The 56,162-nt window shown below is 67.2% G+C and carries 54 protein-coding genes (1 of these 54 running past the window's edge); 20 read left to right on the top strand and 34 right to left on the bottom strand.

Annotation, left to right across the window (positions count from 1 at the left end):
• The 5 genes in view from dmpG to DID96_RS25345 are tightly spaced (at most 12 nt apart) and all read right to left on the bottom strand, a layout consistent with a single transcriptional unit that may run on beyond the window.
• A protein-coding gene (gene dmpG / locus DID96_RS25365; RefSeq protein WP_124601998.1) for a 4-hydroxy-2-oxovalerate aldolase crosses the window boundary here: on the bottom strand, positions 1 to 240 show its beginning. Its footprint begins 774 nt before the window's first position; 240 of the gene's 1,014 nt are visible here — the first part of the coding sequence; its start codon is at positions 238 to 240; the stop codon falls past the left edge of the window.
• Between the two features lie 12 nt (positions 241 to 252).
• Positions 253 to 1,200, bottom strand: a complete 948-nt coding sequence (locus DID96_RS25360; RefSeq protein WP_124601997.1) for an acetaldehyde dehydrogenase (acetylating) — start codon at positions 1,198 to 1,200, stop codon at positions 253 to 255.
• An 8-nt stretch (positions 1,201 to 1,208) separates the two neighbouring features.
• Complete coding sequence (locus DID96_RS25355; protein WP_124601996.1) at positions 1,209 to 1,988, bottom strand: fumarylacetoacetate hydrolase family protein; 780 nt, start codon at positions 1,986 to 1,988, stop codon at positions 1,209 to 1,211.
• A gap of 4 nt (positions 1,989 to 1,992) precedes the next feature.
• A complete protein-coding gene (locus DID96_RS25350; protein ID WP_124601995.1) occupies positions 1,993 to 2,964 on the bottom strand; it encodes a 3-carboxyethylcatechol 2,3-dioxygenase in 972 nt (323 codons plus the stop codon).
• Position 2,965: 1 nt separating this feature from the next.
• Positions 2,966 to 4,816 (bottom strand): bifunctional 3-(3-hydroxy-phenyl)propionate/3-hydroxycinnamic acid hydroxylase, encoded by a 1,851-nt coding sequence (locus tag DID96_RS25345; RefSeq protein ID WP_124601994.1) that lies wholly within the window; start codon positions 4,814 to 4,816, stop codon positions 2,966 to 2,968.
• Between the two features lie 252 nt (positions 4,817 to 5,068).
• Here DID96_RS25345 and DID96_RS25340 point away from each other — a divergent pair, with 252 nt between their 5' ends.
• Positions 5,069 to 5,866, top strand: coding sequence for a DNA-binding transcriptional regulator (locus tag DID96_RS25340; RefSeq protein ID WP_124601993.1), 798 nt, complete (start codon positions 5,069 to 5,071; stop codon positions 5,864 to 5,866).
• An 11-nt stretch (positions 5,867 to 5,877) separates the two neighbouring features.
• On the opposite strand, the gene DID96_RS25335 is transcribed toward DID96_RS25340, so the two are convergent.
• Together DID96_RS25335 and DID96_RS25330 are read right to left on the bottom strand one after the other, a co-directional pair.
• Entirely contained in the window at positions 5,878 to 6,810 is a 933-nt protein-coding gene (locus DID96_RS25335; protein ID WP_124601992.1) for a sugar kinase, read from the bottom strand.
• Positions 6,807 to 7,835 (bottom strand): SPFH domain-containing protein, encoded by a 1,029-nt coding sequence (locus DID96_RS25330; protein WP_124601991.1) that lies wholly within the window; start codon positions 7,833 to 7,835, stop codon positions 6,807 to 6,809. Before DID96_RS25330 ends, DID96_RS25335 begins: the two co-directional genes overlap by 4 nt.
• A 91-nt stretch (positions 7,836 to 7,926) precedes the next feature.
• Between DID96_RS25330 and DID96_RS25325 the strand changes: the two genes are divergently transcribed.
• Positions 7,927 to 8,676, top strand: a complete 750-nt coding sequence (locus DID96_RS25325) for an NrtR DNA-binding winged helix domain-containing protein (protein ID WP_124601990.1) — start codon at positions 7,927 to 7,929, stop codon at positions 8,674 to 8,676.
• Between the two features lie 51 nt (positions 8,677 to 8,727).
• Here the strand turns inward: DID96_RS25325 and DID96_RS25320 are convergent, their stop codons facing one another.
• Positions 8,728 to 9,615: a phosphatidylinositol-specific phospholipase C gene (locus tag DID96_RS25320; protein WP_185732356.1), complete on the bottom strand. Its 888-nt coding sequence runs from the start codon at positions 9,613 to 9,615 to the stop codon at positions 8,728 to 8,730.
• Between the two features lie 6 nt (positions 9,616 to 9,621).
• Between DID96_RS25320 and DID96_RS25315 the strand changes: the two genes are divergently transcribed.
• Positions 9,622 to 10,644, top strand: a complete 1,023-nt coding sequence (locus DID96_RS25315; protein WP_124601989.1) for a LacI family DNA-binding transcriptional regulator — start codon at positions 9,622 to 9,624, stop codon at positions 10,642 to 10,644.
• A gap of 100 nt (positions 10,645 to 10,744) precedes the next feature.
• Here the strand turns inward: DID96_RS25315 and DID96_RS25310 are convergent, their stop codons facing one another.
• The 11 genes from DID96_RS25310 to DID96_RS25260 all read right to left on the bottom strand — a co-directional run bounded on the left by DID96_RS25310 (position 10,745) and on the right by DID96_RS25260 (position 23,641).
• Positions 10,745 to 11,638 (bottom strand): carbohydrate ABC transporter permease, encoded by an 894-nt coding sequence (locus tag DID96_RS25310; RefSeq protein WP_260464005.1) that lies wholly within the window; start codon positions 11,636 to 11,638, stop codon positions 10,745 to 10,747.
• Entirely contained in the window at positions 11,608 to 12,477 is an 870-nt protein-coding gene (locus DID96_RS25305; protein WP_124601988.1) for a carbohydrate ABC transporter permease, read from the bottom strand. The genes DID96_RS25310 and DID96_RS25305 overlap by 31 nt, the downstream gene beginning before the upstream one ends.
• Positions 12,478 to 12,511: 34 nt before the next feature.
• Positions 12,512 to 13,750: an ABC transporter substrate-binding protein gene (locus DID96_RS25300; RefSeq protein WP_124601987.1), complete on the bottom strand. Its 1,239-nt coding sequence runs from the start codon at positions 13,748 to 13,750 to the stop codon at positions 12,512 to 12,514.
• Positions 13,751 to 13,924: 174 nt separating this feature from the next.
• Complete coding sequence (locus DID96_RS25295) at positions 13,925 to 15,133, bottom strand: porin (protein WP_124601986.1); 1,209 nt, start codon at positions 15,131 to 15,133, stop codon at positions 13,925 to 13,927.
• Positions 15,134 to 15,284: 151 nt separating this feature from the next.
• A complete protein-coding gene (locus DID96_RS25290) occupies positions 15,285 to 16,268 on the bottom strand; it encodes a helix-turn-helix domain-containing protein (protein ID WP_124601985.1) in 984 nt (327 codons plus the stop codon).
• A 74-nt stretch (positions 16,269 to 16,342) separates the two neighbouring features.
• Entirely contained in the window at positions 16,343 to 16,921 is a 579-nt protein-coding gene (locus DID96_RS25285) for a DUF3156 family protein (protein ID WP_124601984.1), read from the bottom strand.
• Positions 16,918 to 18,420: an APC family permease gene (locus DID96_RS25280; RefSeq protein ID WP_124601983.1), complete on the bottom strand. Its 1,503-nt coding sequence runs from the start codon at positions 18,418 to 18,420 to the stop codon at positions 16,918 to 16,920. The genes DID96_RS25285 and DID96_RS25280 overlap by 4 nt, the downstream gene beginning before the upstream one ends.
• A gap of 127 nt (positions 18,421 to 18,547) precedes the next feature.
• Positions 18,548 to 19,888, bottom strand: coding sequence for an aspartate aminotransferase family protein (locus DID96_RS25275; protein WP_124601982.1), 1,341 nt, complete (start codon positions 19,886 to 19,888; stop codon positions 18,548 to 18,550).
• Between the two features lie 44 nt (positions 19,889 to 19,932).
• Positions 19,933 to 21,435 (bottom strand): aldehyde dehydrogenase family protein, encoded by a 1,503-nt coding sequence (locus DID96_RS25270; protein WP_124601981.1) that lies wholly within the window; start codon positions 21,433 to 21,435, stop codon positions 19,933 to 19,935.
• Positions 21,436 to 21,664: 229 nt separating this feature from the next.
• Entirely contained in the window at positions 21,665 to 22,483 is an 819-nt protein-coding gene (locus tag DID96_RS25265) for a LuxR C-terminal-related transcriptional regulator (RefSeq protein ID WP_124602029.1), read from the bottom strand.
• A 255-nt stretch (positions 22,484 to 22,738) separates the two neighbouring features.
• Entirely contained in the window at positions 22,739 to 23,641 is a 903-nt protein-coding gene (locus DID96_RS25260; RefSeq protein ID WP_124601980.1) for a neutral zinc metallopeptidase, read from the bottom strand.
• Positions 23,642 to 24,023: 382 nt separating this feature from the next.
• On the opposite strand from DID96_RS25260, the gene DID96_RS25255 reads away from it, so the two are divergent.
• The gene (locus DID96_RS25255) at positions 24,024 to 24,815 is read left to right on the top strand and encodes an SDR family NAD(P)-dependent oxidoreductase (RefSeq protein ID WP_124601979.1); all 792 of its coding nucleotides are present in this window, start codon (positions 24,024 to 24,026) and stop codon (positions 24,813 to 24,815) included.
• Positions 24,816 to 24,974: 159 nt separating this feature from the next.
• On the opposite strand, the gene DID96_RS25250 is transcribed toward DID96_RS25255, so the two are convergent.
• Positions 24,975 to 25,937: an NAD-dependent epimerase/dehydratase family protein gene (locus DID96_RS25250; RefSeq protein ID WP_124602028.1), complete on the bottom strand. Its 963-nt coding sequence runs from the start codon at positions 25,935 to 25,937 to the stop codon at positions 24,975 to 24,977.
• A 162-nt stretch (positions 25,938 to 26,099) separates the two neighbouring features.
• On the opposite strand from DID96_RS25250, the gene DID96_RS25245 reads away from it, so the two are divergent.
• Complete coding sequence (locus DID96_RS25245; protein ID WP_124601978.1) at positions 26,100 to 26,999, top strand: LysR family transcriptional regulator; 900 nt, start codon at positions 26,100 to 26,102, stop codon at positions 26,997 to 26,999.
• A gap of 104 nt (positions 27,000 to 27,103) precedes the next feature.
• Here DID96_RS25245 and DID96_RS25240 read toward each other — a convergent pair whose 3' ends face one another.
• A complete protein-coding gene (locus DID96_RS25240) occupies positions 27,104 to 29,389 on the bottom strand; it encodes an NADP-dependent malic enzyme (RefSeq protein WP_124601977.1) in 2,286 nt (761 codons plus the stop codon).
• Between the two features lie 143 nt (positions 29,390 to 29,532).
• Here DID96_RS25240 and DID96_RS25235 point away from each other — a divergent pair, with 143 nt between their 5' ends.
• Complete coding sequence (locus DID96_RS25235) at positions 29,533 to 30,501, top strand: LysR family transcriptional regulator (protein ID WP_124601976.1); 969 nt, start codon at positions 29,533 to 29,535, stop codon at positions 30,499 to 30,501.
• A gap of 62 nt (positions 30,502 to 30,563) precedes the next feature.
• Here DID96_RS25235 and DID96_RS25230 read toward each other — a convergent pair whose 3' ends face one another.
• Complete coding sequence (locus tag DID96_RS25230) at positions 30,564 to 31,436, bottom strand: LysR family transcriptional regulator (RefSeq protein ID WP_124601975.1); 873 nt, start codon at positions 31,434 to 31,436, stop codon at positions 30,564 to 30,566.
• A gap of 166 nt (positions 31,437 to 31,602) precedes the next feature.
• On the opposite strand from DID96_RS25230, the gene DID96_RS25225 reads away from it, so the two are divergent.
• Positions 31,603 to 33,054: an MFS transporter gene (locus DID96_RS25225; protein ID WP_124601974.1), complete on the top strand. Its 1,452-nt coding sequence runs from the start codon at positions 31,603 to 31,605 to the stop codon at positions 33,052 to 33,054.
• 42 nt (positions 33,055 to 33,096) lie between these two features.
• On the opposite strand, the gene DID96_RS39050 is transcribed toward DID96_RS25225, so the two are convergent.
• The 7 genes from DID96_RS39050 to DID96_RS25190 all read right to left on the bottom strand — a co-directional run bounded on the left by DID96_RS39050 (position 33,097) and on the right by DID96_RS25190 (position 38,702).
• Complete coding sequence (locus tag DID96_RS39050) at positions 33,097 to 33,294, bottom strand: oxidoreductase-like domain-containing protein (RefSeq protein ID WP_260464007.1); 198 nt, start codon at positions 33,292 to 33,294, stop codon at positions 33,097 to 33,099.
• Positions 33,295 to 33,487: 193 nt separating this feature from the next.
• A complete protein-coding gene (locus DID96_RS25215) occupies positions 33,488 to 34,477 on the bottom strand; it encodes a nitronate monooxygenase family protein (protein WP_124601972.1) in 990 nt (329 codons plus the stop codon).
• Between the two features lie 44 nt (positions 34,478 to 34,521).
• Positions 34,522 to 35,262, bottom strand: coding sequence for an SDR family oxidoreductase (locus DID96_RS25210; RefSeq protein WP_124601971.1), 741 nt, complete (start codon positions 35,260 to 35,262; stop codon positions 34,522 to 34,524).
• 61 nt (positions 35,263 to 35,323) lie between these two features.
• Positions 35,324 to 36,067, bottom strand: a complete 744-nt coding sequence (locus DID96_RS25205; protein ID WP_124601970.1) for an acyl-CoA dehydrogenase C-terminal domain-containing protein — start codon at positions 36,065 to 36,067, stop codon at positions 35,324 to 35,326.
• The gene (locus tag DID96_RS39590) at positions 35,997 to 36,308 is read right to left on the bottom strand and encodes an acyl-CoA dehydrogenase N-terminal domain-containing protein (RefSeq protein ID WP_409333813.1); all 312 of its coding nucleotides are present in this window, start codon (positions 36,306 to 36,308) and stop codon (positions 35,997 to 35,999) included. Before DID96_RS39590 ends, DID96_RS25205 begins: the two co-directional genes overlap by 71 nt.
• A gap of 90 nt (positions 36,309 to 36,398) precedes the next feature.
• Positions 36,399 to 38,021 carry an AMP-binding protein gene (locus DID96_RS25195; RefSeq protein WP_124601968.1) on the bottom strand — a complete coding sequence of 541 codons (1,623 nt, stop codon included), beginning with the start codon at positions 38,019 to 38,021 and terminating at the stop codon, positions 36,399 to 36,401.
• Positions 38,022 to 38,108: 87 nt separating this feature from the next.
• Positions 38,109 to 38,702 carry a 2-hydroxychromene-2-carboxylate isomerase gene (locus DID96_RS25190; RefSeq protein WP_124601967.1) on the bottom strand — a complete coding sequence of 198 codons (594 nt, stop codon included), beginning with the start codon at positions 38,700 to 38,702 and terminating at the stop codon, positions 38,109 to 38,111.
• Between the two features lie 89 nt (positions 38,703 to 38,791).
• Here DID96_RS25190 and DID96_RS25185 point away from each other — a divergent pair, with 89 nt between their 5' ends.
• On the top strand, positions 38,792 to 39,358 hold the full coding sequence (locus DID96_RS25185; protein ID WP_124601966.1) for a TetR/AcrR family transcriptional regulator: 567 nt from the start codon (positions 38,792 to 38,794) through the stop codon (positions 39,356 to 39,358).
• A 155-nt stretch (positions 39,359 to 39,513) separates the two neighbouring features.
• Here the strand turns inward: DID96_RS25185 and DID96_RS25180 are convergent, their stop codons facing one another.
• A complete protein-coding gene (locus DID96_RS25180; protein WP_124602027.1) occupies positions 39,514 to 39,930 on the bottom strand; it encodes a cupredoxin domain-containing protein in 417 nt (138 codons plus the stop codon).
• Between the two features lie 280 nt (positions 39,931 to 40,210).
• Between DID96_RS25180 and DID96_RS25175 the strand changes: the two genes are divergently transcribed.
• Entirely contained in the window at positions 40,211 to 40,684 is a 474-nt protein-coding gene (locus DID96_RS25175) for a sodium:proline symporter (protein WP_124602026.1), read from the top strand.
• A gap of 195 nt (positions 40,685 to 40,879) precedes the next feature.
• The gene (locus tag DID96_RS25170; RefSeq protein WP_124601965.1) at positions 40,880 to 41,398 is read left to right on the top strand and encodes a hypothetical protein; all 519 of its coding nucleotides are present in this window, start codon (positions 40,880 to 40,882) and stop codon (positions 41,396 to 41,398) included.
• Positions 41,399 to 41,704: 306 nt separating this feature from the next.
• Here the strand turns inward: DID96_RS25170 and DID96_RS25165 are convergent, their stop codons facing one another.
• Complete coding sequence (locus DID96_RS25165; RefSeq protein WP_124601964.1) at positions 41,705 to 42,418, bottom strand: SDR family NAD(P)-dependent oxidoreductase; 714 nt, start codon at positions 42,416 to 42,418, stop codon at positions 41,705 to 41,707.
• Positions 42,419 to 42,545: 127 nt separating this feature from the next.
• Entirely contained in the window at positions 42,546 to 43,451 is a 906-nt protein-coding gene (locus tag DID96_RS25160; RefSeq protein ID WP_124601963.1) for a sterol desaturase family protein, read from the bottom strand.
• Between the two features lie 456 nt (positions 43,452 to 43,907).
• On the opposite strand from DID96_RS25160, the gene DID96_RS25155 reads away from it, so the two are divergent.
• From DID96_RS25155 to DID96_RS25135, 5 genes are all read left to right on the top strand, one after another.
• Positions 43,908 to 44,192 (top strand): EF-hand domain-containing protein, encoded by a 285-nt coding sequence (locus DID96_RS25155; protein ID WP_124602025.1) that lies wholly within the window; start codon positions 43,908 to 43,910, stop codon positions 44,190 to 44,192.
• Between the two features lie 54 nt (positions 44,193 to 44,246).
• Complete coding sequence (locus DID96_RS25150) at positions 44,247 to 44,960, top strand: response regulator (RefSeq protein ID WP_124601962.1); 714 nt, start codon at positions 44,247 to 44,249, stop codon at positions 44,958 to 44,960.
• On the top strand, positions 44,960 to 46,306 hold the full coding sequence (locus tag DID96_RS25145) for an ATP-binding protein (RefSeq protein ID WP_124601961.1): 1,347 nt from the start codon (positions 44,960 to 44,962) through the stop codon (positions 46,304 to 46,306). The genes DID96_RS25150 and DID96_RS25145 overlap by 1 nt, the downstream gene beginning before the upstream one ends.
• Positions 46,307 to 46,511: 205 nt before the next feature.
• Positions 46,512 to 47,273, top strand: a complete 762-nt coding sequence (locus DID96_RS25140; RefSeq protein WP_124601960.1) for a DUF4410 domain-containing protein — start codon at positions 46,512 to 46,514, stop codon at positions 47,271 to 47,273.
• Positions 47,274 to 47,410: 137 nt separating this feature from the next.
• Positions 47,411 to 48,085 carry a dihydrodipicolinate reductase C-terminal domain-containing protein gene (locus tag DID96_RS25135; RefSeq protein ID WP_124601959.1) on the top strand — a complete coding sequence of 225 codons (675 nt, stop codon included), beginning with the start codon at positions 47,411 to 47,413 and terminating at the stop codon, positions 48,083 to 48,085.
• A 64-nt stretch (positions 48,086 to 48,149) separates the two neighbouring features.
• Here the strand turns inward: DID96_RS25135 and DID96_RS25130 are convergent, their stop codons facing one another.
• Positions 48,150 to 48,992 (bottom strand): MoaF C-terminal domain-containing protein, encoded by an 843-nt coding sequence (locus DID96_RS25130; RefSeq protein ID WP_124602024.1) that lies wholly within the window; start codon positions 48,990 to 48,992, stop codon positions 48,150 to 48,152.
• A 170-nt stretch (positions 48,993 to 49,162) separates the two neighbouring features.
• On the opposite strand from DID96_RS25130, the gene DID96_RS25125 reads away from it, so the two are divergent.
• The 3 genes from DID96_RS25125 (at position 49,163) to DID96_RS25115 (ending at position 52,462) form a co-directional block, all read left to right on the top strand.
• Positions 49,163 to 49,960, top strand: coding sequence for an AraC family transcriptional regulator (locus tag DID96_RS25125; protein WP_124601958.1), 798 nt, complete (start codon positions 49,163 to 49,165; stop codon positions 49,958 to 49,960).
• A gap of 158 nt (positions 49,961 to 50,118) precedes the next feature.
• Positions 50,119 to 51,036: a DMT family transporter gene (locus tag DID96_RS25120; RefSeq protein ID WP_124601957.1), complete on the top strand. Its 918-nt coding sequence runs from the start codon at positions 50,119 to 50,121 to the stop codon at positions 51,034 to 51,036.
• 130 nt (positions 51,037 to 51,166) lie between these two features.
• Positions 51,167 to 52,462 (top strand): aspartate carbamoyltransferase, encoded by a 1,296-nt coding sequence (locus DID96_RS25115; RefSeq protein WP_124601956.1) that lies wholly within the window; start codon positions 51,167 to 51,169, stop codon positions 52,460 to 52,462.
• A 38-nt stretch (positions 52,463 to 52,500) separates the two neighbouring features.
• On the opposite strand, the gene DID96_RS25110 is transcribed toward DID96_RS25115, so the two are convergent.
• Positions 52,501 to 52,776, bottom strand: coding sequence for a hypothetical protein (locus DID96_RS25110; protein ID WP_124601955.1), 276 nt, complete (start codon positions 52,774 to 52,776; stop codon positions 52,501 to 52,503).
• A 235-nt stretch (positions 52,777 to 53,011) separates the two neighbouring features.
• On the opposite strand from DID96_RS25110, the gene DID96_RS25105 reads away from it, so the two are divergent.
• Both DID96_RS25105 and DID96_RS25100 read left to right on the top strand, forming a co-directional pair.
• Positions 53,012 to 55,252 (top strand): TonB-dependent siderophore receptor, encoded by a 2,241-nt coding sequence (locus tag DID96_RS25105; protein WP_124601954.1) that lies wholly within the window; start codon positions 53,012 to 53,014, stop codon positions 55,250 to 55,252.
• 3 nt (positions 55,253 to 55,255) lie between these two features.
• Positions 55,256 to 56,011, top strand: coding sequence for a tetratricopeptide repeat protein (locus DID96_RS25100; protein ID WP_124601953.1), 756 nt, complete (start codon positions 55,256 to 55,258; stop codon positions 56,009 to 56,011).
• Positions 56,012 to 56,162 lie beyond the last annotated feature (151 nt).

Genomic DNA, 56,162 nt, shown 5'->3' with positions numbered 1-56,162 from the left:
CTTCGCGTGCTCGACGACGTCGGCCACCGCCTCGATCCATTCGAGATCGCTGTGTGCGCCGAAGCCGTAGTTGAAGCTCGAGCCCTGCAGGCCGTCGCCGTGCGCGACCTCGATCGAATCGACCCTGGCCTTGTCCAGCGCCCGCGCGATGTCCTGCACGTTGCGGATCGAGTATTGATGGCGAATCGCGTGGCTGCCGTCGCGCAGCGTCACGTCGGAAATGTAGAGTTTCTTGCTCATCGGGAGGCTTCCTTATGCGCTTACGCGTTGCATCGATTGCGCGATGCGCTCGGCGGTCGCGAGCGCGGCGGACGTCATGATGTCGAGATTGCCGGCATACGCTGGCAGGTAATGCGCGGCGCCTTCGACCTCGAGAAAGATCGACGTCTTCAGCCCGCTCACGCGGCCGAGGCCCGGGATGTTCAGCGGCGCGGACGCGGGAATCTCGTCGAACTGCACGGCCTGCTTCAGCCGGTAGCCGGGCACGTACGCCTGCACCGCGCGCGCCATCGCTTCGACCGACGCGGCAATCTTCGCGCGATCGGCCGGCTCCGACAGCACGTACACGGTGTCGCGCATCATCACCGGCGGCTCGGCCGGGTTCAGGATGATGATCGCCTTGCCGTGCGCGGCGCCGCCGACCGCCTCGATCGCCTTCGACGTCGTCTCGGTGAATTCGTCGATGTTCGCGCGCGTGCCGGGCCCGGCCGACTTGCTGCTGATCGACGCGACGATCTCCGCGTAATGGGCCTTCGCGACGCGCGACACGGCCGCAACCATCGGAATCGTCGCCTGGCCGCCACAGGTAACCATGTTCACGTTCGGCGCGTCGAGATGCGCGTCGAGATTCACGACGGGCACGCAGTACGGACCGATCGCCGCGGGCGTCAGGTCGATGCAGCGGATGCCGGGCTTCAGCGTGCGCAGGAACGCATCGTTCTTCACGTGCGCGCCGGCCGACGTCGCGTCGAACACGAAGTCGATGTCGTCGAATTCGGGCAGCCGCGCGAGGCCTTCGACGCCCTCGTGCGTCGTCGCGACGCCGAGGCGCGCCGCGCGCGCAAGGCCGTCCGACGCCGGATCGATGCCGACCATCGCGGCAACTTCGAGATGCTTCGCATGCCGCATGATCTTGATCATCAGGTCGGTGCCGATATTGCCCGAACCGATGATCGCGGCCTTGAGTTTCTGAACGCTCATGGAAATCCTCATTCGTTGAAGGTGGCGCGCACGCTGCCGAGGCCGGCGATCTGCGCGGTGAACGTGCCCGGCTGCGTAACCGCGACCATCGGGCCGAGCGCGCCCGTCAGGATCACGTCGCCCGCGCGCAGCGGCGTGCCGTGCCGCACCATTCGGTCGGCGAGCCACACGGCCGCGTTCAGCGGATTGCCGAGGCACGCGGTGCCGCTGCCGCGCGACAGCACTTCGCCGTTCGACGCGAGCGTCATCTCGCAGCCGGCAAGATCGACGTCCTTCAGCGGCACGGGCCGGCTGCCGAGCACGAACAGCGCGCTCGACGCGTTGTCCGCGACGGTGTCGACGAAGCGGATGTTCCAGCCCGCGATGCGGCTGTCGACGACTTCGATCGCCGCGAGCGCGTACGCGGTCGCGCGCTGCAGGTCGGCGAACGTGTGCTTCTCGTGCACGAGGTCGTGCTCGAGCACGAGTGCGATTTCCGCTTCGACCTTCGGCTGGATCAGCTGCGACAGGCTCATCGGCTCGGCGTCGCCGTATGCCATCGACGCGAACAGCGTGCCGAAATCGGGCTGGTCGACGCCGAGCTGCTGCTGCACCGCGAGCGAGGTCAGGCCGATCTTGCGGCCGACCACGCGTTCGCGCCGCAGCGCCGCATTGGCCTGCTGGATCGCGTACGCGTCTTCGGCGTTCTGCTCACCGATTTCCATGCGCAGCGGTTCGATCGGCGCGCGTTCGCGTTCGGCGTCGCGCAGGCGAGCAGCCAGCGCATCGATGTGTTGCGGGGTCGGCATGTCGTCACTCCTTGTCTGTCGATCGCGGTGCGGGCGCGCCCGCAGACCAGCCGTGCATAGCGGCAAAGCCCGCGATCCATTCGGGAATCGGGCGGTAGAAATCCCGCACCGCGTGATACGGGCCCGCGGCCGCCAGCGCCGCGAACGCGGCGACCCACGCGCGGATCTCGTGCGCGGACTTGCCGCCGTCACGCGTGATCGCGTCGTTGGTCATCCCGTCGACGGCCTTCAGGTCGCCGCGTGCGAGCACGTCGAGAAACGCCTGGTCCCATTCGGGATTGAGCGCGTGCAGCGGGCTGTCGCCGGCCGCGAACGTGCGCGCCGCCGCGATCGTGCGCGCCTGGCGCGCGGCGCGCGCATCGGCGTCCGGATTGCGTCCGGCGATCAGCCGCTCGGCCATCTCCGGGCTCGCGGTGGCCAGCTCCGGCACCGGCGGCTCGTGCGAGATGCCGCCCGAGCCGACCACCAGCACGCGACGGCCCGAGCGCGCGACGAAGCGGCCGATCGCGTCGCCGAGCAGCCGCGCGCGGCGCAGCGTCGCCATCGGCGCCGCGACGGAGTTCAGGAACACGGGAATCACCGGGTAGCAGTCGAGGCCGCCCGTCAGCACTTCGAGCGCCTGCGCGAAGCCGTGATCGATCTGCATCCGGTACGACACCGACACATCGACATCGCTGTCGAGCACGGCCTCGGCCAGTTCGCGGGCGAACGTGGCCGGCACGTTCAGCGAGCCCGCGAGGCTCCGGTAGTCGCCGATCGATTCCGCGGCGATGCCGATGCAGAACGGCGGCATCAGGTCGTAGAAAAAGCCGTTGTAATGGTCGGGCGCGAACAGCACGATGCATTCGGGATCGAACGCTTCGACACGCGCGCGGGCTGCGGCCTGCACGCGTTCGACTTCGGCCACCACGTGCGGCGCCGGATCGAAATAGCCTTGCAGCGGCGTATGGGACAGGCATTCGAGCTGGATCGGCATGTCACGCTCCCGCCGGTTGCGCGGCAGCCGCGTGCGCGAGCGCATCGGCCTGCGCGGGGCGTGTGGTGCGTGCAGCCGGCACGGTATCCGTGAGCTGCAGCAGCGCGGCGAGCTCGACGATCGCGTCCGACACTTCCTGCGGCGCACACACGCCCGCGACGAAACGGTCCGGTCGCAGCAGCACGACCGACTGCGGAATCCGGCTGAACCAGTCCTTCAGGCGGCCCGTCGTATCGCCGATCGCGATCACGCCGTCGGGAACGTCGGCTGCATAGTCGAGCTGCACGTCCGGTTTTGCCAGCACGAAGCACGCGCCGAGCCGCTCCCACACCGCGCGCGCCGCGTCGGTCAGCCCGAAGGTCGGGTCGCTGCCCCAGCCGATCACCGCGAAGCGGTTGCCGATCGCGTCGTCGAGCCGCACCGTGCGGCCGTCGGCCGTGCGCACGCGCGGCTGGACGAACATCCGGCCGACCGGCGACTGGCCGAACGCATCGCGGCCATACACGAGCTGCCCGAACCACGAACTGCGCTTCTGGCTCATCAGGCCGAGCAGGCGCCCCGGCGCGGTGCCGCCCGCGCGGTCGAGCAGCCGGGCCAGCACGCCGCCGTCGCGCGTGCGCTGCGGCAGCATCACGACGCCGGCTTCGTAGCGCGGCATCGGCTTGAAGCGCATTTCGACGAAATAGCGTTTCGCGGCCGGGATCAAACCGAGCGCGCGCACGAACCCGTCGCGCACGACGCGGCCGACGCGCGTCGTCGGCGCGAAGATGTCGCCTGCAACTTCCGACAGATGAATCATCGAACGCGCATGGTCGCGCCGCTCGAGCGTATAGCTCGCGAGCAGCTCGGGCCGCGCGAGCCCCTTCGCGACCATCGCGAGCTTCCAGCCGAGATTGCTCGCATCGCGAATCCCGCTGTTGTAGCCCTGCCCCTGCCAGACCGGCATGATGTGCGCAGCGTCGCCCGCGAGCAGCACGCGGCCGACATCGAAGCGGCGCGCGAGCCGCGCGTTGTGCGTATACACGCGCTTGCGGATGTAGTCGACCTTGTCCGGATCGGCGACCACCTTGCGGATCAGCGCGGCGAGGTTCTCGGGCCGCGACAGCTGTTCCTCGGTCTCGCCGGGCATCACCATGAATTCGAAGCGGCGGATCCCGTGCGGCAGCGCGGCCGACACGTAAGGCCGCTCCGCGTCGCAATGCAGGTACACGTGCGGCGAGCCGAGCGGGTCGTTGCGCACGTCGACGACGATCCACTGGTTCGGCTTCGTGCGGCCTTCGAACGGCACGTTCAGCGTGCGGCGCACGAAGCTGTTGCCGCCGTCGGCGCCGACCAGGTACGCGGCGCGCACGGTCTTCTTCGCGCCGTGCGCGTCGACGACGTCGATCGTCACGCCGTCGCGGTCCTGCGCGAACGTGTCGAGCGCGTGTCCGAACAGCACGTCGACATGCGCGAAGCGCTTCAGCCCGTCGTACAGCACGCGGTCCGCGAGCGGCTGGATGAACGCGTTGCGGCGCGACCAGCCGAACTCGTCGGTGCGCGGCTCGATCGACGCGAAGCAATGGCCGCTGCCGGTGACGAAGCGCATCCAGTGGTCGGGGGTCGTGTGCGGCAGCAGCGCGTCGGCGAGGCCGACCGTCTGGAAGACGCGCAGCGCTTCGTCGTCGAGGCCGATCGCGCGCGGGTAGTCGATGATCTGCTCGAGTTTCTCGATGATGACCGCGCCGACGCCCTGCTGGCCCAGCAGGTTCGCGATCATCAGGCCGACCGGGCCGGCGCCGATGATCGCGACGTCAGTCGCGATGACATGCGGGCTGGCCGGCGCGGCGGCAGCCTCGTGTTGGGCGGGCATCTGTGTCTCCTGCAAAGCTGTTTCTGTCCGGCGCGGCTTGCCGCCGCGCGTCTCCACCTTCGAACCGGCGCCCGCGTTGCGGCAACGCACGCTCTGCTACGATGGACGGGTCTTCGCCGACGCCCTCCACCGGGCCTTCTCCGCGCCCGTGCATCCGGTTTCGAACAGAGTCTAAGGAGCGCAATATCGCGCCTCAACAATTTGAGCGGAATGTGCATCTGATGCACATCATTGATTTATAAGGACTTTATCGTGCCGAAATACACCAGCGTGCGGGGGCTGGCGCGTGGCCTGCAGGTGCTGCGCGCGCTCAATGCGATGGAGAACGGCCGCGCGACGAGCCAGCAGGTCAGCGAGGCTACCGGGCTGCACCGCACCACCGTGCGGCGGCTGCTGGAGACGCTCGTCGACGAGGGATGCGTGCGTCGCAGCCCGTCCGACGACAGCTTCCGGCTCGCGCTCGGCGTGCGCGCGCTGAGCGAAGGCTTTACGGACGACGAATGGATTTCGACGGTCGCGCCGCCGGTGATGGCGCAACTGACGCAGCGCGTCGTGTGGCCGTCGGACCTGACGACGCCCGACGGCGACGCGATGATCATCCGCGAGACCACGCACCGCTTCAGCCCGCTGTCGTTCCACCGGTCGATGGTCGGGCGCCGGCTGCCGATGCTGCTGACGGCGGCCGGGCGCGCGTACTTCGCGGCATGCCCCGACGCGGAACGCGACGACATCCTCGCGCTGTTGCGTGCGAATGCCGACGACGACGAACAGCGCCGCCTCGCGCTCGACGACGCGTACATCGCGAACCTGATCCGCCAGACCCGCACGGACGGCTTCGGGCTCAATGCGAGCGATTGGGGCGCGCAGAAGAAGATCGGCGCGGTCGCGGTGGCGATTGCCGCGCACGGGCACGTGCTCGGCAGCCTGAACGTGATCTATCTGTCGAAGGCGATTGCGTCGGCCGAAGCGATCCGGCGCTTCGTGCCCGAGCTGCAGCGCGCCGCGCAGGAAATCGTCGCGGGGCTCGAAGGCGAGGCCGGCCCCGCCTGACCGACGCCGGGCTACACGACCAGGCAGCCCTGCGTGCGGGCGACGGTCACCGTCGCTTCCATGCCGGCGGTGAAGCGCAGATAGTCGGCCTCCATCCCATCGGAAAAGATCACGCCGTTTTCCGGCATGCGCGAGCGCAGCCGCAGCGGCTCTCCTGCGCTCACCTGGCCGAACACGAGCCCGGCCTTCGACGCGCGGCTCGGAAACGGCTCGCGCACCGCAAACGTCAGTTGCGGGCTATCCCAGGGCTGCGGCTGGTACTCGAAATCGCCGGCGGCGTGCTGCATCGCGTGCGCGACGCCGAGCGAGCCCGTCACCACGCTCTTCAGCCATGCGGTCGAACCGAGGCCCGTCGATACGATGATGCCGGACGACGATTGCGACTCGCGCCGCTCGCCCAGCTCGATCTCGTAAAGCGCCGAAGCATGGGTGCGCGGCCCGATGAACAGGTCGTTGACCGCCCGCAGCACCTGCCCGTCCGACAGCCGCGCCTCCGCCATCGTGACCGCCTTCGTCGGACGGCGGCCGCGCGCGACGTCCGCGAGCACCGCCCCGAGCGCCGATGGCTCGAACGGCAGCAGCAGGCCGTCCCACCGGCCGGGCTCCGGATTCAGGCCGATCAGCGGCTGCCCGTCCAGGTACTTCATCGCATTCGCGACCAACCCGTCCTGCCCGAGCGACACGACGATATCGTCGGCCGCGAAGATGAAGTTCGGCAGATAGCTGCGATCGACGATCTGGTAGCGCCCCCAGTCCTCGAGCGCACGCACGGCGAGCGCCATGCTGCTGGCGTACGCGGCATGCTCGGCGACGTAGTCGGAGAAATCTGCGCCGAGGTGCTCGAGGTAGAACTTCGCCTGCGCGAGCGTGTGATGCCGCGCAATCAGCGCGTCGAGCCGCGTTTGGCGCGTCACCAGCACGACCTTGCGGATCCCGGCGTTCATGATGCCGCCCGCGCGCCGGCACTCATCAGGCCCTGCAGCAGCTCGGGCGACACGTTGAGCTGCCCGATGCGCTCCGCCCGCTCGGCGATGCCGCCGAACGCCTGCGCGATCAGCTGGCCCGGCTGCATGCCGGCCGCCGCGAGCGCATTGACGATGCGCGGATCGGCGTGTTCGAGCGCCTGCATCACGGCCGCCACGCGGTGCGCCTCGGCTTCCGCGAGCGTCCGGCTGTTGTGCGCCTGCCCCGCGACAAACGCCTTGCGCTGCTCCTCGAGTGCGACATCCGCCGCCATCTGCTCGTCGCGCAGCGCGTTTTCACGGCGCATCAACGTCGCCTTCGCTTCCATCTGCGTCTCGCGGATCTGCCGCTTCTTCTGCTCGACCGCGATGTCGGTATCGAGTTCGTTCTGCCGGATCGCGCGCTCGTTTTCCACGGCCGACATCCGGCGCAGATAGACGGCGTCATCGGCCGCCTTCAGGTTGGATTCGCGCGCTTCGGCCTCGAGCGCGCGGGCGATGTCCGGCGTCGGCTTCACGGCCATCACCGAAACGCCCAGGATCTCGAGGCCCAGCGCGTCGATCTCGGGCTGGCTCGCGAGCCCGGCCTGCACCGTGCGCGCGATGGCCGCCGACGCGCGCAGCGCTTCCTTCAGTTCCAGCGACTGCACGGCCTGCTGGACGATCACCTCGACCTGCATCGCGACGCGATCGCCGAGCCGCTTCGGATCGTCCGACACGTACGACCGGCCGTCCTTCGCCAGCGAGAAATCCATCATTGCCGCGGTACGGTGCGGGTCGCCGATGCGGTAGGTCACCTGCCCCTGCACCGTGACGCTCTGGAAATCCGCCGTGACGAGCTCGAGGATGAACGGCCGGTCCTGGCTCGCGACCGGCACCGACACCAGCGTCGTCGCCGGCGCATAGTAGAAGAACGACAGCCCCGCGCCCTCGCGCACGACCTTGCCTGCGCGGAACTGCATCAGGTGGACGGTCGGCTGCGACTTGATGAATCGAATCCCGAACATGTTGGACTCCCCGCTTGAGTTGTACAGTGCAACTTGTATGAGTTGCACAATACAACCTAGAATAGGGGCCGTCAAGTTTTCCTGGTTCGCCATGGCTCAAAAGAAACCCGCGTCCGCACGACGCGCAGCGCAAGCGCCCGAGTTTCCGCTGCCCTACACGACCGTCGACGTCGTGATCTTCACGGTGCTCGACAATGCGCTGCAGGTACTGCTCGTGCAGCGCCCGGCCGATGCCGGCGAGCCGTTTCCCGGATGCTGGGCGCTGCCGGGCGGGTTTGTCGACGTGGCGGTCGACGCGACGCTCGAGGATTGCGCGCGCCGCAAGCTGCTCGACAAGACCGGCGTGACGAGCCCGTATCTGGAGCAACTCGGCAGCTGGGGAAGCGCGACGCGCGACCCGCGCGGCTGGTCAGCCACGCACGTGTGGTTCGCGCTGATGCCCGCGCAGGATGTGACGCTCGCGCGCGGGGCCAATGCTGCGGAGGTCGCGTGGTTCCCCGTCGACACGATCACGCACGCGCGCGGGCTCGCCTTCGATCACGACGACATCCTGCAGGCGGCGGTCGAACGGCTGCGCAGCAAGGTCGAATACACGTCGCTGCCGGCGTTCCTGCTCGCGGAGCCGTTCACGCTGCCGCAGCTGCAGCGCATGTACGAGGTCGTGCTCGGCCGGCCGGTGGACAAGAGCGGCTTCCGCACGCGGATGCTCGCGGCGGGATTTCTGAAAGAAGACGGTCATGTCGCCGGCGAATCGAACCGGCCGGCGCTCGGCTATCGGCTCATGGACCGGCGCGCGCCCGTCGTGTTTCCGCGCACGTTCAGCCCGCGCGGCGGCGACTGACGTATCGGGGCGGGCCGCCTGTCCTGGTGCGGCGTGTCGCTCGGGACATCGTCACCCGTTGCACGCGACCAGCGCGCGCACGAGCGCCCAATCGTCGTCGTCGCAGAAGTCGAGCAGCACGATCCCGCACGGGCCGCGTTGCACACGCAAGCGCTCGGCAAGCCGCGCGTGGATGCCCTTCACGTTGCCGTTGCCGCGCGCGACGACCGACGGATTCGCGCCCATGCCCGTGCCGCTGCTGAAGTTGAGCGCCCAGCGGCCGCTGTCGGCGGACGGCATGCGCGAGAGCAACGCATCGATCGCGTGCCACTTGTGTTCGATCGATGCCGCGACCGGCACCCGGTATTCGTCCTGGATCACGAACGCCGCATCGGGATGGTCGATCGTGAACGTGTGGTTGTCCGGCCACGCGGTCAGGTCGATGCCGAGCGGCCGGCTGCTGCGAAAGCGCCGCAGCAGAACGACGGCGCCGCGCACGTCGCCCAGCGCGGGTAGCGCGCTGCCCGCATGCCAGCGCAACGCCGGATGCCGCGCGCAATGCGCGTCGAACGTCGCATCGAAGCTGCGGCGGCATGCATGCGCCGGCCATTCGTCCTTCACCGACATCACGATGCACTCGCGCGGATGCGCGGCGAGAAAACGCGCGCAATCGGCAAGCACGTCGTCGAACGTGATCCCGAGCGCGATCCCGCCATGATGGATGTCGAACGCATCGCGCACGTGCCGGCAGCGGATGTCGAGCATGCGCACGCCGTGCATCAGTTGCGCGTCGAGCGGCGCGCATTGCGTGCGCACGAGCGCGTCGTCGACCGTGTTGACGGTATACGCACAGGTGTCATGACTGCCCGGTACGGTCAGCGTATGCAGCGGTTGTGCGTCGCCGAGCGCCGACATCCAGTCGGCAAGCGGCAGCGGCGAAGCGTGGTGCGGAAGGATCATGAGTCGATGACAGACAAAGAAAAGAAACCATGGGTGACCGCGTCCGACGTCGCGGCGCGGGCCGGCGTGTCGCGCTCGGCGGTATCGCGGGCGTTCTCGCCGACCGCCAGCATCGCGCCCGAAACGCGCGAACGCGTGATGACCGCGGCGCGCGCGCTCGGCTACCAGGTCAACCTGATCGCGCGCGACATGATCACGCAGCGCAGCAGCATGATCGGCGTGGTCACCGCGGGATTCGAGAATCCGTTTCGCGCCCGGCTGTTGTCGGACCTGATGGCCGCACTCGGGCGTCATGCGCTCACGCCGCTCGTGACCAACGCGGAAGATCCGCGCCAGATCCGCCAGTCGCTCGAGCGCCTGCTCAGCTACCGGGTTGCCGGCCTCGTGATGACGTCGGCGTCGCCGCCGTTGTCGGTCGCACGCCAGTATCTCGCGCACCGGATTCCCGTCGTGATGATCAATCGCGCGGCGAAGCTGCCGCGCGCGGACGTCGTCGTCAGCGACAACGCGCACGGCGCCGCGCAGGCCGCACGGATGCTCGTGCAGGCGGGCGCGCGCCGGCTCGCGTTCGTCGGGCCGCGCCACGCGAGCTACAGCGCGAAGGCGCGCGCCGACGCGTTTGCCGAGGCACTCCGACAATGCGAACCCGGCGGCGCTGCGCCGGTACAGGCGCACGACACGACGTCCGACACGTATGCATGCGGCGTCGAAGCCGCGCATCGGCTGCTGTCCGGCGACGCGTGTCCGGACGGCGTGTTCTGTTCGTCCGATCTGCTCGCACTGGGCGTGATCGACACCGCGCGGCAGCGGTTCGGCCTGCGTGTGCCCGAAGACCTGCGCGTGATCGGCTTCGACGACATTCCCGCCGCCGCGTTCGACAGCTACGCGCTGACGACGCTCCGGCAGGACACGCAGGGCCTCGCGAACGCGGCCGTCGACATGCTCGCCGAGCGGATGCAGGCGTTCGACGGCGCGGCACGCACGCAGGTCGTGCCGGTGACGTGCGTGGTCCGTCACAGTTGCGGTTGAGGTCCGGCGCGGCGACGCGCGGCATGGCCGTGCGATCCGGCGTCACGCGCGGACAACGCGAGCGCGCCGCGGCACCGCATGCGCAAACCCGCCGTCCGCGTCACTTCAACCCGCCCGCGAAGCCGCGCAGCAAGTAGCGCTGCACATACCCCGCGACGGCCAGCGTCGGCAGCGACGCAATCAGCCCGGCACTCATCAGGTCGCCCCAGTCGATCCCGTTCTCGGTCACGTAGCCGGCGATCGCGAGCGGCAGCGTAAAGCGGCTCGGCGTCGACACGAACAGCAACGCGAGCAGGAATTCGTTCCATGCGGCGATGAACACGAAGATCGTAGTCGCGATCAGGCCCGGCGCACAGAGCGGCAGCACGATCTGCACGAGCCGCCGCGCGAGCCCCGCACCGTCGATGCAGGCGGCCTCCTCGTAGTCGACCGGCACGTCGCGCACGAACGCGAGCAGCATCCAGATCGCCATCGGCAGCGCGTAGATCTGGTACGCGAGCATCAGGCCGAACAGCGAATCGAGCAGATGCAGGCGCTTGGCGAGCGCGAACAGCGGCACCGCGATCGTGATCGGCGGCATCAGCTTCAGCGCGAGCACCAGCACGAGGAACAGCAGATCGAGACGCGCGGGAAACCGCAGGCGCACGAGCGCATACGCAGCCGGAAACGCGAGCGTCAGCGCGACGAGCGTCGTGCCGAATCCCACCAGCAGCGAGTTCAGCAGCGGCCCGGCCAAGCCGCTCGCCCACACCGACACGAAATGCTCGACGGTCGGCGTGGCCGGCAGGATCCGCAGCGGATGGTCGAGACGCTCGAGCGCCGGCATGAACGCCGCACCCGCCATCCACACGCACGGCAGCAACAGCAGCACAAGCGCGATGCACCGCAAAGCCCACGGAAATGCACGCGCGAACGCGGCGCGGCCGAGCGCCGGCCGGCGCGGCGCATGCACTGCCGGGCGCGCTACACGCGCCGCTTGCGAACCGTTTGCCATACGTACCCCGAAACGAGCAGCGCGGATGCCGCCAGCATCAGCACCGACGCGGCGCTCGCCGGCCCGACGTTGAAGAAGCGGAAGCCTGTGTCATAGATGTAGGTCGACAGCGTCTGCGTCGCGTTGCCGGGGCCGCCGCCCGTCAGCGCATAGACCTTGTCGAACAGCTTGAACGTGTCGATCGAGCGCAGCAGCAGCGCGAGCCCGATCTGCGGCGCGGCGAGCGGCAGCGTGATGTCGCGCAGGCACTGCCATTCGCTCGCGCCGTCGGTCCGCGCGGCCTCGTACAGCTCCTGCGGAATCGACTGCAGCCCCGCGAGCACGATCAGGAATGCCATCGGCGTCCACTGCCACACGTCGACGAGCATCAGCGAGCCCAGCGCCAAGTGCGGATCCGACAGCCAGCGCACGCCGTCCACGCCGAGCGCCGCGAGCAGTGCGTTCAGGAAGCCGCCATAATTCAGCCAGTTGCGCCAGATTGCCGAGCACACGAGCGTCGAGAGCATCATCGGCAGGATCGCGAGCGGCAGCGCGATGCGACGCCCGGGGAACGCGCGCACGAACAGCAGCGCAAGGCCGAAGCCGAGCGCCACTTCGGCGAGCGACGCCGCGATCGTGAAGCGCAGCGTGTTGCCGAAGCCAGCCGTGAACGCGTCGTCGCCGAGCACCGCGCGATAGTTCGCGAGGCCCGCGAACGCGCGACGGCCCGCCGCGTAGTCGACGTGGCAGAACGAATCGATCAGCACCTGCACGACCGGGTACAGCGCGAGCGCGGCGAGCACCAGCAGCGCGGGCCCGAGCAACGCGACGAACGGCAGGCTGCGGCTGAATCCCTTCATGCGCGGCGAGCCTCGGATGCGTCGGCGACGGCCATCACTTGCCCGCTGCCGCGATCGCCTGCGCGATCTTCTGTTGCGCCTGGCGCAGCGCCACATCGGGCGCGGCCTGCCCCGTCAGCGCGAGCTGCAGCTGATCGCCGAGAATGCTCTCGACCTGCTGCCAGTCCTTCACGCGCGGCCGCGCGCGGCCTGCTTCGAGCGCCTTCAACTGGTCCGGATACCAGCGGTACTGACGGACCAGCGCCGCGTCCTCGAACACGCTCTTGCGGGTCGGCGGAATACCGAGCGCGGCGAGGCGCGCCTGCGTGTCGCGCGACGTCAGGTACGCGAGAAAATCCTGCGCGAGCTTCGCATGCGGCGCATCCTTCGGAATCGCCATCTGCCAGATGCCGAGCATCGGCGCGGGGCCCGCGGTCTGTCCCGGCGGCGCCTGCAGCGCGATCTGGCCGGCCACGCGCGACTGCTTCGGATCGTCGAGCGCCGGAACCCAGGCCGGCCACACTTCGATCGCCTGCGCGGCCGTGCCGCGCTGCAGCGCGTCGCGCACTTCGGCCGCGCCGTACACGTCGACGTCCTTCGGAGCGGACGCCTTCAACGCGAGAAAGGTCTTGAGCGCCGCGTGCGCCTCGCGCGAATCGATCGTCACGTTCCCTGCACGGTCGAGCACGTCGCCGCCGTACGCCCACAGGATCGGCAGGAAGCCCGTGACGACCGGATTCCCTTTAGTGCCGCGGAACACGACGCCAGATACGCTCTTGTCCGCGCCGCCGACCGTTTGCGCGATCTTCAGCACGTCGTCCCAGTTGCGCGGCGGCTGCAGCTTGTACTTCGCGAGCAGATCCTTCCGGTACGCGAACATCTCGACGTTGCCGACGACCGGCAGCGCATACAGCCCGCCGGCCGCATTGCGGCCGAGCGCGACGGTCGATGCGACCATGTCGGCATCCGCGAGCGTCGCCGGCAGCGGCTTCAGCCAGCCGTTGCCGATGAATTCCGGCGACCACGTGTCGTCCATCATCACGAGGTCGTATGCGCCGGTGCTCTCGCGCATCGACAGCTTGAGCTTCTGGTACAGGTTCGCGTTCGGCAGCTTCAGCAGTTCGATGTCGGTTCCGGGGTGCAGCTTCGTGAAGCCGGCGACCGCGTCGGCCAGCCCCTTGCCGTAGATGTCATCACGACCGGCGATGACGAGGTCCGCGGCAACGGCTTGCGACGCGAAGACGGAAAGCGCAACGGCGGCGGACAGCGCGCGCAGGCGGCTGAAAAGTGTCATGGATCTTCCTCACGATGAGCGCGATGGTGGAACGGCAATCCGTTGCACACGTGTGCAACGGAGGCGGCGGCTCGAGCCGCTCGAAGCGAACGCCATTGTTCACGCCGATCGTTAAGGATTTGTGGCAGGCGGTGACGGATGTTGCGCCGTCGCGTGCCTGCTGCGCGCAATCCGTCAGAAATTCACGCGAATACCGGCCATCACCGCAAGCTGCCGGTTCGAGTTGCTGTTCGCGAGCACCGGAATCTGCGCGTAGTTCACCGCATTGCCGTTCGCGTCGGTGCCGAGGCCCGCGCCGCTCGCGAGCTGGCCGATCGCGACCGCATACAGCGCGGTGCGCTTCGACAGCTGGTAGTTCGTGCCGAGGTTCAGTTGATGGAAGCGCGTCGTCCCGCGTCCATCGGTGTGCGCGGCGTTGAAGATATACGCGACACCGCCCTGCCACACGGGCGAGAACGCATACGTGACGTTCAGCTCGCCGATGTCGAACGTGAACGCCTGTGTGCGCGGCTGCGCATCGGTCGAGAAAAAGCGGCTGTCTCCGACGCGCGTATGCGTGTAAGTCAGCGCGATCGTCGCGTCGCCCAGCACCACCGAGCCGCCTGCGCCGAACGCGCGCATCGATGCGGCGTCCTGCAGCAGGCAGTACATCGCACCGGGGTTGCTGCATGCGAAATCGCCGATATAGCCGCTCGCGCCACCGAGCGCCGCGTCGAGCGGCTGCCGCAGGTTCAGGTAGCCGATCGCGAGCGACACCGGCGCGCGGTTGTACGACACCGCGAGCGCATAGCCGCGCTTCGCGGAGAAGTCACCGGCCTGCCCGCCGAAGCTGAATGTGCCGCCAAACGTGAGGCCGTTTAAATCCACGCTCGTGAACTTCACCGCGTTGTTGAAGTTGAACGCCGCGTTCAGGTTGTCGACGTCGCCGAGATGCGAGCCGTACGGCGTCGCCCAGTTGTTGCTCGACACATAGGCGCCGAGCATGTCGGTGTACGAATCGTATTGCCGCCCGAGGCCGAGCGTGCCGATCCCGTCCTGCCGCAGCCCGACCCACGCCTGCCGGCTGAATGCGGTGCCGCCCTGCAATGCCTGTCCGCTCGCGGACAGGAACTGCTGTTCGAGCGTGAACACCGCGTCGAGCCCGCCGCCGAGCGGCTCCGCGCCCTGGAACCCGAACCGCGACGGCACGAGGTTGCCGCCGCCCATCTGCCACGCGTGCCCGCCGCCGACACTGCCGTCCGCGCGCGTGAACTGCTGGTTCGTCGAGTAGATGATGCCGGTGTCCACGGTGCCGTAGAGCGTCACGCTGCCTGAAGTCTGCGCGTGCGCCTGCATGCAGGAAACCGCTGCCGCCAAGGCGGCCAGTCGTCGTCCGATCGTCATGTCCCGTCCCTCGATGGATATCGCTTTGCACTGCGAAGCGATGTCGTTGATGATGTGGTGACGGGACTCTATCCGGCGAAAATTCCTGACCTCTATCTCAAATCGGCAAACGGTGAAGTGCGCATGCCGGGCGCGGCGCGACCGTCACGCATCATGCGGGACGCAGCGTCTGCGACGGCAGTTCGCCGAACAGGTCGCGATACTCGCGCGCGAAATAGCCGAGATGCGTGAACCCCCAGCTCGCGGCCGCCTCGCCGACGCCGAGCTGCTGCGCGGACGTCGTGCGCAGCAGGCGCCGCACCGCGTTCAGGCGGATCGTGCGCAGGTAGCCGACCGGCGTCACGTCGGCGACGCGCTGGAAGCTCGTCTGCAGCGTGCGGCGGCTGCAGCGCAGCGCGCGGCACAGTTCGAGCACGGTGACGGGTTCCTCGGGCCGCTCGCGCAGATGCTTCTCGCAACGGCGCACGATGTCGCTGTAGGTCGCGTGCGTGATGTCGCGGCGCTCCGCGCCGATCCCCTGGTCGAGCGCATCGAGGAACATGCCGAGCATCGCGTCGCGGAACATCCGGCGCGTCGCCGCGTATTCGAGGCAGCCGGGGTTGCGCTGCGCGGCGTCGATCAGCGCCGACAGCCGCTCGCCGAGCGCGACGCCCTGCGCGTCGGACAGCCGCGTCACGTGGTGCAGCCTGCGCGCGCCGGTCGCGCCGGAGCCTGCCGCGCCCGGGCCGGTCGCACCTGAGCCGGCCGCGCCGAACTCGGCGTCGCACAGCTCGTCGATCATGTCCGACGCGGCGCTGATGCCGACGAGCCCCATCCCTTCCGGCGTATGGAATTCGAAATCCTCGTTGGCGCGCAGTGCGAGCAGCGCATAGCCGTCGACCGGCTGGCCCTGGAAGGTGCCGGCGAGCGGCACCGACAGCGGCACAGCGAGTGACGTGCGGTCGGCCGGCGCGACGCCGGTCTGCGCGACGCGCCGGTTGGTCGTCTCGCGGAAGAAGTGGAAATCGTCGTACAGCACCTGTGTGACCGTGCCCTTGAACCGGCCCGGCGTCATCTGGCGGTAGACCTGGTGCCAGCCCGCGATCGCAAGCCCGTGCTCGTGGACGTCTTCATGTGAGCCTGACTGGAACTGCATCGGCGCCTCCGCTAAAACCCTGATTCCATTGCGCGCGGTCGCCGGCATCGTGCGGCGGCACGCGACGCCACAGCTTACCTGCGCAAAAACCCGCGCAGTGCGCGCTCGAACGCCATCACGGCCGCCGACAGCGCGGCGGCCTGCTCGTCGGTCAGCCGGACGTAGCGGCGGAACGACGGCATCCGGCTCACGACCTCGCTGCCGCCGAACGGCACGACAGTCAACGTCCAGCGTCCGTCGTGCGCGTCGATCGCGCACTCCGTCAGATGCAGCGGGCGCAGCGCATCGGCGAGCGACGGCTCGGCGACCAGCGCCGCGACCGTGTGCACGAAATCGGGCGTGCATCCCGGCTGCGGCACCGCGCGTACGCCGGTCGCCCGCAGCCAGCCGGTCTGCGTCACGCGCGCACGGCCTTGTGCCGCCGGCCCGCACGCGCTCACCGCAATCCGCACGCTGACCGTATGCATCAGGAACTGCCGCGCGACCTGCTCGGCAATGCGCACCCGCACGCCGTTCGCGAGCCGCGCGGCATCGCCGTCGGCGCCCCGCACCGCGCGCAGGTCGGCCAGCGCGCGCGCCGCGGTTGCACCGGGACGATGGCCGGGCGGCGGCGCTTCCGGCGCCGCGCGCCACCGTGCGAGCACGGCTTTCATCCGGCGACGTGCTCGTTGCGCAGCACTTCCTCGACCGGCACCGGCTTGAACGGATGCCGGCGCTGCACGACGACGGTCCAGAACAGCGCATACAGCGCGGTCAGCCCGAGCATCGCGCCGAACGGCACGTAGATGTCGCGCGGGTTCATGCCGGGCGGCGTGATGTACCAGATCGCGAGCACGATGCCGACGCTCGACACGATCTGCGGCAGCGGGAACCACGGCGCGCGGTACGGGCGCGGCAGGTCCGGCCGGCGGATCCGCAGCATCACGACCGACGCGGTCACGAGCAGGTACGCGGTGCCCCACGCACAGGTCGCCGCGAGCACGAGGTGCAGGATGCTGTCGAGGTTGCCGTTGATCAGCCACGCATGGAAGATCGGCACGACCGCCGCCGCGACGATACCGACCACTGGCGTCCTGAAGCGCGGATGCAGGTAAGCAAAGCAGCGCGGCAGCGCACCGTCGATCGCCATGCCGTACAGGATCCGCGGCAGGCCCGCCATCAGCGTGTTGATCGTCGCGGCGCCGGCGCACAGGAACGCGATACCGAACCACACGCGGCCGAACGGCCCGAGCACCTGCAGCGCGAACGCGGGAATCGCACCCGGCGTGTCGAGCAGGTGCGTGAGGCCGTCCGGGCTGACCGGCACGTTCGGCACCTGGCGGCGGATCGCCGCGCCGTACAGGAACATGCAGATCGCGACGCCGACGAGGCCGAGCGCCATCGCGCGCGGGATCGTGCGGCCCGGTGCCTTCATCTCGGGCGCGAGCGGCGTGACGAACTCGCAGCCGACGAACATGAACATCGCCATCCCGACGAGCGACAGCACGGCCGGCACCGTCGTGCCGACCTCCGAGCGGCCGAACCAGCCGTCGAGATGCACAGCGGGCGCAGCCGCGATGCCGAGGATTCCGAAGATCATCAGCGACAGCCACATGCCGGCCGTCAGCACGATCTCGAGCTTGCTGAACACCTTGATGCCGATGATGTTGGTGATCGCGAACGTGATCACGAGGCCGACGCCGACGAGCCACGAACTGTTGTGCTGCTCGAGCGTGGCGTTCAGCGATTCGAAGTTGACGAGCGCCATGATGCCGCTCAGGATCGTCTCCGCGGTGCCGGCGAACACGTGCACGAGGAAGTACGCGGAAATCGTGCCGGTGATCGCCCAGAAGCGGCCGAGCCCGCACGACAGGTAATCGTAAACCGAGCCCGCGGTCGGCAGCATCGCGGCCGCCTCGGAGAACGTCGTCGCCTGCGCCTGCATCATCACGAACGCGATGAGCATCGCGACCGCGAACGCCCAGCCGCCCATCCCGAAGCCCGACGTCGCGGTGAGAATCACCGGGCTCGCCATGATGAGCCCGACGGCGCTGGCCAGCGCGGTCGGGAAGCCGACCGCGCCTGCGTTCAGCACCGTGCCGCCTGCCCCCGCCGCTGGCGCGCCAGCCGATGCGTCGGTTGCCGCGCTGGTAAACCCTGATGATCTCGACATCCTTGTCTCCCATTCCATCAATCGATGTCGAAAAAATACGCGGGCAAAAAAACCTTGAGATAGCGCAAATCGGCAAACCGGCGGGCGGCTGGTGCGTCACCCACGCCGCCCGCCCGGCCTGCACGCGTTACGCGAACGGCACCGCTTCGAAGCCGGCCGCGAGCGCGTCGACGATCCGGTCGAGCTGCTCGCGCTGGATCACGAGCGGCGGCGACAGGATGATCTTCGTGCCGACCGGACGCACGAGCACGCCGTTCTCGCGCGCGACTTCGGCCACCGCGTTCGCGTAGCCGGACAGCGGATCGATCGGCTCGCGGGTCTGCTTGTCCGCGACGAGATCGAGCGCGAGCATCAGCCCCTTGCCGCGCACCTCGCCGACCGCCGCGAAGCGCGCGGCGAACGGCTGCAGCGCTTCGAGCAGGTATGCGCCCTGCTTCGCCGCGTTCGCCGGCAGGTCCTCCTTCAGCACGATGTCGAGGCTCGCGAGCGCGGCCGCGCACGCGACCGGGTGGCCCGCGTACGTGTAGCCATGCATGATCGCGCCGCCGAAATCGGCGTTCTGCGCGAACGCGTCCTCGATCCGCGCATTGACAGCCGTCGCGCCGAGCGGCACGTAGCCGGACGAGATCCCCTTCGCGAGACACATGATGTCCGGACGCACGCCCCAGCCGCGGCTGCCGAACAGGCTGCCGCTGCGGCCGAAACCTGTCACGACTTCGTCGGCGATCAGCAGCACGCCGTAGCGGTCGCACACCTCGCGCACGAGCGGCCAGTAGTTGGCGGGCGGCACGATCACGCCGCCCGCGCCCTGGATCGGCTCGGCGATGAACGCGGCAACCGTGTCGGGGCTCTGGAACAGGATCTCGCGCTCGAGCAGCTCCGCGCAGATGCGGCCCAATTCTTCGGAGTCCTGCGTGAATGGGTTGCGGTACAGCCACGGCGTCTCGACGTGGAAGCAGCCCGGCAGGTTCGGCTCGTAGTTGCGGCGAAACACCGTGTTGCCGTTCACCGACGCGCCGCCGAAATGCGTGCCGTGGTAGCCCTGCTTCAGCGAGATGAACTTCGTGCGGTCGGCCTGGCCGCGCACCTTCCAGTACTGGCGCGCGATCTTCAGCGCGGTCTCGATCGCATCCGAGCCGCCCGAGCTGTACAGCACGCGGCGCATGCCTTCCGGTTCGAGCATGTCAACCAGCAGCTTCGACAGCTCTTCCGCGCGCGGGTGGCTGATTCCGTCGAACAGCTGGAAATACTCGAGCTCGTCGAGCTGGCGCACGATCGCGTCCTTCACTTCGTGGCGGTTGTGGCCGACGTTGACGTTCCACAGGCCGGCCACGCCGTCGACGAGCTGCTTGCCGTGTTCGTCGAACACGTAGCAGCCGTCGCCGCGGACGATGCGGATCGGCTTGCGCCGCTTCATTTCGTTCGGGTGCAGCATCGGGTGCCAGAACTTCGCTTCGTTGTAGCTCATTGCAGTCTCCGCTTCGGGATGGGGGTGCAGTGCCGCGCCGCGCGTCAGTGCGCGATGCAGACGGATTTGGTTTCGGTGAAGCCTTCGATCGCGTACTGGCCGAACTCGCGGCCGATGCCCGATTGCTTGTAGCCGCCGAACGGCATCGACGGGTCGAGCGGGATATGGCAGTTCACCCACACGGTGCCGGCCTCGATCTGCGGCACGAGGTTCATCACGCGCTTCAGATCGTTGCTCCAGATGCTCGCGGCGAGGCCGTACGGCGACGCGTTCGCGAGCCGCACCGCATCGGCCGCGTCGTCGAACGGCAGCACGACGACCACGGGGCCGAACACCTCGTCGCGCACGATCGCGCTGTCGGGGCGCGGGTCCGCGATCACCGCGGGCTTCACGAAGTAGCCGGGCAGATCGTCGGCGGGCGTGCCGCCCGCGAGGAACGTGAGGCCGTCACGGCGCGCCTGCTCGATGTGCTGGACGACCTTGTCGCGATGGTGGGCGGACACGAGCGGATTGATCTGCGCGGTGGTGTCGAGGCCCGGCCCGAGCTTCATCGACTGCGCGAGGCCCGCGAGGCCGTCCGCGAGCTGTGCGAACTTGCTGCGGTGCACGTAGATCCGCGACGCGGCCGCGCACACCTGCCCCTGGTTGAAGAACGCGCCCGCCGCGATGCCGTCGAGCGCCTGCGGCACGTCGACGTCCTCCAGCATCACGATCGGATTCTTGCCGCCGAGCTCGAGCGAGAAGCGCGTCATGTTCTGCACGGCCGCAGCACCCACCAGCTTGCCGGTGGCGGTCGAGCCGGTGAACGAGATCTTCGCGATCGACGGATGGCTCGCCAGCGCCGCGCCGCACACGCGGCCGCCGGTCACGACGTTGAACACGCCCGGCGGCACGCCGGCTTCGAGCGCGAGTTCGGCAAGACGCAATGCGGTGAGCGGCGTCTCCGGCGACGGCTTCAGCACGATCGTGCAGCCGGCCGCGAGCGCGGGCACGAGCTTCCACACGGCGATCATCAGCGGGAAATTCCACGGCACGATCGCCGCCACGACGCCGACCGGCTCCTTGCGCGTGTAGGCCGTGTAGCGCGCGCCGGGCGGGAACGGGATCGATACGTCGAGCGTCTGGCCCGTGATCTTGGTCGCCCAGCCGGCCATGTAACGCGCGTATTCGACACTCGCGCCGACTTCGACCGCGCGCGCGACATGGATCGACTTGCCCTGGTTCAGCGTTTCAAGCTGCGCGAGGGTTTCGGCGTCGCGCTCGATCAGGTCGGCGAGCTTCAGCAGGATGCGTTCCCGGTCGGCCGGGCGCAGGCCGCTCCACACGCGCGCGTCGAACGCGCGCTTCGCGCTCGCAACGGCGCGCTCGACGTCGTGCTCGTCCGCGTCGGCGACCGATGCGAGCCGCTCGCCGGTTGCCGGATCGTGCACGTCGAGCCGCGCGGCCGCGTGCGCGGGCTGCATTGCGCCGTCGATGAAGAGGCCGAAGTCGCGCGCGGCGAAACTGCGCACGGTGTCGCTGACGGCGACGAAATTCGATGAGGTCATGGGCGTCTCGATGAGAGTCTTCGCGAGGCCGCATGCCGGGGCACGCGGGCGTCGGATCACTGTATCGAGCGCGCCGGGAGTGCCGTGAGCGCAAATTGGCAAGCGAGCGGCGGGGCGGGAACGGCAGCGGGTCGTGCTGCAGGGCGCACGCCGACGCGATTTTGGGTGAGGTAACCGGTGCCCGGTCGACACGTGCACCGGCGCGGCGCACACGCCGTGTCCGCGGCGCCTAGAGAAACAGCGCGCCGACGAGTTCCGTGCGATTCGACACGCCGAGCTTGCGGTACATGCGCATCAGGTGGGTCTTGACGGTCGGCTGGCCGAGCGCGAGATCGCGCGCGATCTCCTTGTTCGAGCGACCGTCGCGCACGAGGCGCGCAATCTGTTCCTCGCGGTAGGTCAGGCGTTCCTCGCAGCCGATCCGGTGGATGCCTCGCCGCGCGCGCAGCAGTGGACTCAGCGCGGCTTCGGCGACCGGCTGCAGGCGCGCGAGCGCATCGATCTCGCCCGGCGCGAACCGGCCGGCCGCAGCGTTCGCGTGCGCGCGACAGCTCGCCGCGCGTTCGTCGGCCCGCCCGTCGCCGGCCTCGCCTCGGTGCGATGCACCCTTGCCGGACGTACCCTCGCCGGCCTCGCCGAAACGCAACAGTGAGAATGCGCCGACCGTCCGGCCCCCGTCGCGCAGCCAGATCTCCACGACGTCCGCGACGTCATGCCGCCTCAGGAAGCGGGTCCAGTACGCGGACGCAGCGCGGCGCTCGTCGGGCAGTTGCGACGCGAGCGTGACAACCGCGCCGGCGCCCGCCGCGCAGCGCGACGGATGCAGCGGATCGAGCATCCGGTAGCGCGCGACGTAGGTGCGGTGCATCGATTCCGGCATCCCGAACAGCTCGAAATCCGCCGGTTCGCCGCTCGCGTCGAGCCGGTAGAACACGGTCGCGGACGGGCTCGCGAATGCGTCGAACGCGTCGACGCACACGCGCAGTGCGCGCTGCCAGTCGGCGGCGGCGGCGTCGGACGAAGCGGATGAGGTCGTCGTAATGGACATCGTCAAGCGAACAGACGCGTCGAACGTCAGCGCAGCCTACGGGTAGCGATACGCGGCGCGTGAGCGCAAATCGGCAATTTGTCGCCGCGACATGCGCCGGGCCGGCGCCCACTCCGACCGGTTGCCGGGACGATCGCGCAAACAGGACGACGAGCGGATCGCCGAGGCCCGCGCCTGACCCGCAGGTGCGGCGTTGCGCTGCCGCGCGCCCGACCCCGTTCCGGCGCGCGGTAGCGCAGCCCGCCTACCGCCGCGTCAATGCGCATTCGCCGCGAACGTGTCGCACGTGCTCAGCTCGCCCGACTCCAGCCCGCGCCGCAGCCAGTAAGCGCGCTGCTCGCTCGTGCCGTGCGTGAAGGTCTCCGGCACCACGTAGCCCTGCCCTTGCTGCTGCAGGCGATCGTCGCCGATCGCGGCGGCCGTCTTCAGGCCCTGCTCGAAATCGCCGGGCTCGATCAGCCGCCGGTTCGCGCGCTGCGCGTTGTTCGCCCACACGCCCGCGAAGCAGTCGGCCTGCAGTTCCATCCGCACCGACAGCTGGTTCGAGCGCGCTTCGCTCGAGCGCCGGCGCGCGGCGTCGACCTTGCCGGAAATGCCGAGCAGGTTCTGCACGTGATGGCCGACCTCGTGCGCGATCACGTAGGCCTGTGCGAAATCGCCGCCCGCGCCGAAGCGCCGGCGCAGTTCGTCGTAGAAACCGAGATCGATGTAGACCTTGCGGTCGGCCGGACAGTAGAACGGCCCCATCGCGGTCTGCCCCGTGCCGCAGGCCGTCGGCGTCGCGTTCGTGAACATCACGAGCGTCGGCGGCCGGTATTGCTCGTGCAGTTGCGTCGCGAAGATGGTCGTCCAGGTCCGCTCGATGTTGCCGAGCACCTTGCGCGTAAACACCGCGCCGGTGTCAGACGCCGGCGGGCCCTGGCGCTGCGCGGGCGCGGGCGCGGGCGCGGGCGCGGGCTGCGCGTGATGCTGCGCGCCCTGCAGCGCCGACGCGCCTTCGAGAATCACGCGCGGGTCGATCCCGAAGAAATACGATGCGGCGAATGCGACGACGATCGTGCCGATGCCGATCGTCGCGCCCCGCCCGCCGCCGAAACCGCCGCCGCCACCGCGGCGATCCTCGACATTCTGGCTTTCGGTTTCGTCGTCCAGCCTCATCGCCGGCTCCTCCCTTTATGGTCGTCATGCCGGCCGGGCAAACGCCGGCCGGGCGAAAAATCCTGTAACAGGCCGTGCCGTACCTGCCGTACCTGCCGTACCTGCCGTGCCCCGTGCCCCGTGCCCCGTGTCGCGGCCGCGCCGGATACGTCGGCAGGCGGCGCCGGACAGCGCGGGCGCTATTTTGCCGACCTTCGACGACTTATCGCAAAAATATCGAGCATAGAGCGATCCGGCGCGCGACATCGTCAGCCTTTGCAAAATGGCCGCCCGCTCGCACCTGCATCGCGTGGCGGCTCGCCCTCGTTCAACCTTTCGGCTGATAGCCGCCTTCCCGTGCGCCGCCCACAGTGACCGGAATCGAATTTTTCCGGAGAACGAGATGACCGAAGCACATCCCCGCACGATCGTGATCACCGGCGCGGGCACCGGGATCGGTGCCGCCTGCGCGCGCCGCTTCGCCGGCCAGGGCGACCGCGTCGCGCTGATCGGGCGGCGGCAGGCGCCGCTCGACGCGCTGGCCGCCGAAACGGGCGGCGTCGCGCTGGCCGGCGACGCGGCGAGCACGGCCGACTGGATCCGCTTCGTGCCGCTGATCGCCGAACGCTTCGGCCGCATCGATGCACTCGTCGCGTGCGCGGGCGGGCACGGCGTCGGCCGCGCGGACGAAACCGACGACGCACAGTGGCGCGGCGCGCTGCACGCGAACCTCGACACCGCGTTCGTCAGCGCGCGCGCGTGCCTGCCGGACCTGATCGCGCAGCGCGGCAGCATCGTGCTGGTCGCGTCGATCGCGGCGCTCGCGGCCGGGCCCGGCGTGTGCGGCTACACGGTCGGCAAGCATGCGCTGCTCGGGCTCACGCGGTCGCTCGCGCGCGACTTCGGGCCGCACGGCGTGCGCGCGAACGCGGTGTGCCCGGGATGGGTGCGCACGCCGATGGCCGACGCGGAAATGGCGCCGTTAATGGCGCGGCACGGCGAATCGCTCGACGCAGCTTACGCGCGCGTCAGCGCCGACGTGCCGCTGCGGCGCGCGGCCGAGCCCGACGAAATCGCGGCAGTATGCGCGTTCCTCGTGTCACCGGATGCGTCGTTCGTCACGGGCGCGACGCTCGTCGCCGATGGCGGCGCGATGGCCGTCGACGTGCCGACGCTGGCATTCGCCGGCCTGTGATGGCGTGACGAACAACGCCGGCCTCCGTCACGCCTTGAACGTGATCCAGGGCTTGAGCCGCACCGCGCTGCGTATCAGGCCAACCTGCGCCTGCGCGTCGATCACCGGGCCGATCGGCATGCCGAACGTCATCAGCGCGTGACGGTCACGCCGCGCCGTTCACCCCAAACACCCGAGCCCCGTCAGCGTCGCCTCGACGGCCGCGTCGAGCGGCGTGTGCGGTTCACGCCCGAGCACCGCGGTCAGCCGAGCGTTGTCGAGGCGGACCGGTTCGCGCCACAGGTAGCGCATCTCGAGCAGCTCGCGCAGCGTCAGCACGAACGGCGACGCCGCGTGCACGAGCCACCACGGGAAACGCCGCAATGCCGGACGCACGCCGTGCCGTTGCGCGACGCGGCAGATTGCCTGTGCCATTTCCGTGCCGTCCGCGTCCCAGTGCCCGGCCAGGTGAAAGCGCGCGAACGGCGCCAGCGTCTCCCGCCGCGCGATCAGCTCCACCATCGCGTGGCCGACGTCCGGCAGGTATGCCCATTGATGACCGACGCCGCGCCGCCCCGGCAGGCTCACGGTCCTGAGCGGCTGCCCGGGTTTCACCAGCCCCTGCGAGAACCAGTTGTTGCCGGCCCGCGGCCCGAAGAAATCGCCGGCGCGCACGACGATCGTGCGCACGCCCTGCGCGGTCGCGGCCTGCAGCCGGCGCTCGAGTTCGACCCGGATCGCGCCCTTGCGGGTGGACGGATGCTGGGGGGCGTCTTCCCGCAAGACCGGAAACGCATCGGCGCCGTAGTTGTAGACCGTGCCCGGCAGCACGACGGTCGCGCCCGCCGCCGCGGCCGCCGCGATCGTGTTGTCGATCATCGGCAGCACCAGCTCGGACCAGCGGCGATATCCGGGCGGATTGACCGCATGGACGATCACGCTGCAGCCGCGCGCCGCCTGCATCACCGCGTCGCGATCGAGCGCGTCGCCGCGCATCCACGCGATGCCGTCGCGCGGCTCCATTGCCGTTTCGAGCCCGCGCCGCAACGCCCGCACCTGCCAGCCCGCGTCGCGCAGTTGTCGCGCGACCTCGCCGCCAATCCCGCCCGTCGCGCCCAGCACCAGCGCCTGCCGGTCCGCCATCCGCGCGCCGGATACCCGCGGGCCGGTGGGCCGCATCTCCGCATCGTGAACGTTCGTCGTCATCGCCGCGCTCCTTCCATTGATTTCATCGACAACGCATTCTGGATCGCATCCGGGTAGCAAGGAATTGGCGAACATGATCGATCTGCTATACATTTTCGTATGGCCTCCGATCTCAACTGGGAACTGTATCGAACCTTCCTCGCGGTGCTGACCGAAGGGTCGTTGTCGGGTGCCGCGCGCGCGCTCGGCATCACTCAGCCGACGGCGGGCCGCCACGTCGCCGCACTCGAAGCCGCGTTCGGTCAGACCCTGTTCACGCGCTCGCCGTCTGGCTTGCTGCCGACCGAGGCCGCGCTCGCGTTGCGCGGCCATGCCGAAGCACTGCGCAGCGCCGCTGCCGCGTTCGAGCGCGCGGCGGCCAGCCACGGCGCGGGCACCAGCGGCGTGGTGCGCATTTCGGCGAGCGACGTGATCGGCGTCGAGGTGCTGCCGCCCGTGCTGACGCAGCTGCGGCGCGACCATCCCGGGCTGGTCGTCGAACTGGCGACGACCGATCGCATCCAGGACGTGCTGAAGCGCGAAGCCGACATCGCGGTCCGCATGGCGCCGCCGGCACAGGACGCGCTCGTCGCGCGGCGCATCGGGAACATCGAAGTGGGGTTGTATGCGCGGGATGACTATCTGGCCGCATACGGCACGCCGGCCACGCTGGCCGAACTGGCGCGGCACGCGCTGATCGGCTTCGACGACGTGACGCCGTTCCTGCGCGCGGCGGGCCGCGCGCTGCCGGCGTGGAACCGGGATGCGTTCGCGCTGCGTTCCGACAGCAACCTCGCGCAGCTCGCAATGATCCGCGCCGGCTACGGCATCGGCTTCTGCCAGTGCGGGCTCACGGCACGCGATGCGCGGCTCGTGCGCGTGCTGCCGGAACAGGTCGCGCTGCCGCTCGAGACGTGGGTCGTGATGCACGAAGACCTGCGCACGAGCCCGCGCTGCCGCGCGACGTTCGATGCGCTGGTGCGCGGGTTGCTCGCGTATGTCGGCGGAGTGCCGGAGTGACGGCGGGGTTCGTGACGCCCCGCATCACACGGGCAACTGCGCGGCAACTACGCGGCAACTACGCGGCAACTGTGAGGCAACTGCGTCGCCAGCACTTCGCGTGCTTAGTCCCGGTTCGCCTGCAACACCGTCAACGCGGCCATGTTCACGATCCGCCGCACCGTCGAGCTCGACGTCAGGACGTTGACCGGCGCATTCACGCCCAGCAGGAACGGCCCGACTGCGACATTGCTGCCCGCGCCCGTCTTCAGCAGGTTGTACGCGATATTCCCCGCGTCGACGTTCGGACACACGAGCAGGTTCGCCGCGCCCTTCAGCCGCGACGTCGGCAGGATGCGCAACCGCAGCGCTTCGTCCAGCGCGCAATCGCCATGCATCTCGCCGTCGATCTCGAGATCCGGCGCCTGCTCGCTGACACGCGCGAGCACTTCGCGCATCTTCGCGCCCGACGCCGAACTGCCGGAGCCGAAATTCGAGCGCGACAGCAACGCAACCTTCGGCGTCAGGTTCAGCCACGCCATCTGCTCGGCCGCCGCGACCGTGAACTCGGCGATCTGCTCGGCGGTCGGGTTGTCATTGACGTGCGTATCGACGAGCGCGAGCGTGCGCTGGTCGAGCAGCAGGATGTTCATCGCCGCATAGACGTGCGCGCCGCGCCGCTTGCCGATCGCCTCGTCGACGAAACGCAGGTGGTCGTGGAACGCGCCGACGGTGCCGCACACCATGCCGTCCGCGTCGCCGAGCCGCACCATCATCGCGCCGATCAGCGTCAGCCTGCGCCGCATCTCGACGCGCGCCATCTCCTTCGTGATGCCGTCGCGGCAACGCAGTTCCCAGTAGGTCGTCCAGTACTGGTGAAAGCGCTCGTCGTATTCCGGATTGGTGACTTCGACGTCCTCGCCGAGCCGCAGCCGCAGCCCGAACTTCTCGATGCGTGCGAGCAGCACTTCCGGGCGGCCGACCAGGATCGGACGCGCGAGCTTCTCGTCGACGATCACCTGCACCGCGCGCAGCACCCGCTCCTCCTCGCCTTCGGCGAACACGATGCGCGCCTTGCCGCCGTCGCGCACGAACTGCTTCGCCGCCGCAAACAGCGGTTTCATGAACGCGCCCGAGTGGTAGACGAACTGCTGAAGCTGATCCGCATACGCAGCGAAATCGTCGATCGGGCGCGTGGCAACGCCGTCCTCCATCGCCGCCTTGGCGACGGCCGGCGCGATCCGCACGATCAGGCGGGAATCGAACGGCTTCGGAATCAGGTATTTCGGGCCGAACGCCAGGTCGTACGCGCCATAGGCGGCGGCGACCGAGTCGTTCGGCTCCTCCTTCGCGAGCCCCGCGATCGCATGGACAGCCGCGATCTCCATCCGGCGCGTGATCGAGGTGGCGCCGACATCGAGTGCACCGCGGAAGATGTACGGGAAGCACAGCACGTTGTTGACCTGGTTCGGATAGTCCGAGCGGCCCGTGGCGATCACAGCGTCGTCGCGCACCGCGCAGGCTTCTTCCGGAAAGATCTCGGGCGTCGGGTTGGCCAGCGCGAGAATCAGCGGACGCGGCCCCATCTTCGCGAGCAGCGGCGCGCTCAGCACGCCGCCGGCGGACAGCCCGAGGAACACGTCGGCGCCCTCGATCACGTCGGCGAGCGTGCGCGCGGACGTATCCTGCGCAAAGCGGGCCTTGTCCGGATCCATCGCGACGGTGCGCCCGGCGTAGACGACGCCCTCGATGTCGGTCGCCCAGACGTTCTCCGGCGGCAGCCCGAGATCGACCATCAGGTCCAGGCACGCGAGCGCGGCTGCGCCGGCGCCGGACGTCACCACCTTCACCTGCTTAATGTCCTTGCCCACCACGGCCAGCCCGTTGATGAACGCCGCGCACACGGTAATCGCGGTGCCGTGCTGGTCGTCATGGAACACCGGGATCTTCATCCGGTCGCGCAGCTTGCGTTCGACCGTGAAGCACTCGGGCGCCTTGATGTCCTCGAGGTTGATCCCGCCGAAGGTCATCTCGAGGCTCGCGATGATATCCACCAGCTTGTCGGGATCGGTCTCCGTGATCTCGATGTCGAACACGTCGATACCCGCGAACTTCTTGAACAGCACGGCCTTGCCTTCCATCACCGGCTTCGACGCGAGCGGCCCGATGTTGCCGAGGCCCAGCACCGCGGTGCCGTTCGTGATCACCCCGACCAGGTTGCCGCGGCTCGTATAGCGGAACGCCTGGGCCGGATCGGCGGCGATTTCCTCGCAGGTCGCCGCCACGCCCGGCGTATAGGCGAGCGCGAGATCGCGCTGCGTCACGAGCGGCTTGCTCGCCGTCACGGAGATTTTGCCCGGCGTCGGAAATTCGTGATATTCCAGGGCGGCCTGGCGTTCGGTCTTGTTCATGTGTCGTCTCGTCTCGCATCCACGCGCCGGGCCCGTCCCGGCGACCATCGAAGCAAGCCATTCTAGGCAGCCGTCTCGGGCGCGCCATTTTGAATTAGTATGCGTCCATCATGTTTTCGTGATGTTTCCAGGATGCGCGAGTCGTGCGATTCGATATAGAGGAAGTGACCCGGCGCCTGAGTGCCCGTTTGAAAATGCGACACCTCGTGCTGCTGCTGCAGATCCGGCAGCACGGCTCGCTGACGCGCGCGGCCGAGCATCTCGCGAGCAGCCAGCCGGCGGTCACCAATGCACTGGCCGAGCTGGAAAGCATGTTCGGCGGGCCGCTGTTCGACCGTTCGCCGCGCGGCATGGTGCCGACCGCGCTCGGCAACGTCGTGCTCGAGCGCGCGCAGGCGATGCTGCACGACCTCGACCATCTCACCCGTGACATCGAGGCCGTCGTCGCCGGCCATGCGACGCGGCTGCATATCGGCGTCATTCCGTTCATTTCGGGCCGCACGCTGGCGGCGGCGATCCGGCGCACGCAATCGCAAGTGCCGCAGCGGCTCACGATGACGATTCACGAAGGCACCAGCGATACGCTGATCGCGCAGTTGAGCGACCACACCCTCGACATCGTGATCGGTCGCGCGTCGTCGACCGTCGATCTCGAACGGCTGCGCTTCGAAGTGCTGCATCGGCAAACGCCGCGCCTGATCGCGAGCCGGCGGCTCGCCGCGCGGCTTGCGCGCAGCCGCCTCAACTGGCAGAAGCTCGCGGAGCTCGACTGGATTCTCGGTCCGCCGCACACGCCGATCCGCGAGCAGATCGCGGATCTGTTCCTGCACGCCGGCGTCGCGCCGCCCGTGCCAATCGTCGAAAGCTACTCGTCGCGCCTGATCGGCGAAATGATCGTGGCCAACGATCAGGCCGTGTCGATCGTCCCCGCCGACATCGCGGAAGAGCTCGTTCACATCGCCGGCGTCGCGATCGTGCCGTACACGCTCGACTGGACCCTGCCGCCCATCGCGGCATTCACGCGCGCGGGCGGCGCGCGCGACATCGATACCGTCTTCGCGCAGATCCTCCGCACGCTATATCAGGAAGCGGGCGACGGCCGGCCCGGCTGACGCCCGGCAACGCACGGTGACGGCAGCCTGCGTGAAACGCCGGCTCCGACGCCGGCTCCGGCTCACACCACCAACTGCCTCGCCAGCACCTCGCGCGCCTGGGTAACCGCCTCCCGTTCGCCAGGCAACGGCGGTGTCAGCGAGAACACGGCATCCGGCAACGCCGGCAGCCGATACTTCGGGCCGAGCCGCATCAGCCCTTCGCCAATCGCCGACGCGCAAAGACAGCCGACGCCAAGCCCCGCCGCGAGCATCGACTGCAGGCCCGCGACGCCCGACGCGCTGTGCACGAGCACGTACTGCATGTGCCGTTCGTCGAGCGAGCGGATCGCGATCTGATGCATCATGCAGTCGTCCGGCAACAGCACGAGCGGCAGCGGAACGGGCAACTGCTCGGCCAGCGCCGGCGCCGTGACCCACGACAGCGGCTCGCGCCGCAATACCCAGCGCGTATCGGCGGACGCCGGCCTGAACGGCCCGCTCGACAGGTTCATCACCACGCCGATGTCGATCTGCCCCTTCGCATGCGCCTGCTCGATGTCCACGCTCTTCATCGTGCTGACGTGCAGGCTGAGTTGCGGATAGCACTCGCGCAGCCGCGCCAGCATGCCCGCGACTTCATGCGTCCGGTAATAGTCGGTGATCGCGACCCGCAATTCGCCCTTGAGCGCCTGCCCGCGCACTTCGTCGAACGCGGCCTCGTTGAGCGCCACGATCCGCCGCGCATGGTGCAGCAGCCGCGTGCCCGCCGGTGTCGGCTCGACGCCGCGCTTGCTGCGCACGAACAGCCGCACGCCCGCGCGCGTCTCGAGCTTGCGCACCTGCTCGCTGACCGTCGACTGCGACAAATGCAGAAGCGGCGCCGCCGCCGTCAGGCTGCCCGCGTCCGCCACCGCCGCGAAGGTCCGCAACTGATCCAGATCGAAACCGCGCATGCCGCCACCCATCCATCGAATAACCCGATGGATGCTACCACTATTTCCCGCTTTTCCGAACCATAGCCCGTGCGCCAGAATGGCTGCTCGATACGCCGGCTTCGGGTGGCCTTGCCGTCCAGCCAGTCGCCCCCTGCAATCCGGCCCCATTCCGAAGGCACGCTCCATGACGGACCACACGCTCGCCCGCTGCACCCCGATCACCCAGACACCCGCGCGCAGCCATCACGGCTGGGCGCTCGCGGTGCTGCTGGTCGGCGCGATCCTGCCCCCGCTCGACTACTTCATCGTGAATCTCGCGTTGCCGGCGATCCGCGACGGCCTCGGGGCGCACGCCACCCAGCTGCAGCTCGTGGTATCGGCCTACGCGTGCGCGAACGCGGTCGCCCAGATCACCGGCGGCCGCCTCGGCGACCTGTACGGCCGCAAGCGGATCTTCATGATCGGCATGGCCGGCTTCGTGCTGGCCTCGGTGCTGTGCGGCCTCGCCGGCAGCGGCACGGTGCTCGTCGCCGGACGTGTGCTGCAGGGCCTGTTTGCCGCGATCCTCGCGCCACAGGTGCTCGCGACGATCCGCAGCGTGTTCACCCCGCACGAACAGGTGCGGGTGATGGGGTTCTACGGTTTCGTGTTCGGTCTCGCAGCCGTGATCGGCCAGCTTGGCGGCGGCGCGCTGATCGGCCTGCACCCGTTCGGGCTCGGCTGGCGCGCGATTTTTCTCGTCAATCTGCCGATCGGCGTGCTTGCGTTGCTCGGCAGCTGGCGCTTCATTCCGGAGAGCCGGCCGCCGCGCGGCCAGCGCATCGACGTGCCCGGCACGATCCTGCTGTCGCTGTTCCTGCTGATGCTCGTCTATCCGCTCACGCGCGGACGCGAGGAAGGCTGGCCGTTGTGGATGGTGGCCTGCCTCGCCGGCGCGCTGCCGATGCTCGGCCTGCTGCTGAAAGTGGAAGGACGCCGGCTCGCCGATGGCAACGACCCGCTGCTGGATGTGCGACTGTTCCGCAATCCGGTTGTCGCACTCGGGCTCGCGCTCGCGTTCCTGTTCTACACGATGAGCGCATTCTTCCTGACTTACGGCATCTATCTGCAGGGTTGCCTGCACTGGTCGCCGCTCGTGTCGGGGGTCGCGATCCTGCCGTTCGGGCTCGGCTTCCTGTCGAGCCCGCTGCTGATGCCGCGCCTTGTCAACCGCTTCGGCAGCTTCCGCGTGCTCACGCTCGGCTTCACGATGCTGGCGATCGGTCTCGCCGCGGCAGCCGCGCTCGCCGGCGCGAATGCACCCGGGCCCGGCTTCTATCTGGGGCTCGCGGCGATGGGCATCGGCCAGGGGCTCGTGTTGCCGTCCGTCGTGCGGATCGTGCTCGCCGAAGTGGCGCCCGAGCGCGCGGGTGTCGCGTCGGGGATGGTGACGGCGACGCTGCAGATCGGCGCGGCGGTCGGCGCAGCCACGCTGGGCGGCGTGTTCTTCTCGCGGCTCGGCGCGCATCCCGGCGCGCTCGATTACGTGCACGCGTTCCGCACGTCGATGTTCGTGCTGGTGGCGGTGCTGGCGGCCGGCGTGCTGCTGTCGGCGATGCTCGGGCCGCTGCATCGGCAGCTGCATGCGGGCACATGAGGTTCGCGATCGTGCACTGCGCATGCGCCACGCGTGCGCCGTTCACCGGCGCGGCTTGCGCTTCGCTTGACGCGCTTCCCACGCGGCAAGCTCGGCCCGGTAGCGATCCATCGCGTCTTCGTACAGGTCGAACACGCACGGAGAGCAGCCGCTGTTGCAGCAGTCTTCCAGTTCAGGTTGCTGAGGCGGAATCGGGCGGGGATCGTCGGCGGGCGAATCGTCGGAAGATCTGTTCGGCACGGCGTGATCCGTTGACTTGGAGCGAACAGTATAGGTCGATCCCGGGTGAGCGGTCCGGGCCGCCTCTGCGCGGCGACGGATGGTCCGTCGTCGTCCGGGCAGATAGATGGCCATAGATATCCGCAGCTCCACCCATAAGGAAGATGATGCCCGCCGGCATCATTTCCCGACCGCAATGCTGATCGTCAGGATATCAAACGAGTAATGGTTCCCCAAGCAGACCGGAAAGACGCTTTGCAATCAGCGAATGAGCCTCGTTCATGATCCGGGTGACGAGTTCTTCGACGCTCGGAATATCCCGGATCAAGCCGGCTACCATGCCACAACTCCATGCACCAGCATCCATCTGCCCGTCCAACATGACTTTGGGGTAAACGCCGGCTACCTGATTCAGAATGTCGGAGATCTGGAGATCGGATCCTCGCTTCTTCTCGATTTCAAGAATCTCGTCGACCCCTTGATTCCGCAGCACTCGCTCCGTATTGCGCAAGGGCCGCATCACGAGGCGGGTATCCAGTTCGGTGGCGTCGACAATGGCCCGCTTCACATTCTCGTGCACCGGGGCCTCCTTCGTAGCGACAAAGCGCGTTCCCATGCTGATGCCGTCCGCACCCAAGGCAAGCGCGGCTACCAAACCCCGACCATCGGCTACGCCACCCGAGGCCACGAAGGGGATGCGAAGTTCTTCAGCCGCACGCGGAAGCAAAATCATGTTCGGAATGTCATCCTCGCCGGGATGGCCACCGCACTCGAAACCGTCCACGCTCACCGCATCGCAACCGATCTTCTCGGCCTTCAACGCATGGCGCACCGACGTGCACTTGTGGATGACCTTGATGCCGGCCGCCTTGAGGGCCGGGATGTGCTCCTCAGGGCTACGGCCGGCGGTCTCGACGATCTTCACGCCACCCTCGGCGATCGCAGCGATGTATTCGCGGTACGGTGGCTCGGAAAAAGTGGGAAGGAACGTCAGATTCACGCCAAAGGGCTGATCCGTCATGTCGCGACAGCGCGCAATTTCCTTGGCCAGAAGTTCGGGAGTTTTCAGTGTCAACGCAGTGATGATGCCGAGGCCACCGGCATTGGAGACAGCCGACGCCATTTCGGCGAGCCCGACATAGTGCATGCCCCCCTGGATAATCGGATGGCGGATGCCAAAGAGTTTAGTAATGCGCGTTTCCATAGAAATGGTTCTCAGGTGAAAGGAATGTGAGAGCGGAGGTTGCGTTACCAGCGTTCCATGTAGGGCCTCAGATCCAGCTCGAACGTCCAGGCGTCGCGCGGCTGCTGGTGCAAGTGCCAATAGTTCTCGGCAATGTGCTCGGGATTGAGAATGCCGCCTTCATCCTTGAGCGCATAGCGTTCCGGAAAATTCGTGCGAATGAATTCCGTATCAATGGCGCCATCGACTACAACGTGCGCGACGTGAATGTTTCGGGGACCGAGTTCACGCGCCATGCTTTGGGCCAGCGCTCGCAAAGCATGCTTGGCGCCCGCAAAGGCAGCGAAGTTCGCCGACCCACGAATACCGGCGGTCGCACCGGTGAAAAGGATGGTGCCCCGGCCACGTTCCACCATGCGCTTGGCCACCTCGCGGGCGTTGAGAAAACCAGCGAAACAAGCCATCTCCCAGATCTTGAAGTACTTGCGTGCCGTCTCTTCCAGGATGCTGCAGGGCACATTCGCCCCGATGTTGAACACGAGCACCTCGATGGGACCCTGCTCTTTCTCGACGCGGTCAATCAGCGCAACAACGTCCTCTTCTTTGCGCGCATCGCTGCCGAAACCATGGGCTTGGCCGCCGGCTGCACGGATGGCTTCCACGACAGGCTCCAGTTTGTCGGCCGAGCGACGCGTCAGGCAGGCGATGTACCCTTCTTTCGCGAAACGGGCAGCAATGGCGCTGCCGGTAGAGTCTCCCGCCCCGACGACGAGCGCCACTCGCGGATGGGTTTCAGACGATGACATCACGTTCTCCTTTGATAAATACGGATTTCGAATTTTCGCGATCAAATTGACCGGCAAAGGGTTAAAGCAAATCGGGATTCACTGCGCAAACTGCCTCAGGGTCGGTTGCAAGCACTGCAGCCAAACCTCGAATTTCGGGAAGAAGTCTTTCGAAGTAGAACCTTGCCGTGACGATCTTGGCTGTATAGATCGATTCGTTCGAAGCGATTTTCCGTTCGGCCGCAACGCTTGCGCTACGTGCCCACATCCACGCAATGCAAACATGGCCCATCAGCCTCAGGAACGCCGATGCGCCGGCACCTGCCGCATCCAGATCGATTGCCGATCGAGCGATGAGGTGCTTCGTTGAAGTCCGGACGACTGATACCGCGTCTTCCAGCGCAGCGAGCAATGCATCGATCTCCGCACGGCCGCACCGGGACTGAGCGAATGCCTCGATCTCTTTCAGAAACATCTCCAAACGTCGGCCTCCGTCTGCGATCACCTTTCGGCCGAGAAGGTCCATGGCCTGAACACCGTTTGATCCTTCGTACAACGGGATGATTCTTGCGTCGCGCAGGTGTTGCTCCACACCATTTTCCTGGATGTACCCATGGCCACCGAAGACCTGCATCGCCATGCTGCAGCATTCCACCGCGAGCTCGCTCGTGAATGCCTTGACAACAGGCGTGACGAGGGCAAGCAGTTCCCCGGCCTGGGCGCGTGCCTCTGTATCGGGATGCTCCTTTAGAAGGTCAGATAGATGAGCAGCGCAAAGCGCGAAAGCCCGAGTCCCCTCCACATACGCTTTCTGTGTGAGCAGCATGCGCTTCCTTGAATCCCTCAGGGGTTCGTACAACACCGGGCTCCACCATCGTGCAACCCTGGCGATCGCCCGTCCCGTTCAGTGGCGCAATGACATCCGACGCGAATTCTCCTGCAGCGTCCAGTATCTGGTCGGTCGTGTCGCGCTCGAATCCCTCGATGCGTGGGAGCACCGCGTGAACATCGAGCAATTCATGAAGCACGAACTGGATATCCCTCAGGGGAGCAGAGTATGTAGTCATATTAGAAAGGGGGTGTGGAGCGGTTCCGCGATGCATGCCCATAAAATCAAGCTGGGAGCCTGGCGGCTCTGTACGCCTGCACCAATTGCTTCACTTCGACACGCGCAGTTCTCGTCGTAGAATCTTCCCGACAGTCGATTTCGGCAGCGCATCGACGAACGTGACGTACTTCGGCACTTTGTACGCTGCAAGATTCGCACGGCAGTGCTGCTCGATGTCCTGTGGTCGCAGATCCGGCTTTTTGGGTACCAAGTAGAGGTGCGGCACTTCACCTGATTTTTCGTCGGGCTCGCCAACGCATGCGCATTCAAGTACGCCTTCGTGCAAGGCAACCACGGCCTCGATCTCATTTGGATAGACGTTGAAGCCTGATACCAGGATCATGTCTTTCTTACGGTCAACGATTCGCATGTTGCCCGTGGCATCCGCGACCACAATGTCGCCGGTGCGGAAGAAGCCGTCGTCCGTCATGACCTTGCGGGTTTCTTCCTCACGCTTCCAATAACCAGAGAACAGCTGCGGCCCCTTGATCAGCAACTCACCGGGCGTTCCATCGGGCACCACTTGACCTTCGTCATTGATCACTCGCACATCGGTGGAAGGCAGGGGGATGCCGATGTCGCCGCTGTGCCCGACCGGATTGAACGTCGCCGCAGGCGAAGTCTCAGTCAGACCATAGGCCTCGGTAATCGGGGGGGCACCCGCAACGCTCCAGCACTCTGCTACCGCTCGTTGCACAGAGGCGCCCGCACCGACGACCAGCCTTGTCCGGTCGAATTCGACCGATTGCAACGCCGAATCCTGGACCAGTGAATTGAACAGCGTATTGACGCCGATGAATACACCAAACGGCGCACGCTTCATCTCTGCGATCACTGTGCTGGTGTCACGCGGGTTCGCCACGAGGCGCATGACACCACCTAAGCGCAACATGAGCAGGAGCATATGAAGCGGATAGATGTGGTAGAGCGGCAGCGGCGCAACCACGGAGAGTTCGGCTGCATCCACCGCCAGCGTGAACCAACTCATCGACTGCAATATTCCGGCACTCATCGCCCGATGCGTCAGAATTGCTCCCTTGGACAGCCCGGTGGTTCCCCCGGTGTATTGCAACAACGCCGGATCTTCCGGATAAACCGAAACAGCATCAGCTACCTCAAGAACTTCTTGCGCAAGCACCTCGGCCAAGGGCACTGTGGCTTGCATGGCACTGTGACCGATGACCGGTGCAGTCTCTATGGCGCGCAGCAGACCAGATGCCGGCAGCGTCAAGGACAGCGCAACCCCGGCCGCCTCTATCAATGGCCTGTGCTTGATGTACAAGCTGTCGACCAGCACGATCGCTCGGACGCTGGCATCTCGTAGTTGATGATCGAGTTCGCGGGCCGTGTACAGAGGATTGACAGGGACGGCAATCAGACCACTGCGCAGCGCCGCCGCCAACACGACAGGAAATGCCACGCAGTTGCCCAACAGCAATGCGACGCGATCCCCTTTGCGCAGGCCAGCACGCTGCAAATGCGTAGCAAGCGACCGAGAGTATTGATCCAACTGCGCATAGCTCAGCCTCTCGTCGCCGATAAGCACTGCAGGCTGCTCCCGAAACGCCGAGAAAGATCGCTCCAACAGTCGCGCGAGCGTCTCATCTGCCGCGAGATCGATCGTCACGGGCATGCCCGGAGGATATTTGACATGCCAATGTCGAGCTTCCATGGTTGTCTCCAAGTACTGTAGTTCTGTTCGAATGCGCTTCCGGAGTGCCGCTCTCTGCCAAATGGACTGCATGGTCGGGATCGAAGGCTAGCGAGCCAACTCATCCCGAATCATGTCCAGGCGGTCTTGTCCAAAGAACATTTCTTCACCAACGAAGGTCGTCGGCGCGCCGAAGACGCCCTGCCCGACAGCCTCATCGGTCACCGCCTTCAGGGCCGCCTTGACCTCCTGGTCGGCAGCCAATGCCTGCATATCCTGCGGATCGAAGCCGGCGTCGGCCAAGGTCTTGGCGGTGAGCTCCGGTTCGTTGAGGTTTAGCGAGTCGACCCAAATGGCCTTGAACACGGCCCTGAGCACTTCCTGCAGCCGCTCAGGTTCGCGCAACTGCACCCCCGTCACAACCCGCATCAGAAACAGCGTGATGATCGGGAAGTGAGGATTACTTTTGAATGGCACTCCGTATTTGCGCGCGTAGCGCTGATAGTCATGATTGGTATAGCGCCCTTTCACATGGATGGCTGCAGGAGACGCATTGCCTGTAGCCTGGAACACCCCACCCAGAAGCATCGGCTTGTAAATCAAACGGGCATCCGCCTTCGCGCAGATCTCTGGCAATTGAGTCCAGGCCAGATATGAGGCCGGACTACCAACATCGAAGAAGAAGCGCACGTCCTTGCTCATAACCACCCCTTTGGTAAACGATCGTTTGGTTAACGGAGAATATGCTAACCTAGAAACTCGTTGCCATCCGGGTTAACCCAAATCTTCGTATGCGCTACTCCCCCACACACAAGCAAGAGACCCGAGCGAAACTGCTCGCAAGCAGCAAGGCGATTGCCAAGCAAGGAGGATTCGATGCGACCGGCGTCGACGCCCTGATGTCCTCCATTGGGCTCACCGGCGGAGCGTTCTACACGCACTTTCCCTCGAAGCAGGCGCTGTTCGAGGAACTGGTAAGGGAAGAACTAGAGAACAGTTCGCAAATGCTTGCTGGCGATGAGCAGTCTGACCCGGACTATGTAGTCAAGCGTTTACGGGGATACCTCAGCAGCGCCCACGCAGCCAATCCGGAAAGCGGATGCGCCCTGCCCACACTCGGCCCGGAAATCGCACGTGCTTCAGCAACTGTTCGCAAAGCGGCCGAGAAAAGCCTCAAACATACGCACCAAAGCTGGAGCGACAGAATCAATGATCCTGATGGTGCTTGGGCCTTGATCGCACAGTGTGTGGGCGCGCTCGTTCTGGCACGTTCAGTGGAAAGCGAAAAGACCCGCAAGGAAATCCTTGCGGCATGCCGCAGACATATCGGGCGTATCCACTCTCTCGACCTGGAATAGCCGGCGGCCCTACATCGAAAGCCGATCCCTCAGCGCATGTCGGCTATATACCCTGACGCAAACGTGGCCTGAGGATCAATTGCAATTCACCACGGAAATGAAAAAATACCGGCGCCGACCGAATGCCAGTCGATGCGCCGGATGAGCGTCATGATTCACGGCGCCACGACAAGTACCGTGTGCATGCCTGCTTCATAGTGCCCTGGCTTGTTGCAGATCAGCGCGTAGCGGCCGGGTGCGAGCTTGAATGACACGCGCTTGCTCTTGCCCGGTGCGATGTCCTCGACCTCGCCGATCTTTTTCAGCTTGCGTTCCAGCACCTGCCCTTTGCTGACGGGCAGCGCATCGTCGGCAAGGTCTGTCTTCAGCACGACGAGTTCGTGCTCCATGTTGTTGTCCGCGACATTCTTCACGTCGAGCGTGACGCGACCCGATTTCACGTTGTGCGTCTGGAGCTCGATCGAATTCGACAGCAACGTTGCATTGACGGTTTGCTGGGCCCGGCTCGCATGTGATGTTGTCCCGAGCGCGAACACACCGACGAGGATGGCGATTCTGTAATCGACACGCATGGCTGCCTCCTTGAGAGCGGAACGTTGCGCCTGCCGAGTGTCGCGCGATTGCCGTGCGCGAGATTGTCCAGCACGCAAGCACGCCTGCCTGAGCGACGGCATGAATGCTTTATGCGGCGGGCGATATGTGCAGTAAACGCGCGTCGAGGGCAGCTTATTCCTGAGCGAGGCGGGTGCAAACGAGAAGGAACGTGCATCGAACGTGTCGCATAGAATGATCCGAATCGGCTCGGCCGCACTCCGAATCAATGCTTCCATGGATCGCCCCTCCGGAAAACGATTGAATGCAGCCAGTCCTGTCCCGATTCTCTGCGCGGCACTTGGTGCGGCTGTCGGGTCGACCGTCGCAGAACTGCTGCTCTGGTGGTTCGCCGGCGAAGACGCGATGCAGAACCTGTTTCGCGACGCGCGCCTCACGGCAGCCATCGTGATGGGTCAACGCCTGTTCGCACAACCCGCCGACTTCGATCCGCTGGTCATGGGGGTGGCAACAATAGTCCATCTGTCACTTTCGCTTGCCTACACCATCGTGTTGGCGAAAGCGATCCGAAACATGTCGCTTCGGTCGGCTCTACTCGCGGGGAGTGCGTTTGGACTCGTCCTCTACGGCGTCAACCTGCACGTATTCACTGCGATCTTCCCGTGGTTCATTCCGGTTCGCGGCGTGATCACGCTGGTGGCTCATCTGGTGTTTGGAATCACGGCGGCAACGATGTACCACGTCGCCCGACGGCAACTGCGGTCGCGACACTGATACCGCGCCGACGTCGATGTGTACCGCCTCATGGAATAACCCGGTGCGCTAAATCGTTTACTCCGCAGGCGGCGACATACAAAGCAGCAGACTGCTCATGCCGCGTCAAGAAACGGCACCGGCACACCAGACGCCGGGCGCCGCCACTGGCTCTCCGCGCGCGTCAAGTGGCCGGAATCATTGCAGGAGCCGATCATGCGCAACGTACTTCGTTTCGGGACAGGTCTCGTCTGCCTCGGCCTTTCCGTGTCTGCCTTTGCACAGGTTTATGACGATTCGGCGGACTACAGCGCCAGCTGCCGCGCGGTCGTCGGGCAGGCGGAAATCGACGGCACGGTGCAACAGGTCGTAGGGCGCGCATGCCTGCAAAGCGACGGAACATGGCAGATCGTACAGAGTCCTGACGGTAGCGTCATGTGGTATCCGCTCGCAGCGTATCCCTACCCAGACCCGTGGTATTGGGGGCCGCCACTCTTCGTCGGCGCAGGCGTGAGTTTCATCTTTGTCGACCGATTCCATCGCTTCCACCATTTTCGTCGCGTCGATCACTTCGATCACTTCGGTCACGTCCATCCAATGGATCACCACCGCTTCGGTACGCCAATGGGGGCAGGCTTTCACCGCGGTCCGTTTCCCGTCGGCGGGTTCCGCGGGTTTGGCGGAATGCATCGGTTCGGCGGAATGAGTGGGGCCGGCGGAATGCGGCGGCACTGACCAGGCGGTCATTTCAGCCTGCTGCGCATGCCGGACCGGTATCAGTCGATTTTTTGTTGAAGTGGCGTTACCGCGCGAATTTTCCCCGTTCGCGCCGGTGATTTATTCGATGAGATACATGATTTGGCCCGGATTTACTTTTCGTTTTCCTGAGATGCGTTAATGATCCTGTAATCCCGGATGCCGCACAATCAGAAAATTCCGATTCCTGTACAAGAATTTTGAAAATGGCGGAATTGATCATGAATGAACTTCATTTTTCTTGTTTAAAGAATTCGCGAATCGCGATTGGCGGATTCGGCCGGGCTACGCGACCCGCCCGTTTACCGGAATCGTCGCGCCGCGAATCGCCTGCGCATCGGCCGACAGCAGGAATGCGATCGTCGCCGCAATCTCGTGCGGTTGAACCCAGCGCGTGAAATCCGCGTCGGGTATGTCCTTGCGGTTCTGCGGCGTGTCGATGATGCTCGGCGCGATCGCGTTGACCGTCACGCCCGTATCGCGCAGCTCCGCCGCGAGCGCCTCAGTCAGCCGCGCCACGCCCGCCTTCGCGGCCGCATAGGCGCCCATGCCGGGCCCCGCACGGAGCGCCGCGCCCGCGCCGATGTTGACGATGCGCCCCGACGAACCGCGCAACAGATGCGGCAGCGCCGCCTTCGACGCATTCAGCGCGGTCTTCACGTTGAGTTCGTACATCCGGTCCCAGGTGGCCGCGTCGCCGTCGGCCACGGTCTCCCACGCGAATGCGCCCGCGATGTTGAGCAACGCATCGAGCCGGCCAAATGTCTGATGCACATCGTCGAGTGCCTGAACGGCGGCCCGCGCGTCGACGAGATCCACGCCGCCGATGCGGCGCGCACCGCCGAGCCCCGCGGGCAGCTCCGCTGCCGCCGGAGCCGCGCCCCGTCCGATCAGCGCGATGCGTGCACCACGCGCGCCCAGCCATGCGCCTGTCGCGAGGCCGAGCTGGCCGAACCCGCCAGTGATCGCGACCACCCTGTCAATCGTGCCCGTTTCCATCGATTCCCCCTCCTTTATCCGTCGTCCGGTTGCACCGTTGCCGCGGCCGCAGGCGCGCGGCCGTTCGCGGCTCCAGCGTACGCGCGAACGCCGCCGGCAGGCAACGCGCACGCGTACCGCTAACCGCTTACCTGTCCGTCCGCACGGCCACGAGACTGCGCCTGCGCAACGCTTCCGTCGTTTCGGCCCCTTCGCCCGGGCGCCAGCCCGGCGGCATCAATACGAAACGCGCGGCGGTCCACGGGTCGCGCGCCGTCGCGACGTCGCGCGCAAGGCTCGCCCAATGCTCGAGTTCGACGACGAGCGGATTGCGCGAGCGCGTGGGCGTCACGAGCCCGAAGCGGCACGGCTCGTCGGCGCGCTCCGCGACATAGGTGCCGAACAGCCGGTCGAACACGATCAGCACGCCACCGTAATTCGCATCGAGGTAGTCGAGATTCGACGCGTGATGGACGCGGTGCGCGGACGGCGTGTTGAACACGTATTCGAGCCAGCCGAGCTTCGGTATCCACGTGTTGTGCAGCCAGAACTGATACAGCAGGTTGAACGACAGGATCGCGAGCACGGCCTCCGGACGCACGCCGAGCCAGACGAGCGGCGTGAAGAACATCGCCGCGCCGGCAAGCTTGCTGGTCCAGCCGAGCCGGAACGCGGACGACAGCGTCAACTGGTTCGGCGAATGATGGACGGCGTGGGTCGCCCAGAAGAACCGGATCCGGTGCGACGCGCGGTGATACCAGTAGTAGCAGAACTCCTGGCCGACGAACACGAGCAGCGCGAGCGCAACGCTGTCGAGCCGTATCGTGAACAGGCGGTGCGCCCACGCGAACTCGAAGACGGGCGCAGCGAGCGAGAACGGCACCAGCGCGAGCAGCTTGCGCCCGGCGAGATCCGCGAGCGAGAGCCAGACCTCGCCCCAGTCGAACGGCGCGGCCTGCCGGCTGCGCCGCCAGGTGAGCACGGCCGCCTCGACGAACGATACGGCGACGATGAACAGTGTGACGAAATGCGCGAGTTTTCCTGTCGTGAGCATGATGGGCAGTTCCTTCCGTTGAAGCGGCACGCTCGCTGCGGCACGAGCCGCCGGCGTGTCGAATGAACGGCACTGTAGTGGCGCGGGATGGGAAAGGCCATGCGCGAAATGTGTCGCCACATGTCGCGACAACGTGCGGGCAAGCGGTGCGCGATGGTCGTGCCGCTGTGTGCGGATACGCGCCTGCGATGGCGTCGCTCGACGACCGGCCCGCCACGCGGCGGACTCACGCCGCCCGCACGGCCGACACGCGCATTCGTCAGACCGGACGCCGCCCGCCGCGTGTAACCGGGTGACATCTTTTATGACGAGACGGGCTCGTCCGAGCACCCTAAAGTTCGCTCCATCGACACGCGACTGCGTGTTCCCGAACCGATCCGTTTCATCAACCGCTTGCCGGCGCGTAATGCCGGCCCCTCACCCCTCAAGGAGAAACCCGTGAAGTCCGTCAAGAAGATGATTGCCCTCGTCGTTTTGTGTATTGTTTCTGCAGCGGCATCGGCGCAGGACGCCGCGCCGCGCGCGGCCGCCGGCGCACGCGTCGAGCGCGCGATGGCCCAGCTCGAAACCCGCTTCGCCGCCGCGAACACCACGCACGACGGCAAGCTCACCCGCCAGCAGGCCGCGCTCGGGATGCCGATGGTCGCGCAGCATTTCGACGAGATCGACACGCAGCAAAACGGTTACGTGACCGTCGCGCAGATCGAAGCGTTCCTGCGTCAGCGCATGGCGGCCCGATAGCGACGATAGCGACAGACGACAACCCGATCGCACGACCCGCGCCGGAGGCAGCCGATGGAGCAAACACCCAGAATCATCGTGCTCGACGACGAGGCGGAGTTGCGCAACATGCTGCAACGCTTCCTGAGCGCGCACGGCTTCCAGGTCCGCGCGGTGGCCGACGGCAAGCGGCTCGACCGCCTGCTGCAGCGCGAGCCCTACGACCTGCTGGTGCTCGACCTGATGATGGAGCCCGAGGACGGCCTCAGCGTCTGCCGCCGGCTGCGCGCGGAAGGACACACGCTGCCGATCCTGATGGTCACCGCGAAAGGCGACGCGGCGGACAAGGTCGTCGGCCTCGAAACGGGCGCCGACGACTACCTCGCGAAGCCGTTCCTCCCCGACGAGCTGGTCGCCCGCGTCCGCGCGCTGCTCCGGCGCCAGAAGATGGCGGCGGGCGAACCGACGGTGACTGCACAGCGGCTGCGCTTCGGCGATTTCACGTTCGACGTCGGCCAGCAGACGCTGTGCCGCGACGGCACGCCGGTCGACGTGCATTCGGCCCAGATGCTGTTGCTGCACGCGCTCGGCTCGTCGCCGAACCGCGCGGTGAGCCGCGAGAACCTGCTCGCCCGCGCGCGCGGGCGCGACCACCAGGCGCTCGACCGCAGCGTCGACGTGCAGATCCTGCGGCTGCGCCAGATCGTCGAGGACGATCCGGCCAAGCCGCGCTTCATCAAGACCGTCTGGGGCATCGGCTACATGCTGGTGGCCGGCGTCGAACCGTGATGCGACGCCTGCTGCCGCGCTCGCTGATGTCGCGCAACATCGCGTTGCTGGTCGCGCTCGTTGCGCTGTCGCTTGCCTGTTCGCTCGTCGTCCTGCTGCATTACGTGCAGCGCCCGCGCGTCGAGCGCGCGTCGATCGTCTTTGCGAACTATGTGACGCTGCTCGACCGCACGCTCGCGAGCGTGCCGCCCGAAACGGGCAGCGCGGTGGCCGCCCGGCTCGGTGCGCAGACGGCCCCGCCGCCGGCGGACCCGCCCCGTCCGCCGAATCTGCTCAGGCTGTTCCAGTCCTGGCAGCGCGACGTCTTCATGCGGGCGCTCGAGCGCCACCTGCCGCCCGATCAGCCGGTGCGCTGGCAATCGGGCGACGAGGATCGTCTGTGGATTCGCGTGCACGTGGCAGGGCAGCCTGTCTGGGTAGCGCTGCCGATAGCGGCGGACGCGCAGGCGAGCGGCATCACGACGGCCGTCGTGCTGTCGTTCGGCCTCGCGCTGCTCGCCGCGCTGACCGGCTACCTGATCCAGCGTCACCTGAACCGGCCGCTCGCCGAACTGGCGCGCGCAGCGCGCCGCGTGAGCGCGGGCGAACGGCCGCCGCCGCTGCCCACCAACGGCCCGACTGAAATTGCGGACGTGAGTCTCGCGTTCAACCAGATGACCGATGCGCTGCGGCAGGAAGAGACGACGCGCGCGCTGATGTTGGCCGGCGTCTCGCACGATATCCGCACGCCGCTCACCAAGCTGCGTCTCGCGATCGCGATGGCGCTGCCGCGCGGCAGCAACGATGCGCTGGTGGCATCGTCCGACGCCTATCTGGACCAGATCGACACGATCCTGCAGCAGTTCATGGACTACGCGGGCAGCGGCGAGCGCGAAACGCTGCAAACCTGCGATCTGAACGCGCTGGTCGGGCAGCTCGTCGCGGATTTCGCGGGGCTCGGCCACGAATTCGCGTTCGACGACGGTAACGTGCGGCCCTTCGCGTTCCGGCCCGTGAGCCTGATGCGGCTGCTGATGAACCTGATGCAGAACGCGGTCGTCTACGGCCGCTCGGGCCTCCTCGTGCGCACCTGGATGCAGCACGGCTGCGCCTGCGTCGCGGTGTGCGACCGCGGCACGGGCCTCGGCGCCGCCGAACTCGAACGGCTCAAGGCACCGTTCAGCCGGGGCACGAACGCACGCAGCCATGCGGGCGGCACAGGCCTCGGTCTCGCAATCGTCGAACGAATCGCGCGCCTGCACGGCGGCTCGCTCACGTTCCGCGACCGCGACGGCGGCGGTCTCGAAGCGGTCGTCGCACTGCCGCTGGATCCGCCCGTGCAGGTGCGCGCGCCGCTGCCTGCGTGACGGCCGCTTGCCGGTGACGCCGCGACATGCGTCGACATAATTCGTGCGTGGCGCCGCACGACACCTCCCCGCATACTTGCGCCTGAGCGTTGCGCAACCGCACGGACCAAAGTGCCCCGCCACCGTTCAAACACAGTCTCCGATAGTTCGCGATCCTGATCATTGCGGAAGTATCGGCAACGTCAACCCGATCACGGACATCGACATGAACGCTTCTCTCGACTTTCTCGCCTCCCGCGCAAAGCGCCTTGCCGGCACCGCGCTGATCGCCGGCGCGCTCTTCACGACCGGTTGCGCCGCGACGCCGGCCGGCATTCAGGCGGCCGGCGCGATGCCGCAGGTTCACGCGGACGTCGTCTACGTGTCCACGTTCGACATTACCGCAGACGATGTCAGGCTCGATGGCGGGATGGCCAGCAAGCTGATGACGATGGCGCACGGCATGTCGACCGATACACAGCGGCAGCAGACCGCGCTGAAAGCCCGCGAGCAGCTTGCCGACGAACTCGTGCGCGAGCTCGTATCGCTGGACATCCCCGCGATGCGCGCGGACGGCGCCGTGCCGGCCGGCCGCGACGCATTGATCGTCACGGGCCGGTTCGAGACGCTCGACGCAGGCAACCGCCGGCGCCGCATCCTGATCGGCCTCGGCGCGGGCAAAAGCGAAGTGGGCGCGTCGGTGGCCGTCCTGTTCCAGCCGGCGCGCGGCACGCCGCAGCCGCTCGTCACGTTCTCCGTCAATGCGGACAGCGGACGCATGCCCGGCATCGCCGAAACCGCGGGCGTCGGCGCGGCGGCAGGACGCCTCGCGACGTCGGCGGCCGTCAGCGGCGGCGTGCACGGCGTGTCGGAGACGCGGCGCGACACGGTGTCGGCCGTCACGGGCAAGCTCGCGCGGTCGATCGCGAAACAGCTCGCGGCAACGAGCGCGACGAACGGCTGGCTGCGGCACGTATCGGCAAGCTGACGCGCGCACGCCAGACGCGCGAACCGGCATCTGGGCATAATGCCGAAAGCCGATCCGGCCGCTCGCGCATCGCGCCGTTTGATCGAGCGGAGCGCAACGCGCCGGGATCGAACCTCGAACCTCATTCGCTCAAACACATGCAAGTGCTCGTCGTGGGATCCGGCAAGCTGGCAACCGAGTTGCTCCGCTCGCACAGGCTGGACAGTACGTATCAAGTCATTCCGTGGCCCGCCGGCGGGCGCGTCGACGTCAGGTCGATCGTCGTCCACGCCGGCTCCGGCCGAGAACTGCCGGCCGCGATCGCCGCGTGCCGGGCGACGTCGTCGCCGCTCGTCGAGCTGTCCACCGGCTCCGACGTCGAGACGGGGTCGCACGACTTCCCGGTCGTGCTGTGCCCGAACACGAACATCCTGATGCTCAAGTTCATGAGCATGCTCGAAAACAGCGGTCACCTCTTTCGCGATTGCGCGATCAGCGTGGTCGAGTCCCATCAGGCGACGAAGTCGTCGGTGCCCGGCACCGCGGTCAGCATCGGCCAGTCGCTCGGCCTGCCACCCGACGCGATTCGCTCGGTGCGGGACCCTGCAATCCAGCGCGGCGAACTGCAGATCCCCGCTGACGAACTGGCGCGCCACGCATACCACCAGGTACGGATCGAAGACGGCGCCTGCAGCCTGCAGTTCGAATCCCGCGTGTACGGCACATCGCCTTATGCGGACGGCGTGTCGCGCATCGTCGAAGCCGTTCGGCACCACGAACTCGAGAACCGCCGCTATTCGATCATGGAGTTCATCCGGAACGGCTGGCTGTAACCCCGGAGGCGCGGACCGGGCGCGGTTTTCCCGGCCCGCTCCAACCGTTCTCCGAGCGCGACGCTCATTGCCAACCCTCGCCGCCGAGCGGATGCACGGTCTCGTTCAGTACGCGTGCATGTGCACCGACCGGGAAATTCGACAGCGAGCCGAAGTCGCCGCACTGATAGCCGAAGATCTTGCCGTCCGTCTTGCGCTGCGTCAGGTCGATCAGCACGACGCCGAGCGTCGGAATCACCTTCTCGCGCCACACGAACAGATACAGCTCGTCCGCAAGCTTGAAGCAATGGCAGCGGTCGACGTCGGCCAGCCCGCGCTCGACGCCTTCCAGGCATTGCCACGCGTAGAAGTTCTCGTTCAGGTAGATGTGCTCGTAACATTCGGTCGGGCTGTAGCGGTACATCGTGCGCTTGCCGATCAGCTCGCGGGTCGGCGCATGCAGCGGCCCCGGGCCGGCATGGCCGCCGAGCGTGCCGTGGCGGAATGCGACGTCGACGCCCGTCAGCGGCAGCCCGCGCACCACGCGCGTGAATGCATCGACGTGCGTATCCGCCTCGGTCGGCAGCGTGCCCGTCACCGACGTCCACACGCCGTTTTCCAGGTCGATCACGAGGCTCACCGACGTCGCGCGTGCCGCCGAATCGATGTAGTCGACGAAGTACAGCCCCTTGCGCAGCTGCGTCACGCGGCACGGCTCGCTGCCGCACGCGCCGGTGGCAGCGTCGCGCCAATGCAACGCGCGCGGCTCGAACGTGTAGACGCGCGAGGCGCTGGATGCGCCGGACGCGTCGTCGAGCTTGAGCGTCTGGCCCGCGAGCGCGTCGGCCGGCGCGACGAGGTTGGCCTCCGGCGCAAAGCCGTCCGCGAGCGCGCCCACCTGAATGAATACCGGATCCTGTCGTTCCACCTGCCGTCTCCCGTGCAGCTTCAGGCCCGGCGGGCCGTGTACGCTGCTCATGCACATGGTGCGGGCTGTGCGCGGCGCGCGGTATCGGCCAAAAGGATGAAGGGCGCGCGCCGCCGGAACGCGCTAAAGTGCGTGTGATCCGCGCCGCGACCGGCGCGCGAGGAGCGCGCATGCATCGTGTCACCCACTACCGCCGTACCCGCGAAGGCATCGAGGCGATCGGCCTCGAATCGGATCGCGCGTTTCCGCGTCACGCGCATGACGAATTCGGAGTCGGAGTGATCGTCAGCGGCGCGCACCGGTCGTGGAGCGGCCGCGGCCAGGTCGACGCGCTGGCAGGCGACGCGATCATGGTCAACCCGGGTGAAATGCACGACGGCGCGCCGCTCGGCACGCACGCGCAGCGGAGCTGGCGGATGCTGTACCTCGCGCCGGCACTCGTTACCGGCGTCGCGGCCGACGAAGGGCTCGACGGCATCGAGCTCGCGCGTCCGGCGGTGCGCGACGGGCGGCTGACCGCGGCCGTCGGCCGGCTTTACGCGCGCATCGTCGGCGGCGACGAAGCGCCGCTTGCGCGCGACGAAGCGCTCGTGATGCTCGTTGCGGGGCTGCTGGCGCGGCACGCGAACCGCGCACTGCCGCAGATGGGCGTCGCGCCCGCGATCCACGCGGCGCGGGAACGGCTCGATGCGACGCCCGCCGCGCCCGTGTCGCTCGCCGAACTCGCGGCGTTGAGCGGCGTGAGCCGCTTCCAGTTGCTGCGCGGCTTTGCGCGCGAACTCGGCATCACGCCGCATGCGTACCTGATCCAGTCGCGCACGCGGCTCGCCCGCGCGCTGCTCGCGCGCGGCAGCCCGATCGCGGATACCGCGGCCGAAGCGGGGTTCGCCGACCAGAGCCACATGACGCGCGCGTTTGCGCGCCAGTTCGGCATTACGCCCGGGCGATTCACGCAGGCGATGCGGTAGCCGGCGACGAGGTCGCCGGATCGAGATCCGGATCGGTTCGCGGCTGCCGCCTTGGGTTCGCTTCGTCATCCTGTCGCTTCCCCGCCTCCCCGCTTCTCCGCTTCACGCTGCAATTTCATTCAAGACGCCCACCCCGCCACCGCGCGACGATGCGGCGCATGAAAACACGACTGATTGGCTACCTCTACCTCGCCGGCGCGATGACCGGCGTCGGCAGCACCGTGATCGCGAGCCGCCTGGCCGCCAGCGGTCTGCCGCCGTTCACGGCAACCGCGCTGCGCTTCCTGATCGCGACGCCATTGCTGTTCGCGTTGATGCGCATGCAACGGCTGCGCTGGCCGCGGCTCTCGCGGCGCGACGCCGTGCTGCTCGTCGTGCAGGCCGCCGCGGGCGGCGTCGGTTATACGGTGCTGCTGATCTGCGGCACGCGGCTGTCGTCGCCGCTCGATGCAGGCGTGATGCTCGGCACGCTGCCGGCGATGTCGACGCTAATCGCGGCCGTCATGCTGCGCGAAAGGCAGACGCCGCGCGACTGGGCGGCCGCCGCGCTCGCGACGTGCGGCGTGCTGTTCGTCACGTTCACGCCGGGCCAGCCGCTGCCATCGCTGCAGACGCTCGCCGGCGACGTGCTGGTGCTGGCCGCCGTCGCATGCGAAGCCGTGTTCATCCTGCTCAACCGCCGGCTCGCGGCGCCGTTCGCCCCGCTCGCGCTGTCGACGGCGATGTCCGGGCTCGGCTTCGTGCTCGCGCTGGTTCCGGCCGCATTCGAAGCGCATGCGGCCACGGCGGGCTGGACGGCGGGCGCAGTCGCGGCGATCGCGTACTACGCGCTCGTGCCGACCGTGCTCGGCTACCTGTGCTGGTACGCGGGTTCGGCACGCACGAGCGGCACCGAAGCCGCCCTGTTCACCGCTATCGCGCCCGTGTCGGCGGTGCTGTTCGCGGTCGCGCTGTTCGGTGAAGCGCTGAACGCCACGCGGCTCGCCGGCATCGCGCTGGTCGTTGCGGGCATGCTGGTCGGCGCGATACGACGGCGCGCGGCGGCCTTACGCGCACCGGACACACAATCGGCGTAAACGGCGCGCGAGCGGGCGAACGGCCCGCCATCGCGCCCCCCGCAGGTACGACCCGCGCAAGTTTTCCTTGACTTCGGCCAGTCTCAAACTAATATACGCACCGCGTATATTTTCCTGTGAGGTGCCGCCGATGCCCGTTCCCCAGCAAGCCTTTCTCCGCGACGCGATGCGCCGCCTCAACATGACTCGCGAAGCGTTCGCCAGCCGTATCGGCGTCAGCCGGCGCGCACTGGATACGTGGCTGCTGCCCGACGATTCGCAGGAGTGTCGCGGGATGCCGGAAATCGTCGAGCGCTTCGTGTCGGAGATCGTCGAACGCGCCGCGCCGGAAGGCGGCGACTATACGCAAAGCGTAGATAGCCAGGGTCTGGCAAAGCAGTTCCTGTTCGAAGGCAAGCCGCAACTGCTGTCGGTCGACCAGTTCTCGCGGGATTCGGTCGAGGCGCTGTTCCGCGTCGCCGACGTGATGCAGCCGATTGCGCGCCGCCGCAAGATTTCGCGCGTGCTGGAAGGCGCGGTGCTCGGCAACCTGTTCTTCGAGGCCAGCACGCGCACCCGCGTGTCGTTCGGCGCGGCGTTCTGCCGGCTCGGCGGCTCCGTGTGCGACACGACCGGCTTCACGTTCTCGTCGATGGCCAAGGGCGAATCGATCTACGACACGAGCCGCGTGATGTCCGGCTACGTCGACGCGCTGGTGATTCGCCATCCGGAGAAAGGCTCGGTTGCCGAATTCGCGCGCGCGACCAACCTGCCGGTGATCAACGGCGGCGACGGTCCCGGCGAGCATCCGAGCCAGGCGCTGCTCGACCTGTACACGATCCAGCGGGAATTCTCGCGGCTCGGCAAGATCGTCGACGGCGCGCACATCGCACTCGTCGGCGACCTCAAGTACGGCCGCACCGTGCATTCGCTCGTCAAGCTGCTCGCGCTGTACCGCAGCCTCAAGTTCACGCTCGTGTCGCCGCCGACGCTCGAGATGCCCGCCTACATCATCGACCAGATTTCGAAGAACGGCCACGTGATCGAGCAGACGCACGACCTCGCGGCAGGGCTGAAGGGGGCCGACGTCGTCTACGCGACGCGGATCCAGAAGGAGCGCTTCACCGACGAATCGTTCGAAGGCTACACGCCGGATTTCCAGATCAACCAGGCGCTTGTCGACGCCGTCTGCGGACCGGACACGCTGATCATGCACCCGCTGCCGCGCGACAGTCGCCCGGGCGCGAACGACCTGTCGGTCGACCTGAACCGTGACCCGCGCCTCGCAATCTTCCGGCAGACCGACAACGGGATTCCGGTGCGGATGGCGATCTTCGCGGTGCTGCTCGGCGTCGAGAACCTCGTGCAGCACTCGATGCGCGACGCGACGTGGCGTCCGCCTGCATATCTCGGGCCGGAGGATGCGGTGTTTCACGGGATTGATTGAACGACGAACGACGTCGGCGCGCCGATCCGCCGCCGACGTCACTCGAACCGGATCGGTTCGCCCTGCATCGGCTCCCGCTCGATGTGGAGATCGACACCACCCACCTTCCTGCCCATCTCCGCCAGCAGCGTACCCAGTCCGGACAGCTGCTTTGGTCGAGTGCCGCGTTCTTCTTGGTCACGTACAGGCTGATCGGCCAGCGCGTCCCCCGGAATCACGTCGCCGCCAATCCTGCGCATCGCGCGACCCTTTAACGACGGGTCGCCATGCGCGCGATCGAGCACGGCGCCCTTCGCTGTATTGGATTTCTTCATCGCATACCCCTGCAGCGTCTGCACGTCAAACGTGGCACGCTCGCCCACACCTCCCGCCCCGTCAACCCGTCCGCAACACTCGTCAACACTTTCCAAAAACGCGAACGAGAACGCTTCTCATTTAATCTAAAATTACATAGAATGCCGACTGAAAACAAATCGTAATAATCCCCGGCGGCATGCACATTCGTGCAGCACTTGCCTCCGGGCCACACCAGACGAGGTCGATGCGCTCATGAAGTCCCGCTCCGAAGAGCTGAAGCTCGGAAAGTTCACCACCCTGTGCGGCGTGCTCGCCGCGAGCCCGGCGTTCGCCGACGGCGCGCCGCCGCCCGCCCCGGCAGACGGCGACGGCCATCTCGCGCCGATCGAGATCAAGGGCAAGGCCGAGCACAGCTACAAGGCGGACTTCTCCGCGTCCGCGAAATTCACCGCGCCGCTCGTCGACACGCCGAAATCCGTCACCGTGATCCCGCAGGAACTGATCCGGAACAGCGGCGCGTCGACGCTGACCGAAGCGCTGCGCACCGTGCCCGGCATCACGTTCGGCGCAGGCGAAGGCGGCAATCCGCTCGGCGACCGGCCGTTCCTGCGCGGCTACGACACGCAAGGCAGCATGTTCGCCGACGGGATGCGCGACACCGGCGCGACCACCCGCGAAATCTTCAACACCGAGCACGTCGAGATCACGAAAGGCTCGGACGGCGCGTACGGCGGCCGCGGCGGCGCGGGCGGCAGCATCAACCTGATTACGAAGACCCCGCACCTCGGCACGAGCGCGGACGCAAGCGCGGGCTTCGGCACTGACCGCTACCGCCGCTTCACGGCCGACGGCAACTGGCAGTTCGCCGATCATGCGGCGTTCCGCCTCAGCCTGATGAGCCACAACAACGACGTCGCCGGCCGCAATGCGGTCAACAACGCGCGCTGGGGTGTCGCGCCGTCGATCGCGTTCGGCCTCGGTACGCCGACCCGCGTCACCGCGAGCTACTACCACCTGTCGACCGACGACCTGCCCGACGGCGGCATCCCGTATTTCTACGGCTTCAACATCCCGAAGGGCGTCGGCACCGACGGCCCGGCGCCGGTCGACCGCCACAACTTCTACGGGCTGATCGACCGCGACTTCCGCAAGACGACGTCGGATATCAGCACGCTCAGGATCGAGCACGACATCACGCCGTCGCTGACGATCCGCAACACCACGCGCTACACGGAGTCCACGCAGGACTACATCTGGACGCAGCCGGACGACAGCCAGGGCAACGTGGTCAACGGCAAGGTCTGGCGGCGCGCGAACACCCGCAACAGCTCGATCAACAGCATCGCGAACCAGACCGAGCTGTTCGGCGAATTCCGCACCGGCCCGCTGAAGCACAACTTCACGACCGGCATCGAGCTGTCACGCGAATGGGGCAAGCGCGACACGTACAACGTCGCGGCCGGCACCGGCAAGATCTGCCAGAACGGCATCGGCGCGGCGTCGGACTACAACTGCACGAGCCTGTGGTCGCCGAACCCGGCCGATCCGTGGGCCGGCTCGATCACGCGCGACAACGACTACGCGCATGCGCGCACCGTCACGAAATCGATCTACGGCTTCGACACGATCGAGCTGACGCCGCGCTGGCAGGTGAACGCGGGGGTGCGCGTCGACGACTATTCGACGCGCTTCACCGACACCCGCGCAAAAGGTGGCAAGACCTACACGCGCGACGACACGCTGTTCAACTGGCAACTGGGCCTCGTGTTCAAGCCGGCGCAGAACGGCAGCATCTACGCGTCGTACGCGACCTCGTCGACACCGGCCGGCATGCTGCTCGGCGAAGGCAGCGAAACGCAATCGCTGGCGCCGGGCCGCGGCGGTGTCGGCCCGAACGCCGACCAGATGGCGCCTGAAAAGAACCGCAGCATCGAACTCGGCACGAAATGGAACGTGCTGAACGACAAGCTCGCGCTGACGGCCGCGCTGTTCCAGATCGATACGACGAACGCGCGTGTGACGCTGCCGAACAACCAGTACGCGATGGTCGGCAACAAGCGCGTGCAGGGGCTCGAACTCGGCGTCGCGGGCCAGATCACGAAGCAGTGGCAGGTGTTCGGCGGCTATACGTACATGAAGAGCGAGCTGCGCGATAACGGCAAGAACGCCGAGAACAACGGCCACCAGTTCCCGAATACGCCAAAGCACAGCTTCACGATGTGGACCAACTACGACGTGACGCCGAAGTTCACGGTCGGCGGCGGCGCGTTCTACATGTCGCAGGTGTTCGGCGATCCCGAGAACCAGCGCGCGGTGCCGTCGTACTGGCGCTTCGACGCGATGGCGCAGTACCGGATCAACAAGAAGCTCGACCTGCAGCTGAACGTGAACAACCTGTTCAACCGCACGTATTTCGATCAGGCGTATCCGGCGCACTACGCGTCGATCGCGCCGGGCCGCTCGGCGTTCGTCACGCTGAACGCGCGCTACTGATCGATGGAGGCCGTGTCGCTGAAGGCGCTCGCGTCGGTGTCGCCGCGCGAGTTCGCCGCGATCCTGGCCGGGCCGCCCGAGCGCGCCGCCGCGTGGGTCGCGGCGGCGGCCGGCAACGGCATCGTCGAAGCGCAGGCCGTCTACGGGCAATACCTGCTCGACGGCCACGGCGTGCCGCGCGATCCGGCGGCCGCGTTCACGTGGTTCCGGTACGCGGCGCAGGCCGATCACCCGATGGCGATGAACATGCTCGGCCGCTGCTACGAGTTCGGCTGGGGCACCGCCGCGTGCGCTCCGGTCGCCGTCTACTGGTATCGGCTTGCCGCGCAGGCGGGGCTCGACTGGGGCATGTACAACTATGCGACCGCGCTCGCGCTCGGCAACGGCGTCGACGAGAATCGCGCCGACGCGCTCGACTGGTTCCGGCGCGCGGCCGCGCTGGGTCACGCCAAGTCGCTCAACCTGATCGGCGGGTTCTACGAGGACGGCTGGGTCGTCGCAGCCGATGCCGACGCCGCTTTCGATCACTATCGCCGCGCAGCCGTTGCCGGCGATTTCCGCGGCCAATTCAACTATGCGCGGCTGCTCGCCGGGCACGGCCGCGTCGACGACGCGCTCGCGTGGATTGCGCGCGTGCCCGCAACCGCGACGCCGGCGTTCGTCGCGAAGATGCGCGCGCATCTTGCTGCGTCGCCGGTCGCTGCGTTGCGCGCGGCCGCGGCGCGGCTGCAGACAAACGATCCGGAATCCCAATCATGATGCTGCATATTCCCGGCGTGCTGACGGCGCGCGTCAAGGTAGTTGCCGCCTGATTCATGCAGCCAGAGGCTGTTTGCTGTCGACGTGCGGGGCCATCGAAACGACAGCGTCGTGTTCAGGATTGAGCGTCACGGCACCAACCGGTGTCCAG

It is taken from the genome of Burkholderia sp. Bp8963, from assembly GCF_003854275.1.
In the GTDB taxonomy this organism is placed as follows: domain Bacteria; phylum Pseudomonadota; class Gammaproteobacteria; order Burkholderiales; family Burkholderiaceae; genus Burkholderia.
Note: the sequence above shows the minus strand (reverse complement) of the source record. Positions and strands in the feature narration are given on the sequence as shown.

Bases quoted from the DNA above. Each gene is read 5' to 3' on its own strand.
- DID96_RS25360 (WP_124601997.1), bottom strand. From the start codon at position 1,200: ATGAGCGTTCAGAAACTCAAGGCCGCGATCATCGGTTCGGGCAATATC.
- DID96_RS25355 (WP_124601996.1), bottom strand. From the start codon at position 1,988: ATGCCGACCCCGCAACACATCGATGCGCTGGCTGCTCGCCTGCGCGAC.
- DID96_RS25350 (WP_124601995.1), bottom strand. From the start codon at position 2,964: ATGCCGATCCAGCTCGAATGCCTGTCCCATACGCCGCTGCAAGGCTAT.
- DID96_RS25345 (WP_124601994.1), bottom strand. From the start codon at position 4,816: ATGCCCGCCCAACACGAGGCTGCCGCCGCGCCGGCCAGCCCGCATGTC.
- DID96_RS25335 (WP_124601992.1), bottom strand. From the start codon at position 6,810: ATGAACGCCGGGATCCGCAAGGTCGTGCTGGTGACGCGCCAAACGCGG.
- DID96_RS25330 (WP_124601991.1), bottom strand. From the start codon at position 7,835: ATGTTCGGGATTCGATTCATCAAGTCGCAGCCGACCGTCCACCTGATG.
- DID96_RS25325 (WP_124601990.1), top strand. From the start codon at position 7,927: ATGGCTCAAAAGAAACCCGCGTCCGCACGACGCGCAGCGCAAGCGCCC.
- DID96_RS25320 (WP_185732356.1), bottom strand. From the start codon at position 9,615: ATGATCCTTCCGCACCACGCTTCGCCGCTGCCGCTTGCCGACTGGATG.
- DID96_RS25315 (WP_124601989.1), top strand. From the start codon at position 9,622: ATGACAGACAAAGAAAAGAAACCATGGGTGACCGCGTCCGACGTCGCG.
- DID96_RS25310 (WP_260464005.1), bottom strand. From the start codon at position 11,638: ATGGCAAACGGTTCGCAAGCGGCGCGTGTAGCGCGCCCGGCAGTGCAT.
- DID96_RS25305 (WP_124601988.1), bottom strand. From the start codon at position 12,477: ATGAAGGGATTCAGCCGCAGCCTGCCGTTCGTCGCGTTGCTCGGGCCC.
- DID96_RS25300 (WP_124601987.1), bottom strand. From the start codon at position 13,750: ATGACACTTTTCAGCCGCCTGCGCGCGCTGTCCGCCGCCGTTGCGCTT.
- DID96_RS25295 (WP_124601986.1), bottom strand. From the start codon at position 15,133: ATGACGATCGGACGACGACTGGCCGCCTTGGCGGCAGCGGTTTCCTGC.
- DID96_RS25290 (WP_124601985.1), bottom strand. From the start codon at position 16,268: ATGCAGTTCCAGTCAGGCTCACATGAAGACGTCCACGAGCACGGGCTT.
- DID96_RS25285 (WP_124601984.1), bottom strand. From the start codon at position 16,921: ATGAAAGCCGTGCTCGCACGGTGGCGCGCGGCGCCGGAAGCGCCGCCG.
- DID96_RS25280 (WP_124601983.1), bottom strand. From the start codon at position 18,420: ATGTCGAGATCATCAGGGTTTACCAGCGCGGCAACCGACGCATCGGCT.
- DID96_RS25275 (WP_124601982.1), bottom strand. From the start codon at position 19,888: ATGAGCTACAACGAAGCGAAGTTCTGGCACCCGATGCTGCACCCGAAC.
- DID96_RS25270 (WP_124601981.1), bottom strand. From the start codon at position 21,435: ATGACCTCATCGAATTTCGTCGCCGTCAGCGACACCGTGCGCAGTTTC.
- DID96_RS25265 (WP_124602029.1), bottom strand. From the start codon at position 22,483: ATGTCCATTACGACGACCTCATCCGCTTCGTCCGACGCCGCCGCCGCC.
- DID96_RS25260 (WP_124601980.1), bottom strand. From the start codon at position 23,641: ATGAGGCTGGACGACGAAACCGAAAGCCAGAATGTCGAGGATCGCCGC.
- DID96_RS25255 (WP_124601979.1), top strand. From the start codon at position 24,024: ATGACCGAAGCACATCCCCGCACGATCGTGATCACCGGCGCGGGCACC.
- DID96_RS25250 (WP_124602028.1), bottom strand. From the start codon at position 25,937: ATGGCGGACCGGCAGGCGCTGGTGCTGGGCGCGACGGGCGGGATTGGC.
- DID96_RS25245 (WP_124601978.1), top strand. From the start codon at position 26,100: ATGGCCTCCGATCTCAACTGGGAACTGTATCGAACCTTCCTCGCGGTG.
- DID96_RS25240 (WP_124601977.1), bottom strand. From the start codon at position 29,389: ATGAACAAGACCGAACGCCAGGCCGCCCTGGAATATCACGAATTTCCG.
- DID96_RS25230 (WP_124601975.1), bottom strand. From the start codon at position 31,436: ATGCGCGGTTTCGATCTGGATCAGTTGCGGACCTTCGCGGCGGTGGCG.
- DID96_RS25225 (WP_124601974.1), top strand. From the start codon at position 31,603: ATGACGGACCACACGCTCGCCCGCTGCACCCCGATCACCCAGACACCC.
- DID96_RS25215 (WP_124601972.1), bottom strand. From the start codon at position 34,477: ATGGAAACGCGCATTACTAAACTCTTTGGCATCCGCCATCCGATTATC.
- DID96_RS25210 (WP_124601971.1), bottom strand. From the start codon at position 35,262: ATGTCATCGTCTGAAACCCATCCGCGAGTGGCGCTCGTCGTCGGGGCG.
- DID96_RS25205 (WP_124601970.1), bottom strand. From the start codon at position 36,067: ATGCTGCTCACACAGAAAGCGTATGTGGAGGGGACTCGGGCTTTCGCG.
- DID96_RS39590 (WP_409333813.1), bottom strand. From the start codon at position 36,308: ATGACTACATACTCTGCTCCCCTGAGGGATATCCAGTTCGTGCTTCAT.
- DID96_RS25195 (WP_124601968.1), bottom strand. From the start codon at position 38,021: ATGGAAGCTCGACATTGGCATGTCAAATATCCTCCGGGCATGCCCGTG.
- DID96_RS25190 (WP_124601967.1), bottom strand. From the start codon at position 38,702: ATGAGCAAGGACGTGCGCTTCTTCTTCGATGTTGGTAGTCCGGCCTCA.
- DID96_RS25185 (WP_124601966.1), top strand. From the start codon at position 38,792: ATGCGCTACTCCCCCACACACAAGCAAGAGACCCGAGCGAAACTGCTC.
- DID96_RS25180 (WP_124602027.1), bottom strand. From the start codon at position 39,930: ATGCGTGTCGATTACAGAATCGCCATCCTCGTCGGTGTGTTCGCGCTC.
- DID96_RS25170 (WP_124601965.1), top strand. From the start codon at position 40,880: ATGCGCAACGTACTTCGTTTCGGGACAGGTCTCGTCTGCCTCGGCCTT.
- DID96_RS25165 (WP_124601964.1), bottom strand. From the start codon at position 42,418: ATGGAAACGGGCACGATTGACAGGGTGGTCGCGATCACTGGCGGGTTC.
- DID96_RS25160 (WP_124601963.1), bottom strand. From the start codon at position 43,451: ATGCTCACGACAGGAAAACTCGCGCATTTCGTCACACTGTTCATCGTC.
- DID96_RS25155 (WP_124602025.1), top strand. From the start codon at position 43,908: ATGATTGCCCTCGTCGTTTTGTGTATTGTTTCTGCAGCGGCATCGGCG.
- DID96_RS25150 (WP_124601962.1), top strand. From the start codon at position 44,247: ATGGAGCAAACACCCAGAATCATCGTGCTCGACGACGAGGCGGAGTTG.
- DID96_RS25145 (WP_124601961.1), top strand. From the start codon at position 44,960: ATGCGACGCCTGCTGCCGCGCTCGCTGATGTCGCGCAACATCGCGTTG.
- DID96_RS25140 (WP_124601960.1), top strand. From the start codon at position 46,512: ATGAACGCTTCTCTCGACTTTCTCGCCTCCCGCGCAAAGCGCCTTGCC.
- DID96_RS25135 (WP_124601959.1), top strand. From the start codon at position 47,411: ATGCAAGTGCTCGTCGTGGGATCCGGCAAGCTGGCAACCGAGTTGCTC.
- DID96_RS25125 (WP_124601958.1), top strand. From the start codon at position 49,163: ATGCATCGTGTCACCCACTACCGCCGTACCCGCGAAGGCATCGAGGCG.
- DID96_RS25120 (WP_124601957.1), top strand. From the start codon at position 50,119: ATGAAAACACGACTGATTGGCTACCTCTACCTCGCCGGCGCGATGACC.
- DID96_RS25115 (WP_124601956.1), top strand. From the start codon at position 51,167: ATGCCCGTTCCCCAGCAAGCCTTTCTCCGCGACGCGATGCGCCGCCTC.
- DID96_RS25110 (WP_124601955.1), bottom strand. From the start codon at position 52,776: ATGAAGAAATCCAATACAGCGAAGGGCGCCGTGCTCGATCGCGCGCAT.
- DID96_RS25105 (WP_124601954.1), top strand. From the start codon at position 53,012: ATGAAGTCCCGCTCCGAAGAGCTGAAGCTCGGAAAGTTCACCACCCTG.
- DID96_RS25100 (WP_124601953.1), top strand. From the start codon at position 55,256: ATGGAGGCCGTGTCGCTGAAGGCGCTCGCGTCGGTGTCGCCGCGCGAG.